This is a genomic window from Streptacidiphilus sp. MAP12-33, assembly GCF_041261265.1.
In the GTDB taxonomy this organism is placed as follows: domain Bacteria; phylum Actinomycetota; class Actinomycetes; order Streptomycetales; family Streptomycetaceae; genus Streptacidiphilus.
Genome location: NZ_JBGCCA010000042.1, coordinates 1 through 57,671 on the forward strand (window position 1 = coordinate 1; position 57,671 = coordinate 57,671).

43 protein-coding genes and 2 pseudogenes (1 of these 45 running past the window's edge) are annotated in these 57,671 nt (G+C 72.2%); 21 read left to right on the forward strand and 24 right to left on the reverse strand.

Annotation, left to right across the window (positions count from 1 at the left end; translation table 11 throughout):
* Positions 1 to 180: 180 nt before the first annotated feature.
* The 3 genes from ABH931_RS33095 to mce all read right to left on the reverse strand — a co-directional run bounded on the left by ABH931_RS33095 (position 181) and on the right by mce (position 7,034).
* Positions 181 to 1,116 carry a cellulose-binding protein gene (locus tag ABH931_RS33095; protein WP_370121737.1) on the reverse strand — a complete coding sequence of 312 codons (936 nt, stop codon included), beginning with the start codon at positions 1,114 to 1,116 and terminating at the stop codon, positions 181 to 183.
* A 123-nt stretch (positions 1,117 to 1,239) separates the two neighbouring features.
* Positions 1,240 to 6,312, reverse strand: coding sequence for a hypothetical protein (locus ABH931_RS33100; protein ID WP_370121740.1), 5,073 nt, complete (start codon positions 6,310 to 6,312; stop codon positions 1,240 to 1,242).
* 284 nt (positions 6,313 to 6,596) lie between these two features.
* Positions 6,597 to 7,034 carry a methylmalonyl-CoA epimerase gene (gene mce, locus ABH931_RS33105; RefSeq protein ID WP_370121743.1) on the reverse strand — a complete coding sequence of 146 codons (438 nt, stop codon included), beginning with the start codon at positions 7,032 to 7,034 and terminating at the stop codon, positions 6,597 to 6,599.
* Positions 7,035 to 7,263: 229 nt separating this feature from the next.
* On the opposite strand from mce, the gene ABH931_RS33110 reads away from it, so the two are divergent.
* The 3 genes from ABH931_RS33110 to ABH931_RS33120 all read left to right on the forward strand — a co-directional run bounded on the left by ABH931_RS33110 (position 7,264) and on the right by ABH931_RS33120 (position 10,612).
* Entirely contained in the window at positions 7,264 to 8,475 is a 1,212-nt protein-coding gene (locus ABH931_RS33110) for an acetyl-CoA C-acetyltransferase (RefSeq protein ID WP_370121746.1), read from the forward strand.
* A 275-nt stretch (positions 8,476 to 8,750) separates the two neighbouring features.
* The gene (meaB, locus tag ABH931_RS33115) at positions 8,751 to 9,704 is read left to right on the forward strand and encodes a methylmalonyl Co-A mutase-associated GTPase MeaB (protein ID WP_370121749.1); all 954 of its coding nucleotides are present in this window, start codon (positions 8,751 to 8,753) and stop codon (positions 9,702 to 9,704) included.
* Complete coding sequence (locus tag ABH931_RS33120; RefSeq protein WP_370121752.1) at positions 9,701 to 10,612, forward strand: MBL fold metallo-hydrolase; 912 nt, start codon at positions 9,701 to 9,703, stop codon at positions 10,610 to 10,612. The genes meaB and ABH931_RS33120 overlap by 4 nt, the downstream gene beginning before the upstream one ends.
* Here the strand turns inward: ABH931_RS33120 and ABH931_RS33125 are convergent.
* Positions 10,584 to 10,724, reverse strand: a complete 141-nt coding sequence (locus ABH931_RS33125) for a hypothetical protein (RefSeq protein ID WP_370121754.1) — start codon at positions 10,722 to 10,724, stop codon at positions 10,584 to 10,586. The genes ABH931_RS33120 and ABH931_RS33125 overlap by 29 nt on opposite strands.
* Before the next feature lie 209 nt (positions 10,725 to 10,933).
* Between ABH931_RS33125 and ABH931_RS33130 the strand changes: the two genes are divergently transcribed.
* Positions 10,934 to 11,743 carry an MBL fold metallo-hydrolase gene (locus tag ABH931_RS33130; RefSeq protein ID WP_370121757.1) on the forward strand — a complete coding sequence of 270 codons (810 nt, stop codon included), beginning with the start codon at positions 10,934 to 10,936 and terminating at the stop codon, positions 11,741 to 11,743.
* 12 nt (positions 11,744 to 11,755) lie between these two features.
* On the opposite strand, the gene ABH931_RS33135 is transcribed toward ABH931_RS33130, so the two are convergent.
* Positions 11,756 to 12,274: a MarR family winged helix-turn-helix transcriptional regulator gene (locus ABH931_RS33135; protein ID WP_370121760.1), complete on the reverse strand. Its 519-nt coding sequence runs from the start codon at positions 12,272 to 12,274 to the stop codon at positions 11,756 to 11,758.
* 193 nt (positions 12,275 to 12,467) lie between these two features.
* Positions 12,468 to 13,217, reverse strand: a pseudogene (locus tag ABH931_RS33140) (DUF2127 domain-containing protein); the annotation flags it as partial.
* Between the two features lie 105 nt (positions 13,218 to 13,322).
* Between ABH931_RS33140 and ABH931_RS33145 the strand changes: the two are divergent.
* The 5 genes and pseudogenes from ABH931_RS33145 to ABH931_RS33165 form a co-directional block, all read left to right on the forward strand.
* Complete coding sequence (locus ABH931_RS33145) at positions 13,323 to 13,631, forward strand: DUF3817 domain-containing protein (RefSeq protein WP_370121763.1); 309 nt, start codon at positions 13,323 to 13,325, stop codon at positions 13,629 to 13,631.
* A 43-nt stretch (positions 13,632 to 13,674) separates the two neighbouring features.
* Entirely contained in the window at positions 13,675 to 14,211 is a 537-nt protein-coding gene (locus ABH931_RS33150; RefSeq protein ID WP_370121766.1) for a MarR family winged helix-turn-helix transcriptional regulator, read from the forward strand.
* Between the two features lie 34 nt (positions 14,212 to 14,245).
* Entirely contained in the window at positions 14,246 to 14,596 is a 351-nt protein-coding gene (locus ABH931_RS33155; RefSeq protein WP_370121769.1) for a DUF3817 domain-containing protein, read from the forward strand.
* Positions 14,597 to 14,749: 153 nt separating this feature from the next.
* On the forward strand, positions 14,750 to 16,453 hold the full coding sequence (locus ABH931_RS33160) for a methylmalonyl-CoA mutase (RefSeq protein ID WP_370121772.1): 1,704 nt from the start codon (positions 14,750 to 14,752) through the stop codon (positions 16,451 to 16,453).
* Positions 16,454 to 16,519: 66 nt separating this feature from the next.
* A pseudogene (locus ABH931_RS33165) lies at positions 16,520 to 16,714 on the forward strand (SAM-dependent methyltransferase); the annotation flags it as partial.
* A 155-nt stretch (positions 16,715 to 16,869) separates the two neighbouring features.
* Here ABH931_RS33165 and ABH931_RS33170 read toward each other — a convergent pair.
* A complete protein-coding gene (locus ABH931_RS33170) occupies positions 16,870 to 17,490 on the reverse strand; it encodes a TetR/AcrR family transcriptional regulator (protein ID WP_370121774.1) in 621 nt (206 codons plus the stop codon).
* A 313-nt stretch (positions 17,491 to 17,803) separates the two neighbouring features.
* Between ABH931_RS33170 and ABH931_RS33175 the strand changes: the two genes are divergently transcribed.
* From ABH931_RS33175 to ABH931_RS33195, 5 genes are all read left to right on the forward strand, one after another.
* Positions 17,804 to 18,784, forward strand: a complete 981-nt coding sequence (locus ABH931_RS33175; RefSeq protein ID WP_370121777.1) for a tetratricopeptide repeat protein — start codon at positions 17,804 to 17,806, stop codon at positions 18,782 to 18,784.
* Positions 18,785 to 19,345: 561 nt separating this feature from the next.
* Entirely contained in the window at positions 19,346 to 19,981 is a 636-nt protein-coding gene (locus ABH931_RS33180) for a DUF6230 family protein (RefSeq protein ID WP_370121780.1), read from the forward strand.
* Positions 19,982 to 20,100: 119 nt separating this feature from the next.
* Positions 20,101 to 20,685 carry a DUF6114 domain-containing protein gene (locus ABH931_RS33185; RefSeq protein ID WP_370121783.1) on the forward strand — a complete coding sequence of 195 codons (585 nt, stop codon included), beginning with the start codon at positions 20,101 to 20,103 and terminating at the stop codon, positions 20,683 to 20,685.
* Positions 20,675 to 22,117, forward strand: a complete 1,443-nt coding sequence (locus tag ABH931_RS33190) for a hypothetical protein (protein ID WP_370121786.1) — start codon at positions 20,675 to 20,677, stop codon at positions 22,115 to 22,117. The genes ABH931_RS33185 and ABH931_RS33190 overlap by 11 nt, the downstream gene beginning before the upstream one ends.
* An 88-nt stretch (positions 22,118 to 22,205) precedes the next feature.
* Positions 22,206 to 22,823, forward strand: coding sequence for a spherulation-specific family 4 protein (locus tag ABH931_RS33195; RefSeq protein ID WP_370121789.1), 618 nt, complete (start codon positions 22,206 to 22,208; stop codon positions 22,821 to 22,823).
* Between the two features lie 127 nt (positions 22,824 to 22,950).
* Here the strand turns inward: ABH931_RS33195 and pyk are convergent, their stop codons facing one another.
* The 3 genes from pyk to pta all read right to left on the reverse strand — a co-directional run bounded on the left by pyk (position 22,951) and on the right by pta (position 27,798).
* Positions 22,951 to 24,375 (reverse strand): pyruvate kinase, encoded by a 1,425-nt coding sequence (pyk, locus tag ABH931_RS33200; RefSeq protein ID WP_370121792.1) that lies wholly within the window; start codon positions 24,373 to 24,375, stop codon positions 22,951 to 22,953.
* 64 nt (positions 24,376 to 24,439) lie between these two features.
* Positions 24,440 to 25,666 (reverse strand): acetate kinase, encoded by a 1,227-nt coding sequence (locus tag ABH931_RS33205; protein ID WP_370121794.1) that lies wholly within the window; start codon positions 25,664 to 25,666, stop codon positions 24,440 to 24,442.
* On the reverse strand, positions 25,663 to 27,798 hold the full coding sequence (gene pta / locus ABH931_RS33210) for a phosphate acetyltransferase (RefSeq protein WP_370121797.1): 2,136 nt from the start codon (positions 27,796 to 27,798) through the stop codon (positions 25,663 to 25,665). Before pta ends, ABH931_RS33205 begins: the two co-directional genes overlap by 4 nt.
* Before the next feature lie 154 nt (positions 27,799 to 27,952).
* Here pta and ABH931_RS33215 point away from each other — a divergent pair, with 154 nt between their 5' ends.
* Together ABH931_RS33215 and ABH931_RS33220 are read left to right on the forward strand one after the other, a co-directional pair.
* Complete coding sequence (locus tag ABH931_RS33215; protein WP_370121799.1) at positions 27,953 to 28,672, forward strand: hypothetical protein; 720 nt, start codon at positions 27,953 to 27,955, stop codon at positions 28,670 to 28,672.
* Positions 28,669 to 29,046, forward strand: coding sequence for a GntR family transcriptional regulator (locus ABH931_RS33220; RefSeq protein ID WP_370121802.1), 378 nt, complete (start codon positions 28,669 to 28,671; stop codon positions 29,044 to 29,046). Before ABH931_RS33215 ends, ABH931_RS33220 begins: the two co-directional genes overlap by 4 nt.
* A gap of 210 nt (positions 29,047 to 29,256) precedes the next feature.
* On the opposite strand, the gene ABH931_RS33225 is transcribed toward ABH931_RS33220, so the two are convergent.
* The 8 genes from ABH931_RS33225 to ABH931_RS33260 all read right to left on the reverse strand — a co-directional run bounded on the left by ABH931_RS33225 (position 29,257) and on the right by ABH931_RS33260 (position 41,823).
* Positions 29,257 to 30,228 carry a hypothetical protein gene (locus ABH931_RS33225; RefSeq protein WP_370121805.1) on the reverse strand — a complete coding sequence of 324 codons (972 nt, stop codon included), beginning with the start codon at positions 30,226 to 30,228 and terminating at the stop codon, positions 29,257 to 29,259.
* A 152-nt stretch (positions 30,229 to 30,380) separates the two neighbouring features.
* Positions 30,381 to 31,874 (reverse strand): APC family permease, encoded by a 1,494-nt coding sequence (locus tag ABH931_RS33230; RefSeq protein WP_370121807.1) that lies wholly within the window; start codon positions 31,872 to 31,874, stop codon positions 30,381 to 30,383.
* Between the two features lie 411 nt (positions 31,875 to 32,285).
* Complete coding sequence (gene aroA / locus ABH931_RS33235; RefSeq protein ID WP_370121809.1) at positions 32,286 to 33,524, reverse strand: 3-phosphoshikimate 1-carboxyvinyltransferase; 1,239 nt, start codon at positions 33,522 to 33,524, stop codon at positions 32,286 to 32,288.
* A 29-nt stretch (positions 33,525 to 33,553) separates the two neighbouring features.
* Positions 33,554 to 35,923, reverse strand: coding sequence for a 1,4-alpha-glucan branching enzyme (glgB, locus tag ABH931_RS33240; RefSeq protein ID WP_370121812.1), 2,370 nt, complete (start codon positions 35,921 to 35,923; stop codon positions 33,554 to 33,556).
* Positions 35,924 to 35,926: 3 nt separating this feature from the next.
* On the reverse strand, positions 35,927 to 37,510 hold the full coding sequence (locus ABH931_RS33245; protein ID WP_370121814.1) for a maltokinase: 1,584 nt from the start codon (positions 37,508 to 37,510) through the stop codon (positions 35,927 to 35,929).
* Positions 37,511 to 37,657: 147 nt separating this feature from the next.
* Positions 37,658 to 39,409: a maltose alpha-D-glucosyltransferase gene (treS, locus tag ABH931_RS33250; protein ID WP_370121817.1), complete on the reverse strand. Its 1,752-nt coding sequence runs from the start codon at positions 39,407 to 39,409 to the stop codon at positions 37,658 to 37,660.
* Complete coding sequence (locus ABH931_RS33255) at positions 39,406 to 41,361, reverse strand: alpha-1,4-glucan--maltose-1-phosphate maltosyltransferase (RefSeq protein WP_370121820.1); 1,956 nt, start codon at positions 41,359 to 41,361, stop codon at positions 39,406 to 39,408. The genes treS and ABH931_RS33255 overlap by 4 nt, the downstream gene beginning before the upstream one ends.
* A gap of 276 nt (positions 41,362 to 41,637) precedes the next feature.
* Positions 41,638 to 41,823, reverse strand: a complete 186-nt coding sequence (locus ABH931_RS33260; RefSeq protein WP_370121823.1) for a hypothetical protein — start codon at positions 41,821 to 41,823, stop codon at positions 41,638 to 41,640.
* A gap of 216 nt (positions 41,824 to 42,039) precedes the next feature.
* On the opposite strand from ABH931_RS33260, the gene glgP reads away from it, so the two are divergent.
* Entirely contained in the window at positions 42,040 to 44,724 is a 2,685-nt protein-coding gene (gene glgP / locus ABH931_RS33265) for an alpha-glucan family phosphorylase (RefSeq protein ID WP_370121825.1), read from the forward strand.
* A gap of 170 nt (positions 44,725 to 44,894) precedes the next feature.
* Complete coding sequence (locus ABH931_RS33270; protein ID WP_370121828.1) at positions 44,895 to 46,706, forward strand: bifunctional UDP-sugar hydrolase/5'-nucleotidase; 1,812 nt, start codon at positions 44,895 to 44,897, stop codon at positions 46,704 to 46,706.
* Here the strand turns inward: ABH931_RS33270 and ABH931_RS33275 are convergent.
* The gene (locus ABH931_RS33275) at positions 46,639 to 47,076 is read right to left on the reverse strand and encodes a hypothetical protein (RefSeq protein ID WP_370121831.1); all 438 of its coding nucleotides are present in this window, start codon (positions 47,074 to 47,076) and stop codon (positions 46,639 to 46,641) included. The two genes, ABH931_RS33270 and ABH931_RS33275, sit on opposite strands and share 68 nt — an antisense overlap.
* Before the next feature lie 303 nt (positions 47,077 to 47,379).
* Between ABH931_RS33275 and ABH931_RS33280 the strand changes: the two genes are divergently transcribed.
* Positions 47,380 to 48,780: a hypothetical protein gene (locus ABH931_RS33280; protein WP_370121834.1), complete on the forward strand. Its 1,401-nt coding sequence runs from the start codon at positions 47,380 to 47,382 to the stop codon at positions 48,778 to 48,780.
* 184 nt (positions 48,781 to 48,964) lie between these two features.
* Positions 48,965 to 49,618 carry a hypothetical protein gene (locus ABH931_RS33285; RefSeq protein WP_370121837.1) on the forward strand — a complete coding sequence of 218 codons (654 nt, stop codon included), beginning with the start codon at positions 48,965 to 48,967 and terminating at the stop codon, positions 49,616 to 49,618.
* Between the two features lie 54 nt (positions 49,619 to 49,672).
* On the opposite strand, the gene ABH931_RS33290 is transcribed toward ABH931_RS33285, so the two are convergent.
* The 5 genes from ABH931_RS33290 to glgX form a co-directional block, all read right to left on the reverse strand.
* The gene (locus tag ABH931_RS33290; RefSeq protein WP_370121840.1) at positions 49,673 to 51,559 is read right to left on the reverse strand and encodes an ABC transporter ATP-binding protein; all 1,887 of its coding nucleotides are present in this window, start codon (positions 51,557 to 51,559) and stop codon (positions 49,673 to 49,675) included.
* Positions 51,556 to 53,373 (reverse strand): ABC transporter ATP-binding protein, encoded by a 1,818-nt coding sequence (locus ABH931_RS33295; protein WP_370121842.1) that lies wholly within the window; start codon positions 53,371 to 53,373, stop codon positions 51,556 to 51,558. The genes ABH931_RS33290 and ABH931_RS33295 overlap by 4 nt, the downstream gene beginning before the upstream one ends.
* A gap of 80 nt (positions 53,374 to 53,453) precedes the next feature.
* On the reverse strand, positions 53,454 to 54,167 hold the full coding sequence (locus ABH931_RS33300; RefSeq protein WP_370121845.1) for an anti-sigma factor: 714 nt from the start codon (positions 54,165 to 54,167) through the stop codon (positions 53,454 to 53,456).
* Positions 54,164 to 54,697: a sigma-70 family RNA polymerase sigma factor gene (locus ABH931_RS33305; protein ID WP_370121848.1), complete on the reverse strand. Its 534-nt coding sequence runs from the start codon at positions 54,695 to 54,697 to the stop codon at positions 54,164 to 54,166. The genes ABH931_RS33300 and ABH931_RS33305 overlap by 4 nt, the downstream gene beginning before the upstream one ends.
* Positions 54,698 to 54,896: 199 nt before the next feature.
* A complete protein-coding gene (gene glgX, locus ABH931_RS33310) occupies positions 54,897 to 57,242 on the reverse strand; it encodes a glycogen debranching protein GlgX (protein WP_370121851.1) in 2,346 nt (781 codons plus the stop codon).
* A gap of 214 nt (positions 57,243 to 57,456) precedes the next feature.
* Between glgX and ABH931_RS33315 the strand changes: the two genes are divergently transcribed.
* A protein-coding gene (locus ABH931_RS33315; RefSeq protein WP_370121854.1) for an Ig-like domain-containing protein crosses the window boundary here: on the forward strand, positions 57,457 to 57,671 show its 5' end (the start). It continues 937 nt past the right edge of the window; 215 of the gene's 1,152 nt are visible here — the first part of the coding sequence; it begins with the start codon at positions 57,457 to 57,459; its stop codon lies off the right edge, out of view.

Below are 57,671 nucleotides of genomic sequence, written 5' to 3' on the forward strand. Positions count from 1 at the left end.
CGGGTGTTTGGCCCCCGGGCCGCGGGGGGGGGGGGGGGGGGCCCGGGCGCCCCCCCCCCCCCCGGGGGGGGGGGGGGCCCCCCCCCGCCCCCCCCCGGGGGGGGGGGGGGGGGCCCGGCCCCCCCCCCCCCCCCGCGCCCCTGGCACAGTGCAACGACCTGGGGGAGCGAAGCTGAAGCGTCAGCGGCTCTGCTGGGCCGGGACGCCGCGGCCCATGACGTCGTCGTCCGGGGCGGCAGCCGCCGCGACCGCCGCGCCCGTGAGGGTGGCGAGCATCTCGCGGACGTTGGTGAGCTGGGCGTTGATGCTGTCGCGACGGTTCGTCAGCGCCGCGAGCTCGCGCTCGCTCTCGCTGCGGACGCGGTCCGCCTTCGCGTTGGCGTCGGCGACGATGTCCTCGGCCTGGCGCTGGGCGGTCTCGACCGTCTGACGCGCGCGACGCTCGGCGTCGGTGCGGAGCTTCTCAGCCTCCAGGCGGAGCTGCTCGGCGCGGTGCTCGATCTCGGCGAGGCGCTTCTCGGCCTTGGCCTGACGCGCGGCCAGGTCACGCTCGGACTGCTCGCGGCGCTTGGCCAGGTTGGTCTCGAAGTCGGCCGCGGCCTGGGCCGCCTTGGCGCGGGTCTCCTCGAAGAGGGCGTCCGCCTCCTCGCGCTTGTTCTGCGCGTCCTTCGCCGCCTCGGCGCGGAGCTGGGTGGAGTCGCTCTTCGCCTTGTCGACGATGCGCAGCCCCTCCTCCTCGGACTTCGCCTTGCGGTCCTTGGCGTAGCCGTCGGCCTCGCTGCGGACCTGCTGGGCGGCTGCCTCGGCCAGCTCGCGGTGCTGCTCGGCGGCGCGGCGGGCCTCCTCACGCAGGTCCTTGGCCTCCTCCTCGGCCAGCCGCAGGATCTTCTCGACGCGCGCGCCGAGACCCGCGTAGGACGGCTCGGCGTCCGTGATCTGGGCCTGCGCCGTCTGCGTCTCGAGGTGCAGCTCCTCGATGCGCTTCTCCAGCGCACCGATCCGGTTGAGGGCGCCGTCGCGGTCAGCGACCAGCTTGCCGATGCGCTCGTCGACCTGAGCCCGCTCGTACCCGCGGCGCACAACGTCGAAGCCGTGCGGAGAGTGTGTGTCGCTCATAGGGGTGGAGTTCCTGTCGTATGCCCGGAGAGTCGGATGGTTGAGGTGAGGTGATAGGGCGAATCCTGACACGGATTCGGAGTGTCATCGGCGTAAAGCCGATGAAGAGTGGAGAATGACCGCTCAATCGGGTGGTTGCGTGCCACCGCGTTTGCCACCCGGACGAGTGGCCCCCGCGCCGACGCCCGCTGGGGCTCCGCCGCGGCCGCCACCCGGCCTGTTGTTGCTGTCCCCGTTGGCCCTGCTCGCCCCACCGGCCGTGCCGTTGCCGGCGCCGCCCGTCCCCCCGTTGGGCTTTCCCGCTCCGCCGGGCGCCTCGAAGGCCTCGAGGGCCTGGAGTACGTCCTGCACGCGGGCGATCTCGGTGTTGATGTCCTTGCGCCGGTTGACCAGCTCGTCGAGCTCCCTGCGGCCCTCGTCGGTGATCCGCTTGGCCTCGGTCCGTGCCTCCTCGACGGTCTGCTCGGCCTCGGCGCGCGCCCGGTCGCGCTCCGACTCGCCCGCCTCGATCGCGTCCTGACGGGTCTTCTCGGCGGCCGCCGCGGCGGCGGACCGCTGCTGCTCGGCCTCCTCGCGGGCGGCCTCCAGCGCGGCGTCGGCGTCGGCCTTGCGCGCCTCGGCCTCCTTGAGCAGGCCCTCCGCCTTCCGGACGGCGGCGATGCGGACCTTGCTGGCCTCGGCGGACGCCTCGGCCTGCAGCTCGGCGGCCTTCTCCGTGGCCACGGCGAGCTCGCGCTCGGCCTCGGCCCGCATCCCGTCGAGCTGGTCGTTGGTCTCGGAGATCAGCTTGTCGACCCGCTCGCCGGCCGAGCGCAGCGCCTCCGCGGACTCCTTGCGGGCCCGCTCGTGCAGTGCCTCGATGTCGGCGTGGGTGCGCTCGCGCAGCTCCTCGGCGCGCTCGCGGATCTGCGTGGCGTCGCCGCGGGCCTCGACCAGCATGGTGTCGGCGTCGCGACGGGCCTGCTCGACCAGCGTGCTGCCCTCGGCCGCACCCTCGGCGGCGATCCGCTCGGCCTCCTTGCGGGCGGCCGAGACCATCGCGTCGGCCTGCTCCTCGGCGGCGGCCGTGGTGGCCAGCGCGGCGGTCTCGGCGTCGGCGGTGACGGACTCGGCCAGCTCCTGCGCCTCCGCGAGGGCGCGGGTGGCGTCCTCGGCGGCCCTGGCGCGCAGCTCCTCGGCCTCGGCGCGCAGGCGCTGGGACTCCTGCTCGGCCTGCTCGCGCAGTTGCTCGGCCTCGGCGCGCAGCCGGGCGGCCTCGGTGGTGGCCAGCTCGCGGATCTGCGCGGCCTCGCGCTCGGCGTCGGCGCGGGTCTGCGTGTTCTGTGCCTCGGCCTGCTCGTAGAGGCCGGCCACGGACTGGCGGACCTCGGCGGCCTCGTCCTCCGCAGCGGCGATCCGGCTCGCGGCGTCGCGCTCGTTCTCCTCGCGTGCGGCCTCGATCCTCGCCCGCTCCTCGGCGAAGGCCTCGGCGGCCTCCGCGCGCAGCGCGGCGAGCTCTGAGGTGACCCGCTCGCGGTCCTCGGCGGCCTCGGCGCGCAGCCGCGCGGCCTCGGTGGTGGCCAGCTGGCGCACCTGCTGTGCCTCGCGCTCGGCGCCGTCGCGGGTCTCGCCCGCGGCCAGCTCGGCCTCGGTGCGCAGTTCGGTCAGCTCGGCGTCGAAGAGCGCGCGGTCGGCGGCGGCCTTGGCCTCGGCGTCGGCGAGGACCTTGGCGGCCTCCTCGCGCAGTTCGGCGACGGCGGTCTCGGTGTCGGTCAGCGCCCTGGCGGCGGACTCGCGCGAACCCTTGGCGTCGGCCAGGTCGGCGGCGGCGGCCGCACGGGCCTCCTCGCGGACCCGGTCGGCCTCGGAGTGGGCCTCGGCCAGCACCTGGTCGCGGCGGTCGGCCAGCTCGTGCTCGGTCTCGGCGCGCAGCGCGGCCAGGTCGGCGGCGTGCTGGGCGGCGTCCTGCTCGGCCTGGGCGATGATCTCGGCGGTGCGCGCGTCGGCGACGGTGCGCTGCTCCATCATCGCCGCGCGCTCGGCCTCGATCGCGGCGTCGGCCTCGGCGCGGATCCGGGCCAGCTCGCCCCCGGCCTCGTCGTAGTCACGGCGGGCACGCGCGTGCAGTTCCTCGGCGGCGGCCTGGGCGGCCTCGCGGATCTGTGCGGCGACCCGGTCGGCCTCGGCGCGCAGCTCGGCGAACTCCGCCTCCAGCGCCTCCCGGTCGGCGGTGGCCTTGGCCTCGGCGTCGGCGAGGACCGTGGCGGCCTCCTCGCGCAGTTCGGCGACGGCGGTCTCGGTGTCGGTGAGCTGCTTGGCGGCGGACTCGCGCGAGGCCTTCGCGTCGGCGATGTCCTGGGCGGCGTGCTCGCGGCCCTCGGCGCGGACCCGGTCGGCCTCGGCGTGGGCCGCGGCGACGATCGACTCGCGCTGCTCGGCGTGCTCGCGTTCGGCCTGGGCGCGCAGGTCGGCCAGGTCGGCGGCGTGCTGGACGCGGGCCTGCTCGGCCTGCTCGGCGGCGGCGCGCGCCTCGGCGTGCAGGGTCTCGCGCTGCTGCGCGGCCTCGGCCTCGTGCTGCTCCAGTTTGAGCCGGACCTGCTCGGCGCCCGCCTGGGTCTCGGCGGCCAACTGCTCGGCCGCCGCCCGGGCCTCGGCGAGCAGCGTCTCGCGCTGCTGCGCGGCTTCTGCCTCGTGCTGCTCGACGGCGAGACGAACCCGCTCGGCCTCGGCCCGGACCTCGGCGAGCAGGGTCTCGCGCTGCTGCCTGGCTTCGGCGTCCTGCTGCTCGACCGCGAGGCGGAGCTGCTCGGCGGCAGCCTGCGCCTCGGCGAGCAGCGACTCGCGCTGTTCGGCGTCCTCGGCGAGCTGCTGGGCGCGGGCCTGCTCGGCCTCCTCGGCGGCCTCCTGGGCGCGGCCGCGGATCAGGTCCGCGTCGGCCTTGGCGGCGACCAGCGTGGAGAGCCGCTTGTCGGCGAGCTCGCTCGCCTGGCGCTCGGCGGCCTCGCGGGCCTGCTCGGCCTGACGCTCGGCCTCGGCCTCGGCCGCCTCCCGGCGGCTGACCAGGTCGGCCTCCAGGTCGCGGGCGGCCTCGCGGATCCGCTCCGCGTCGGCCTCGGCCTCGGCGACGGACGCGGCGGCCTGCTCGCGCAGGGTCTTGGCGTCCTCCAGGTCCTGGGCGGCGGCCTCGCGGGCCTTGGCCCGGATCTGCTCGGCGTCGGCCTCGGCGGACTCCGTCTTGGCCTTGGCGGCGGCGACGTCCCCGGCGACCGACTCCTGGGCCTCGGCGCGCAGGCGCTCGATCTCGGAGTCGAGGTCGGCGCGCATCCGGGCCAACTCGTTCTCGGCCTGGGCGCGGGACTCGGCGACCTCGACGGCGGTGCGCTCGCGCAGCTCGGCGGCGGCGCGGGCGTCCTCGGCGGCCTTCTCGGCGTCGGCGGCCGCCTGCCGGGCGCGCTCGCCGGCCAGCTGCTCGCTGGCGGCCAGGATCTGCTCGCGCTCCTGCCGGGCTTCGGCCTGGACACGCTCGGCCTCGGCGGTGGCCTGGGCGTGCAGCTCCTCGACGGCGGCGAGCGTGGTCGCGTGAGTCTCGTCGGCGGCGGCCTGTGCGGCGGCGACGATCTCCTCGGCCCTGGCGGAGCCCTTGGCGGCCTCGGCGTCGCGGACACCCTCGGCCTCGCCGCGGATGCGCTCGGCCTCGGTCTTGGCGCGGGTCAGCACCTGCTCGGCGCGGCCCTGCATCTCGCGGGCGTCCTCGGCGGCGCGCGCCTTGGTGGCGGCGACCTCCTCGGCGGCACCGCCGCGCAGCTCGTCGGCGTCGGCCTTCGCCTTGACCAGCAGCTCCTCGGCGCTGCGGGCGGACTCCTCGATCTGTCCTATGGCCTGGCGGCGCGCCTCACCGAGGGTCCGCTCGACCTCGACGGCGGTCTCGGCGCGCAGCTGCTCGGCCTGGGCGCGCAGCTGGGCGGCGGCGTCCTGGTGGGCGGCGATCTCGTCAAGGGCCATGCCCTGGGCCTGCTCGGCGGCGGACCTGGCCTGCTCGCGCAGCAGCTGGACCTCGGCCCTGGCCTCGGTCTGGATCCGCTCGGCCTCCTCGGCGGCGTTCTGCCGGACCGTCTCGGCGTCGGCGGTGGCGCGGGAGACGACCTCCTCGGCGGTGCGGGCCGCCTTGGCGAGGTGGACGGTGGCGGTGGCGGCGCCCTCGGTGCGGGCGGACTCCAGGGCCTCGGCCTTGAGCCGCTCGATCTCGGCGCGGGCCTCCTCCAGCAGGCGCTGGGCCTCGACCTTGAGCTCGTCGGCTTCCTTGGTCGCGACGGCGACCATGCGGGCGATCTCGGCCTTGGCGGTCTCGGTGCGCTGCACGCCGGCGGCCTCGACCCCGGCCAGGCGGGCCTCGGCCTCGCCGCGCAGCCCCTCGGCCTCGCCGCGCAGGGCGGCGGCCTGGTCGCGCAGGCGCTGGATCTCGGCCTGGGCGGCGGCGAGGCGCTCGTCGGCCTCGACACCGGCGTCGGCGCGGACCCGGTCGGCGCGCTCGGTGGCGTCCTGGGCCTGCGCGGCGGCGGCGTGCAGCAGCCGCTCGGCCTCGGTGCGGGCGCGCTGGAGCACCGCGTCGGCCTCGTAGCGGGTGGACTCGACGTCGGCGGCCACCTGGGAGGTGGCGGCCTCGGAGACGGCCATGGCCTCGGCGCGGGCGACGCCCATCATCCGCTCGGCCTCGGCGCGGGCCTCCTCGAGGATCTGGCGGGCCTGCTGCTCGGTGCCGGCGCGGGCCTGCTCGGCCCAGGAGACGTTCTCGTTGACGTGCTGCTGCGCGCTGCGGCGCAGCTCGGCGAGCTCGGCCTCCAGCTGGCGGCGCCGGGCCTCGGCCTCGGCCTGCCACTCGGCCTGGAGCCGGGCGGAACGCTCGGCGGCCTCCTGCATCAGCCGGGCGGTGGCGTTCTGCGCCTCCATCCGGGTGCGCTCGGCCTCCTGCCGCAGCTGCTCGGCCTGCGCCTCGGCGTTGCGCAGGATCTGCTCGGCCTGCCCGGCCACGGAGTCGAAGGCGCGCGGCTGCGCAAGCTGCCGACGTGATTCGTGCAGCTTGGCGCGGAGGACCTCGACCTGGTAGGCGAGGTCCTCGGCGTGTGTGACGGCCTTCTCGCGCTCCTTGCGAAGCCGCTCCATGTCGGCCTCGAACTTGGCGAGGTGATCGTCAACCTCGTAGCCGTCGTTGCCCCGCACTCCGCGGTCCCATCCGTCTCCATGATCGCGTCGCCACACCGTGCGCGGTTCGGGTGTATCCCGCTCCGCCGTCCGGGTGAGCTCCTTGGTGAACCCTATGCCTTACGGAGAATGGTGGCAGATCGTGGGGAAGAGTGGGCCACTCGGTGTCTCGCGCACCCCACCCGCACCCCCCGGCTACCGGGCCGTGGCACCGGCGCATTTTCTCACGTCATCGGGGGTGCGTGCAGGGGGGTCCGGTGGTTTTTCTTGCTTTCGGTGTCCGGCGGCTTGCTACTCGCGAGTTACTCGTGGGTCGGCTGGGAGGCCGAGGTGACCAGCTCGGTGAGCACGCCGTGGCAGTCCTTGGGGTGCAGGAAGGTGATGCGGGAGCCCATGGAGCCGATACGCGGCTCGTCGTAGAGAACCCGGACACCCTTGCCACGGATGTCCGCGGCGTCGCCGTCCACGTCCGCGGTGCCGAAGGCGATGTGGTGGACGCCCTCGCCGTTCTTGGCCAGCCACTTGCCGACGGCGGAGTCCTCTCGGGTGGGCTCCAGCAGCTGCAGGTAGCTCGCGCCGCCGTCAGAGGTCTCGTTGATCTTCAGCATGGCCTCGCGGACGCCCTGCTCCTCGTTGACCTCGCTGTGGAAGACCTCGAAGCCGTAGGTCGCGCGGTAGAACTCGACCGTCTTGTCCAGGTCGAAGCAGGCGATGCCGATGTGGTCGATGCGCGTCAGCACGGGGAGGTCCCTCCTGGGGGAATGAAGGTAGGCGTATCTACGCTCCTTCCAATAGAGCGCAACTCGGGTCCGGACGAAACCCGTGGTGACCGTGCCCGTGATCACACCGTGTGCCGGGTGACGACCCCACGGGCGGTCAGTACATTGAGCGGAAAACTCCCGACTGGCACTCGGTGCCGTGGCACACCGTCGCCTGCCAGTTCCGTCGCAGCAAAGGGGCTCGACCACCATGAGCAGCAACACGGCAAGCCGCGCCACCACATCCGTGATCGTCGCGGGCGCCCGCACTCCCATGGGCCGCCTGCTCGGCTCGCTCAAGGGGTTCTCCGGCGCCGACCTCGGCGGCGTCGCGATCAAGGCTGCGCTGGAGCGCGCCGGCATCACCGGGGACCAGGTCCAGTACGTGATCATGGGCCAGGTGCTGCAGGCCGGCGCCGGCCAGATCCCCGCCCGCCAGGCCGCGGTCAAGGCCGGCATCCCGATGAACGTCCCGGCGCTGACCATCAACAAGGTCTGCCTCTCCGGCCTGGACGCGATCGCGCTGGCCGACCAGCTGATCCGCGCGGGCGAGTTCGACGTCGTCGTGGCCGGTGGCCAGGAGTCGATGACCAACGCCCCGCACCTGCTGCCGAAGTCCCGCGAGGGCTTCAAGTACGGCGCGATCGAGATGCTCGACGCGATGGCCTACGACGGCCTCACCGACGCTTTCGACGGCATCCCGATGGGCGAGTCGACGGAGACCCACAACACCCGCCTCGGCATCCAGCGCCCCGAGCAGGACGAGATCGCCGCGCGCTCGCACCAGCTGGCCGCGGCCGCGCAGAAGAACGGCGTCTTCGAGGCCGAGATCGTCCCCGTCGAGATCCCGCAGCGCAAGGGTGAGCCGGTGCTGTTCTCCGTGGACGAGGGCGTCCGGGCGGACACCACGGTGGAGTCCCTGGGCAAGCTGCGTCCCGCCTTCACCAAGGACGGCACGATCACGGCCGGCACCTCCTCGCAGATCTCCGACGGCGCGGCCGCGGTGGTCGTGATGAGCAAGGCCAAGGCCGAGGAGCTGGGCCTGACCTGGATCGCCGAGATCGGCGCGCACGGCAACGTGGCGGGCCCGGACAACTCGCTGCAATCGCAGCCGTCCAACGCGATCCAGCACGCGCTGTCCAAGGAGGGCATCGGCGTCGAGGACCTCGACCTGGTCGAGATCAACGAGGCGTTCGCGGCCGTCGCCGTGCAGTCGGTGAAGGACCTGGGGATTTCCCTCGACAAGGTGAACGTCAACGGCGGCGCGATCGCGCTGGGTCACCCGATCGGGATGTCCGGCGCCCGCGTGGTGCTCACCCTGGCGCTGGAGCTCCAGCGCCGCGGCGGCGGCGTCGGCGCGGCCGCGCTCTGCGGCGGCGGCGGCCAGGGCGACGCCCTCGTCATCCGCGTCCCGAAGGCCTGAAAGGCCCGTAGGGCCTGACGGGGCGCGGGGAGCTGCGCGAACAACCACCCACTGCGGATGGCTCTGCTCGTTCGGCGGGTCATCTGCGTGGGTGGCTGGTCGCACCCGCGCGGCGGAGCCGCATATCGGTGCGGCCCCGCGCCCCTGGACAGTGCAACCATCTGCGGGAGCACGGCCGTCCGCTCGCGCCCGCGCGGCGGAGCCGCATAGTCGGTGCCGCCCCGCGCCCCTGGACAGTGCAACTGCATCTCGGATCATTTCTGGAGCTCCGCACGATGATCGACGTCCCCACTCTCGTCGCGCAGGCCCGTGAAGGGCGGCCGCGTGCCGTCGCGCGGCTGATCTCGCTGGTCGAGGGCGCCAGCCCGCAACTGCGGGAGGTCATGGCCGCGCTCGCGCCGCTGACGGGGCGCGCCTACGTCGTGGGGCTGACCGGCTCGCCGGGGGTGGGGAAGTCGACGTCCACCTCCGCGCTCGTCACCGCGTACCGGCGGCTGGGCAAGCGGGTGGGGGTGCTGGCCGTCGACCCCTCCTCGCCGTTCTCCGGCGGAGCCCTCCTCGGGGACCGCGTCCGCATGCAGGAGCACGCGACGGACCCGGAGGTCTTCATCCGGTCCATGGCCACCCGTGGCCACCTCGGTGGTCTGGCCTGGTCCGCGCCGCAGGCGATCCGCGTGCTGGATGCCGCCGGGTGCGAGGTGATCCTGGTCGAGACCGTCGGGGTCGGTCAGTCCGAGGTCGAGATCGCGGCCCAGGCGGACACCACGATCGTGCTGCTCGCGCCGGGCATGGGCGACGGCATCCAGGCGGCCAAGGCGGGCATCCTGGAGATCGGCGACGTCTACGTCGTCAACAAGGCCGACCGGGACGGCGCGGACGCGACCGCCCGCGAGCTCAACCACATGCTGGGCCTGGGCGAGGCCCGGGGCGCCGGGGACTGGCGTCCGCCGATCGTGAAGACGGTCGCGGCCAAGCACGAGGGCGTCGACGAGGTCGTCGAGGCGCTGGAAAAGCACCACGCCTGGATGTCCGAGCACGGCGAGCTCGCCGCGCGCCGCCTGCGCCGGGCCGCGCAGGAGGTCGAGACCATCGCGGTGACCGCCCTGCGCGAGCGTTTCGCCGACGTGCACGGCGACAAGCACCTCGCCGCGCTGGCCCAGAAGGTCGCCGAAGGTGAGCTGGACCCCTACACGGCGGCGGACGACCTGATCGCGGCTGTCACCTCATGACCGGCGCGATGCTGGACGTCGCCTGGAACCACGGCACGCCGGGGGAGCCGCGGATCCAGGTGCACCACTACGACGCCGGGACCGTGATCCTGCGGCAGAGCAAGCGGCTCAACTACGAGGCGCCGTTCATGTTCCTGCTGTTCGGCGCGGACCGTGCCCTGCTGCTCGACACCGGCGCCACCGAGGACCCGGCACGGTTCCCGCTGCGGGAGACCGTCGACGGACTGGTCGCCGAGTGGCTCGCCGCGCACCCCCGCGAGGGGTACGAGCTCGTCGTGGCGCACACCCACGGCCACGGCGACCACGTGGCCGCCGACGCCCAGTTCGCGGACCGGCCGGACACCACCGTCGTCGCCCGCGAGGTCGAGGCGGTGCGGGAGTTCTTCGGCTTCGGGGAGGACTGGCCCACCGGCACCGCCTTGTTCGACCTCGGCGGGCGGGAGCTGACGCTGCTCGGCTCGCCCGGCCACCATGCCTCGGCGGTCACGGTGTTCGACCCGGCCACGGGCTTCCTGCTGACCGGCGACACGGTCCTGCCCGGGCGCCTGTACGCCTTCGACTACCCGGCCTTCCTGGCCACCCTGGACCGGATGGTCGACTTCGCGTCCGGGCACGCGGTGACGCACGTGATCGGGTGCCACGTCGAGATGGGCCGCGCCCCGGGGCGCGAGTACCCGATCGGGGCGCGGTACCAGCCGGACGAGCGGGCGCCGCAGATGACGCCCGCCCAGCTCACGGTCGTCCGCGACGCGGCCCGCGCCGTCGCCGGCCGCCGCGGCGTGCACCGGTTCGACGACTTCGTCGTGTACAACGAGCCGCGCAAGCGCGACATGTACCGCCTGCTGGCCAAGGGCCTGGCGCACAAGGTGCTCGCGCCGCTCAGGCGTCGGTCAGCGCCTGCACGGTGAGGTGGTAGTCCTCACGGATCCGGCCGTCCTCGGCGAGCAGCAGGAAGGCCCGCGCCGCCCAGGCGGTCGTCTCGTCCGGGCGGGCGCGCTCGCCGCCCACGTCGCCCGGCACGCCCTCGCCGTGGCCGGGCCGATGCGGGAGAGCTATCTCGTCGACTGCGGGGAGACCCCGGACGAGAGCCGTTGGCGCACGGAGATCTGCCGGCCGGTCTTCCGCACCTGAGCCCTCCGGACCTGAGCCGCACGGAGCGCGCCTACGATGGGGGCAGCGGCCGCGAGCGATCCTCCGAACCGGAGTCCCAGCCGAGGGAGCGCCCACCCATGCCCGTGCACCGCGTCCACCCCGATGTCAGTGTCCTCAGTGACAGCCTCGAAGTGCCGGGGATCGGCCACATCCCCGTCAACGCGTTCGTCCTCCAGGCCGCCCAGCCCGTCGTCGTCGACACCGGCCTCGGGCTGCCGGACCGGGATTTCCTGCGGACGCTCAGTGCCGTGCTCGACCCCGCCGACGTGCGGTGGATCTGGCTGACACACCCCGACCGCGACCACACGGGCGGGATCTTCGCCCTGCTGGACGCCGCGCCGCGGGCGCGGGTGGTGACCACCTTCGCCGGGGCCGGGATCATGTCCACCGAGCACCCGCTGCCGATGGACCGGATCTACCTGCTCAACCCCGGGCAGTCGCTGGACGTCGGGGACCGGACCCTCACCGGCTTCCGGCCGCCGCTGTTCGACAACCCGGCGACGGTCGGGTTCTTCGACGACCGCACCGGGGTCTGCTTCAGCTCCGACTGTTTCGGCGGCCCGCTGCCGAGCGCGGAGCTCGCACAGGGCCCAGACGCGCGCGACCTCGCTCCGCGGGGCCTGAGCGACCTCCAGGTCTTCTGGGCGAGCGTGGACAGTCCGTGGGTCGAGAACGTCGACGCGGAGCGGTTCGAGCGCAGCTGGCAGCTGTTGCGGGAGCGCGCGCCCGAGCTCGTGCTGTCGACCCATCTGCCCCCGGCTTCCGGCATCACCGGACAGATGATCGACACGCTCGGCGCCGTGGCCGGGCTCGCGCCGTTCGTCGGCCCGGACCAGGCCGCGCTGGAGCAGATGCTGGCCGGATTCGAGCCCGCGGGTCGTCCGTGAGGCCGAGCCGGGTCAGCCGCGTCCGCGCAGCTCGCGCAGGTGGTCCGCGATCGGGGCGAGGGCCTCGTAGATCGAGGAGATCTGGTCCTCGTCGAAACGGTCGATGAAGTGCTCACGCACCTTGCGGACGTGGCGCGGGGCGACGTGGCGCATGGTGTCCCAGCCGCGGTCGGTCAGCACCGCGAACAGGCCGCGGCGGTCGCCCGGGCAGGTGTCGCGGGTGACCAGGCCCGCGGCCTCCATCCGGGTGATCTGGTGGGAGAGGCGGCTCTTGGACTGCAGCGTGGCGACCGCCAGGTCGGTCATCCGCATCCGCCGTTGCGGAGCCTCGGAGAGCTCGACCAGGATGGTGTAGTCGTTCATCGAGAGCCCGTAGGGTTGCAGCTCGCGCTCCAGTTGGTACATCAGGAGCCGGCTGACCTCCAGATGGGCTCGCCACAGACGCTGCTCCTCCGCGGTGAGCCACGGGGCGTCCTCCTGGGGGTCCGGGTGGGACGGGGGAAGGACGGACGGGGCTGTGGTGGTGTCCATAGCCCGATGATACGTCGTTTAGTTGAAAATTGTACTATTCAACGATCGCCGAAGGCCCATCCAGGGCCTCGTCCCGCTGCGGCGCCACCCGATCGAGTGGCGCGTTCTGGTGGACGCTCTGGTGGACGTTCTGGTGGGCGTTCGCCATCGCCGCCGCGAGCCCCGCCTCCCGGGCCTTGAGCGAGGCCTGGTGCGCCGCCGTCTCGATCTCCAGCAGCGAGGCGCCGTGCCGCTCCGCCTCGAAGGCCTTCGCGCCGCCGCGCAGACCGAAGAGCCGCTTGGCCAGCAGGATGTAGAGGACGGCCAGCACGTTCAGGGCCAACGTGCCGATCTTGAAGCCGCTGACCTTGTGCGTCAGCTCCATGATCTCCAGCGGCAGGAACGCCGCCGTGGCCACCACCGTCAGGTACTCCGCCCAGCGCTTGGCCGCCCACAGTCCGAAGGCCTCGACGATCTCGATCAGCGCGTAGGCGACCAGCGCGCCCGCGGTGATCAGCAGGGTGCTGTGCTTGTACTGGAACGTCTTCTGGATGGTGTCGACTATCGGCGAGTGGTCCAGGTCGTAGTGGAAGTGCTGCGCGATCGGACGGAAGAGCGTCAGGTTGTCGTTGAACAGCTGCTGCACCGAGGTCTGGCTGTTGCTGAACTTCCACACCGCCCAGGCCACCAGGATGATGAACACCCCGCGCACCAGCCGCTCCACGGCCAGGAAGCGCAGGATGAACAGGTCGCGCAGCGCCTTGCCGCGCGGGACGGTCGGGGCGTCCGCCGCCGGGCCGGTGCCGTGCGCCTCGCCGACCGCGAAGTCCCCGCAGCGCAGGCAGCGCCAGGCCTCGCCCACCGCCGTCTCGACCCGCAGCCGCTCGCGCAGCTCCGGCTCGGTCGGTGCGTAGGTGGTGTGCCCCTTGCGGGCGCAGTGCCGGCGGTCCCAGTCCCTCGTCATGGGCGGGAGAATATCCGGCTGAACGTCCGAAAAGCGGGTCGGTCATACTGAACGGACGCGCTTGGCGCGAGATTGCGACATTCCCGAGAGGTTCGAAGGTTCGACGTGAAGACCACCGCCATCCACCGCCTGCGTCTGGTGTCCATGCCGGAGGGCGTCTCCTTCCTCCTGCTGCTCGTCTGCTCCGTCCTGAAGCGCACCACCAGCTTCAACGCGGTGCCGGTGATGGGCATGGTGCACGGCATCCTCTTCGTCCTGTACGCGGTCTTCGCGCTGATGGCCTGGCGCGAGCAGGGCTGGGACTTCAAGCGCTTCGCCTGGATCATGATCCTTTCGGTCCTGCCGACCGGCGGCTTCTTCGCCGAGCGCATCCTCGCCCGCGAGGAGCGGGAGACCGCCCCCGCCATGGCGTGAGACGGCCGGTCGCACCGTGCTGACCTAGCGGTAACGTGTCAGCGTGCCGAAGCCGCTGAGCCTCTCCTTCGATCCCATCGAACGCGCCGACGAACTGTGGGCGCGGCGCTGGGGCGCGGTGCCGTCCATGGCGGCGATCACCTCGGTGATGCGGGCCCAGCAGATCCTGCTCGCGCAGGTCGACGCGATCGTCAAGCCGTACAAGCTGACCTTCGCCCGGTACGAGGCGCTGGTGCTGCTCACCTTCAGCCAGGCCGGCGAGCTGCCGCTGTCCAAGATCGGCCAGCGGCTCATGGTGCACCCCACCAGCGTGACCAACACCGTCGACCGCCTGGAGGCGGCCGGTCTGGTCACCCGGCGCCCGAACCCGCTGGACGGCCGTGGTGTCCTCGCCGCGATCACGCCCAAGGGCCGTGAGGTGGTCGAGGCGGCCACCCAGGACCTGATGGCCATGGACTTCGGCCTGACCGGCTACGACGCCGAGGGCTGCAAGCAGCTGTTCGAGATGCTGCGGCCGCTGCGGATAGCGGCCGGCGACTTCGAGGACCGCCAGGAGGCCCAGGAGTCCGGGGCGGTGTGAGAGATCGACTTTTGCCGGTCTACTCTCGATGACTATGAACAAGTCCAACCCCGCCTCCTCTCTGCTCACGGCCTACCGTGCGCTGGCGTACGTGACCGGCGTGGGCCTGGTCCTGCTCTGCCTCGCGTGCGTCAACGCCTACCTCCTCAACGGCTCGCGGACGCCGGTGATGATCGTCGGCACCCTGCACGGCTGGCTCTACATGGCCTATGTCGTCGTCGCCTTCATCCTCGGCATGAAGCTCGAGTGGCCGATGGGCAAGATCGTCTGGACGGTTCTGGCCGGCACCATCCCGACCGCCGTCTTCTTCGTCGAGCGCCGCGTCGTGCGCGAGATGAAGGCCCAGCTGGCCGCCCAGGAGCAGGAGCAACTGGTCGGCGCCTGATCCTCCTCGCTTTCGCCCGCGCCCCACGGTTCACCGGACCGTGGGGCGCTGTGCTGCATGTCTCCATCGACAGGCGCTCGGGCATCCGAGTAAATTGAAGTACTAGGACGTCCGAGTATTTTCGTATTCTGCCGAGGGCGAGGGCCACCACCGATGGACGCACAGCAGACCGATGCCGCCCGGGAGCGGTGGCAGCAGCGTTACGACCGCGCCCGCAAGCGCGACGCGGACTTCACCACGCTGTCCGGTGACGAGGTCGAGCCCGCGTACGGTCCGCCCGCCGGCACCACCTACCCCGGCTTCGAGCGCATCGGCTGGCCCGGCGAGTTCCCCTACACCCGCGGCCTCTACCCCACCGGCTACCGCGGCCGCACCTGGACCATCCGCCAGTTCGCGGGCTTCGGCAACGCCGAGCAGACCAACGAGCGCTACCGGATGATCCTCGACGCGGGCGGCGGCGGCCTCTCCGTCGCCTTCGACATGCCGACGCTGATGGGCCGCGACTCCGACGACGAGCGTTCGCTCGGCGAGGTCGGCCACTGCGGTGTCGCCATCGACTCCGCCGCCGACATGGAGGTGCTCTTCCGCGACCTGCCGCTGGCGGACGTCACCACGTCGATGACCATCTCCGGCCCGGCGGTCCCGGTCTTCTGCATGTACCTCGTCGCCGCCGAGCGCCAGGGCGTCGACCCGGGCGTGCTCAACGGCACGCTGCAGACGGACATCTTCAAGGAGTACATCGCGCAGAAGGAGTGGCTCTTCGCTCCTGAGCCCCACCTGCGCCTGATCGGCGACCTGATGGAGTACTGCGCCGCCAACATCCCGGCGTACAAGCCCCTTTCGGTCTCCGGCTACCACATCCGCGAGGCGGGCGCGACAGCCGCGCAGGAGCTGGCGTTCACCCTCGCGGACGGTTTCGCCTACGTCGAGCTCGGCCTGTCGCGCGGCCTCGACGTCGACGTCTTCGCGCCGGGGCTCTCCTTCTTCTTCGACGCGCACCTGGACTTCTTCGAGGAGATCGCCAAGTTCCGTGCCGCGCGCCGGATCTGGGCCAAGCGCCTGCGTGACGTCTACGGGGCCAAGACCGAGAAGGCGCAGTGGCTGCGCTTCCACACGCAGACGGCGGGCGTCTCGCTCACCGCGCAGCAGCCGTACAACAACGTGGTCCGCACGGCCGTCGAGGCCCTCTCGGCGGTGCTGGGCGGCACCAACTCGCTGCACACCAACGCCCTGGACGAGACCCTCGCGCTGCCGAGCGAGCAGGCGGCGGAGATCGCGCTGCGCACGCAGCAGGTGCTGATGGAGGAGACCGGCGTCGCCAACGTCGCCGACCCGCTGGGTGGTTCCTGGTATGTCGAGGCGCTGACCGACCGGATCGAGGCCCAGGCCGAGGCGATCTTCAGCAAGATCATGGACATGGGTGCGGCGGCGGTGGGTGCGGGTAAGGAGCACCCGATCGGCCCGATGACCTCCGGCATCCTGCGCGGCATCGAGAACGGCTACTTCACCGGCGAGAGCGCGGACGCGGCCTTCCAGTACCAGGTCGCCCTGGAGAAGGGCGACAAGCGCGTCGTCGGCGTCAACACCGCGACCGGTTCGGTCACCCCGCCGCTGGAGATCCTCCGGGTCAGCCACGAGGTCGAGCGCGAGCAGGTCCGCGTCCTCGCGGAGCGCAAGTCCGCCCGCGACGAGGCCGCGGTCAAGGCCGGTCTCGACGCCATGCTCGCCGCCGCCCGCTCGGGCGCGAACATGGTCCCCCCGATGCTGGACGCGGTCCGCGCGGAGGCGACCCTCGGCGAGATCTGCAACGTGCTGCGCGACGAGTGGGGCGTCTACGTGGAGCCGGCCGGCTTCTGACCGCTCTCGCCCCCGGGCCCGGAACACCGCGACGGCGGCGTCCCGGGCCCTTGCGCGATTCGCGCCATGGGCTCGGAGGTGTCCGACGCGGAGCTCTACCGCACGGGCGACCTGGAGGGCGGCCTCGCCTGCACCCCCGAGGCGTTGCGTCGGATCTTCTCCGGCCTGACCGAGGTGGAGCTGCGCCGGATGCGGGAGGAGGGACCCGACTCGCCGCTCTTCGGGGTGCCCTTCCTGTGGGCGGCGCTTCTGCGCCGCTGAGGTTCAGGCCGGCCCGTCGGCCGTCAGGCCGGGGACGACCCACAACTGCGGCATCCCGAGCACTGGCGCGCCAAAGGCGTCGATGCCGGAGGGCCGGTCAGCATCAGGGACCCGTACACGGGACAGGGCCTCGCACGTTCACGGTGGACGGCGCGTCAGCCCGCGGCGATCTCCGTCAGCGGGTGGAGCAGCAGGGTGGTGAAGGCACTGATCCACTCGGCCGTCGCGGGCTCGCCGCTGACGAGCATGCGGTGGACGACCGTGCCGGCGACCGTGTCGAAGATGATGTCGACCGCCGCCGCCGCGGCCTCCGCACAGGTGTCGGCGGGGAGTTCGCCGCGGGCCTGGGCGGCGGCGCGGCCGGCGAGGACCAAACGTTTCTGCGGCTCGATGATGGCCTCGCGCACGCGCAGCCGCAGCAGCGGGTCGCGGGTGGCCTCCGCGAACAGGGCCAGCAGGGCCGCCTGCGTCTCCGGGGCGGAGAGCAGCTCGGCGAACCGGCCGACGACCGCCTCGATGTCGGCGCGGAGGCTGCCGAGGTCCGCCATCTCCAGCTCGTCCAGCTTCTCCGCGACGGCCGCGACCACGAGCTCGTTCTTCGAGGGCCAGCGCCGGTACAGCGTCGTCTTGGCGACGCCCGCACGGACGGCCACGTCGCCCATGGTGAGCCCGCCCCAGCCCAGCTCCGCCAGCGCCTCCCGGGTGGCCGCGAGTATCGCGGCATCCGCCTCGGCGTTGCGCGGGCGGCCCTTGCGCGGGCCGGCCGGTGCGGTCACGTCGGGCTCCTTGTGGACGGCGGTTCTGTGAAGGCTGGGTTAACGCAGGTTACTCGCCGGTACTCAGTGCTCCGAGAGGGCGGGCGCAAGAGTGGCGCAGCTCACGTGGAACCTGATGCGCGGAGCCGGTGGACCCATATACGCTACGACTCGTAGCGAAAGAGCGACAACCACGCTGCCGCGCGGATGGGGATCCGCGCCCGCTGACTTTCACACACTCGTACGACGCACCACATCCCCCGAGGTCCTGCAATCCAACAGGACAGCGGGGGTATTGGTGCGAACGGACCGCGCGACGGGGGAGGATAGGCCCATGCAGCCACGGAACAACATGTCCCTGCGCGGCGCGGTCGACCTCGCCGCGGTCAAGGCGGCCGCCGACGCCGCCACCAAGGCGGAGCAGATGCGTGCCGAGCGCGCCCGAAAGGCCGAGGCGAACGGGGTGGACGCCGCGGCCGAGCCACTGATCTTCGCCGTCACCGAGGCCGACTTCCAGGCCACGGTGATCCCGCTCTCCGCCGAGGTCCCGGTGCTGCTGCTGTTCTGGGCCGAGGGCTACGGCCCGGCCGAGCAGCAGGTCCCCGTGATGGAGGCGCTGGCCGAGGAGTACGACGGCCGCTTCGTGCTGGCCGAGGTGGACGTCCGCGACAACCAGCGCCTGGCCCAGCAGCTCCAGCTGCGCGACCTGCCCACCGTGCTGGTGGTCGTCGCCGGTCAGCTGATCCCGCTGTTCGAGGGCCCGGCGATGGCGGAGGAGATCCGCCCGCTGCTGGACCAGCTGATCAAGGAGGCGGCCGAGCGCTTCGGCATCGCCGGCGAGCCCGGTGTCCGCAGCGGCAGGGGCGAGCCGGTGGCCGCGCCTGAGGGCGCCGAGGAGCCGCTCGACCCGGCGCTCGCCGCCGCGCACGACGCGCTGGACCAGGGCGACCTGGGCGGCGCCATCCAGGCCTACCGCAACGTGCTGGCCGACCAGCCCGCCAACGAGGAGGCCAAGCTGGGCCTCGCCCAGGCGGAGCTGCTCCAGCGGGTGCAGGGAGCCGACCCCGCGGCCGTGCGCGCCGCCGCCGCTCAGCAGCCCGGCGACGCCGACGCCCAGATCGCCGCCGCCGACCTGGATCTGGTGGGCGGTCACGTGGACGACGCCTTCGGGCGGCTGGTCGACACGGTGGGCCGCACCTTCGGCGAGCAGCGCGACAAGGTGCGGTTGCACCTGCTCTCCCTCTTCGAGGTGATCGGCGCCGACGACCCCCGCGTGGTGCAGGCGCGGGGCGCTCTGGCACGCAAGCTCTTCTGACGGGTGTCACCTTCGTGAGCGTGTTGCGGAGATGTGTCGACACGCCGACCTGACGTCGACGTGCTTTATCAAATCTTGACATTCCGGCGAGACGGTCACCCTGCGTGGCCGTCTTCGTCTGTTACGCCCGTGTTTCCAGCAGCTTGGCCCGGGGTGCCAGGTGATCACGATCACAGAGCGTCAAACCGGAGTCTTTCCCGGGCCTTGTGTGGTTCACGTGTTCCTTACTCATCGGTAATGAACCACTTGTGCAGCGGCCCCACATGGACCACGATCTAGCACGCTCGGTCCAACACCTGAACCCCGGCAGCCGGTCGGGGAGCGGGCGCTGGAATCCCCACCGGGCGGGGTGTCGGTCCGCCGGCACCTGAGTTGAGGACAGGGGGGTCTCCGTCCGGTGGATGGAGCCTGTGCTCGAAACGGGCGTGCCCCTCGGCACGCACGAGTGGTTGTCGCTCGGGGGTGCTCTCACCTCCCGAGGACGTAGCTCTTCTCCCCATCTCCGGCCGGGCACCCACACCCCGCCGGGAGATGTACGTCCGAGAAGGAGGATCTCGACTCATGTCCCAGACCTTCGGCAAGACCCGCTGGAAGCGCTTCGCCGTCGTCATGGTCCCGACTCTGGCCGCGACCGCCGCGGTCGGTGTCAGCATCGCCCAGGGCGCGCTCGCCGCGTCCTTCGCGCTGTCCGGCGCGTCGTTCAAGGTCGAGGCCGGCTCGCTGCACGGTGACGGCTTCTCGCAGTACGGCACCGTGGACACCGTGGTGAACGGCAGTGGCACCAAGGCGCCGCTTCCGGTCGCGGTTTCCGGCTTCAACAGCGCCACCATCACCAACCTGTGCCAGTCCGTCGACGTGCCGCTCGGCCCGCTGGGTGACTACACCCTGCGGATCACCGCCGGTGACGCGGGCACGCCGGTCCAGGCGTCGAAGCTCTTCATCGACATGACGGACCTGAAGGCCGACACCGCGACCTTCAACAACATCAACATCGGTGTCGCCGGTGGCGCCATCAGCAAGGGCCCGGTGGACTCCACGTCCGCCGCCCAGCCGGGCTTCGCGGGCAGCTTCGGCCAGGAGGCGGACTCCGCCGACCTGACCAACGTCAAGCAGACCGCGTGGGCCACCTCGGCCGGCACCTTCGCCCTGGCGAACATGCACCTCAACCTCTCGTCCGGCAGCAACCCCTGCTTCTGACGTAACCGAGGTACCTGAGGTCTTTCGGCGGGGAGGGCCTGTCCCCTCCCCGCCACCCCCTTTCGAGTTTCGAGCCATCGAGCTCCACCCCAACGAGCTACACCCCTGGGAGCTGCCACGTGACCAGCGCGATGACGACGGCGCAGCCCGATCCGATCAGCGGCTTCACCAAGGTCCGTCGATCCTTCCGTGACTGGCGCCGGACCCGCCCGTTCTGGGGCGGCCTTCTGGTCCTGTGCGCCGCCGGGCCGATCCTCTACTTCCCGTACGCGACGATGAACATCGGCGCGCTCCGCATCCAGATGGCCACGACCGCGGGTGCGGGCTCGGCCGTCATCGGCATGCTGCTGATCGCTCTCGGCATCTCGTGCTGGTTCCAGCCGCTGATCCGCGTCTTCGCCGGCATCGCGGCGATCGTCCTCAGCATCATCTCGCTGCCGGTCTCCAACTTCGGCGGCTTCGGGATGGGCCTGATGCTCGGCATCCTGGGTGGCGCCCTGGTCTGCTCCTGGGCCCCGCTGAAGGCGGAGCCCGAGGCGGGTACGGCCCAGGCGGTCGCGGCGGAGGCGGACACCGGGGTGGTTCTTCCGACCCAGCAGGCGGGCGAGGCGGGAGCGGCTGCGCAGCAGCCGGCCGCGGAGCCCGCCGCACCCGAGGCGCTGGAGCCTCAGGAGCCGCAGGAGGAGAGCAAGAGTGTCGAGTGACAACGAGCAGCAGCCGGTTCGCACCGCCGGCCGCCACGCTGCTCCCCGGCCCACCGTGCGCGGGCGCATGCAGCGCCCCGTCGGTCGCGCCATCGCCCTGACCGCCATGCCGACGGCCCTGCTGATGGGCATGCTCGCCCCCAAGCTGGCCTTCGCCGCGGACGGCGCCGCCAAGGTCGCGCCGAAGTCCGCGCCCGACCTGGCGGGAACGACGGGCGGCACCTGCACCAAGGGCGCTCCCGGTACCGGTACCGGCGCGACCACCCCGGCCACGCCCGGCACCACCACGACCAAGAGCGGCGTGGTGGTCGGCAAGGCCGCCCCGCACACCACCGGCACCGGCGCGTCCGTGCCGGCCCAGCGCGGCGGTACGGGCGGCAGCACGAGCGGCGGCACCGGCTCCGCCTCCGGCGGTTCGGCCGCCGGTGGCTCGGCTTCGGGCGGTTCGGCGTCCGGTGGTTCGGCGTCCGGCGGTTCCGGCTCCGGGAGCACCGGTGGCGGCACGGGCGGCACCGGGACCGGCAGCACGCCGACGCCCACGCCCAGCCCGACCCAGGGCGGCCCCTCCGACCCGCTGGGCGGCATCCTGGGTGGCCTGCTGGGCGGTCTCCTCGGCGGCCACACGGCCTCCGGCACGACCGTCGCCACGACCCCGACGGCGCAGCCGTCCGGGTCCGCCTCGGCGAGCGCGAAGCCGCAGGCGCACGCCGCGGCCGTCCGCAGCGCGGCGACGCCGGCCCCCTCGACGTCGGCCGCGCCCACCTCGGCCAAGCCGAGCGCGACGGCGACCCCGCCGGCGACGCCGAGCACGAGCCCGTCGTCCGGCACCGGCGGCACGGGGGCGACCCCGAGCCCGACGGCCACGCCGACCTCGGACCCGAACAAGCCCTGCGACATCAGCCACCTGGCGGCGCCGCTGGACACCTCGGTCAGCTCGCAGCTCGCGGCCGGCACCATGCCGGTGGAGAAGTGGACGCTGAAGTCCTCCGACCTGAAGCTGATCAACACCGAGTTCCACGGCGTGGTCACCGTCCCGCTGGCGGACGGCAGCACCCAGCGCGTGCTGAAGTTCACCGCCGAGGCGGTCAACATCGGCGACCTCGACATGTCCGCCAACCAGCGCGGCCAGGAGGTCCACGTCCAGGGCTCGCCCGGCTCGACCTCCACCATGCGTGGCGGCACGGTGACGATGTACGTCACCGAGCTCAAGGGCACCCTGCTGGCGGCCGAGGGCATCCCGCTGAGCCTGCTCAACGTCAGCCTGGACCTGACCCCGGACACCCTGCCGCAGTGGCTCTACAACCTCATCGGCGCGATCCCGATCCCGCTGACGCTGGAGATGGGCAATGTGACGGCGATCCAGCAGGGCCAGTTCGGCGGGAACCTGACCATCCCGGGCATGCACCTGTTCTACACGCCGCTCGGACAGTGAGCCGCAGCGCCGCGATCCGCACCACCCGGGACCCCCTCCGCTTCGGCGGAGGGGGTTTCCCTTTTCCCGCGCGGTCGTTGAACCCGGCGTGAGTGACGATCCGATATCCCGACTGCTCGTCCCGGCCTACTTCCACCCGGCCGTCGAGCCCGCCGCGTGGGCCGCGCTGGCGGACGAGGCACCCCGGCTCGCGGGGGTGGTGATCAACCCGGCCAGCGGCCCGGGCCCGGCGGTGGACCAGGCCTACCTCGACGTCCTGCCGCGCCTGCGCGGCGCGACGCGAGTCCTCGGCTACGTGGACACGGACTACGGCCGTCGCCCCCATGCCGAGGTCGTCGCGGAGATCGGCACCTACCGGCGGTGGTACGCCGTCGACGGCGTCTTCCTGGACCAGACCCCGGACGGCTCCGAGGCGCTGCCGCACTACGTCCGTCTGGCGATCGCCGCACGCTCGCTCGGCGCGCCGTACCTCGTCCTCAACCCGGGGGTGCCGCCGCACCCGGCCTACCTCGACCTGGCGGACCTCGTGGTCACCTTCGAGGGCCCGTGGAGCGACTACGGCGACCGGTCATCGGACCCGGGCTGCCACCTCGTCTACGCGGCCCCGCCGGGCGCCCGCGTCCACGGCTACGCCACGCCGGGCGAACTCCCCAACCCCTGGGCGGTGTTCGGCAACGCCTCAGGGGCGCGGGGCTCTGCTCGATGAACTGCCTGCGCGACAGGCCACCCGATGTGGTGTGTCGCCGAACGAGCAGGGCCATCCGCACACGGTGGTTGCTCGCGCACGCAGTTGATCAGCAGAGCCTCGCGCCCCTGGAGAGTGCAGGTGACGGTCAGTCGCCCGTGGCGAGGTGGTGCACGCGCACCATGTTCGTCGTGCCGATGATGCCGGGCGGGGAGCCGGCGGTGACGATGATGGTGTCGCCCTTGCCGAACTTGCCCTGGGCCACCATCGCCTCGTCGACCTGGTCGACCATCGCGTCGGTGTTGGGCGCCTGCGGCAGGACGAAGGTCTCGACGCCCCAGCTGAGGGTCAGCTGGTTGCGGGTGGAGGCCTCCGGCGTGAACGCCATGACCGGGATCGGCGAGCGGTAGCGCGACAGGCGGCGGGCGGTGTCACCGGACTTGGTGAAGGCCACCAGCGCCTTGGCGTTGAGGAAGTCGCCCAGCTCGCACGCCGCGCGGGCGATGGAGCCGCCCTGGGTGCGCGGCTTGCGGCCCGGGTTCAGCGGCTGCAGGCCCTGGGCGAGCAGCTCCTGCTCGGCCGCCTCGATGATCCGGCCCATGGTCTGCACGGTCTCGATCGGGTACTTGCCGACGGAGGACTCCGCGGAGAGCATGACCGCGTCCGTGCCGTCCAGGATCGCGTTGGCGACATCGGAGGCCTCGGCGCGGGTCGGCCGGGACGCGGTGATCATCGACTCCATCATCTGGGTGGCGACGATGACCGGCTTGGCGTTGCGGCGGCAGAGCGTGATCAGACGCTTCTGCACCAACGGGACCTTCTCCAGCGGGTACTCGACCGCGAGGTCGCCGCGGGCGACCATCACCGCGTCGAAGGCCATGACGATCTCTTCCATCGCCTCGACGGCCTGGGGCTTCTCGACCTTGGCGATGACCGGGACGCGGCGTCCCTCCTCGTCCATGACCTTGTGCACGTCGTCGATGTCGGCGGCGTTGCGGACGAAGGAGAGCGCGACCATGTCCACGCCCAGACGCAGCGCGAAGCGCAGGTCGTCCTTGTCCTTCTCGGAGAGCGCGGGGACGTTGACCGCCGCGCCGGGCAGGTTGATGCCCTTGTTGTTCGAGAGCACGCCGCCCTCGACGACGCGGGTCACCACGCGGGGGCCGTCGACGCTGACGACCTCCAGGGCGATGACGCCGTCGTTGATGAGGACCGGGTCGCCGGGCTTCACATCGCCGGGCAGACCCTTGTAGGTCGTGCCGCAGATGTGCTGGTCGCCGGGGACGTCCTCGGTGGTGATGGTGAAGGTGTCGCCGTTCTCCACGGTCACCGGACCGTCGGCGAAGGTGGCGAGGCGGATCTTGGGGCCTTGCAGGTCGGCGAGCACGCCCACCGCGCGGCCGGCTGCGTCGGCAGCCGCGCGGACGTTGTTGTAGCGGTTCTCGTGCTCGGCGTGGCTGCCGTGGCTCATATTCAGACGGGCGACGTTCATTCCGGCTTCGATCAGCGACTTCAGCTGTTCGAATCCGTCGGTCGCGGGACCCAGAGTACAAACGATCTTGGCTCGGCGCATATGGCTCATCCTATCGGCTTACCTTTCCGGCGCATGAGTGCGCATTACGCGCATTCCGGCGCGTTCACCGCTGTTCCGCACTCCCGGCGCCCCGGCGCACGACCGCGAAGGTCTGCTGGGCGATCTCCAGCTCCTCGTCCGTCGGCACCACCGCGACCTTGACCCGGGAGGAGTCGGTGGAGATCAGCCGGGGTGTGCTGCCCCGCACGGCATTGCGCACGGAATCCACCTCGATTCCCAGGGAGTCCATGCCCGCCAGTGAGGCCGCGCGCACCGCGTCGTCGTTCTCGCCCACCCCCGCGGTGAACACGACGGCGTCCACCCGGCCCAATACCGCGTAGTAGGCACCGATGTATTTCCGCAGCCGGTGGACGTAGATGTCGAACGCGAGCCGGGCCTCGGCGTCGCCCTCGTCCATTCGGCGCCCGATTTCCCGCATGTCGTTGTCCCCGCACAGGCCCAGCATGCCGCTGCGGCGGTTGAGCAGGGCGTCGATCTCGTCGATCGACATGCCGCCCACCCGGTGCAGGTGGAAGATCGCGGCCGGGTCGATGTCGCCCGAACGGGTGCCCATGACCAGGCCCTCCAGCGGCGTCAGGCCCATGGAGGTGTCCACGCAGCGCCCGCCGGCCACGGCCGAGGCGCTGGCGCCGTTGCCCAGGTGCAGCACGATCACGTTCACCGCCTCGGGCGAGGCGCCCAGCAGCTGCGCGGCGCGGCGCGAGACGTACTGGTGGGAGGTGCCGTGGAAGCCGTAGCGGCGCACCTGGTGGGCGTCGGCGGTGGCCTTGTCGATCGCGTAGCGGGCGGCGTACTCCGGCATGCCGGCGTGGAACGCGGTGTCGAAGACGGCCACCTGCGGCAGGTCGGGCCGCAGCTTGCGGGCCACCTCGATGCCGGTGATGTTGGCCGGGTTGTGCAGCGGCGCCAGCGGGATCAGCTCGCGCAGCTCGTCGACGACCTCGTCGGTGATCAGCGTCGGCTCGGTGAAGCGGGTGCCGCCGTGGACGGTGCGGTGCCCGATCGCCGCCAGGCGCGGCGAGTCCAGCCCCAGCCCGTCCTCGGCCAGCTCGTCCGCGACGGCGCCGAGCGCGGCGGCGTGGTCGGGGAACGCCTCGTAGCGCTCGCGCCGCGGCTGACCGGCGGGCTCGTGCTTGATCCGCCCCTGCGGCTCGCCGATCCGCTCGACCAGGCCGGAGGCGAGGCGGGCCCCGTCGGCCATGTCGATGAGCTGGTACTTCACGGACGAGGAGCCGGAGTTGAGCACCAGCACCCGGGTCGCGTCGCTCATGCCTGGGTCTCCTTGCGTGCGGCGGCCGCCTGCTGGGCCTGGATGGCGGTGATGGCCACGGTGTTGACGATGTCCTGGACCAGCGCGCCGCGCGAGAGGTCGTTGACCGGCTTGCGCAGCCCCTGGAGCACCGGGCCGACGGCGATCGCGCCGGCCGAGCGCTGCACGGCCTTGTAGGTGTTGTTGCCCGTGTTCAGGTCCGGGAAGATCAGCACGCTCGCCTGCCCGGCGACCGCCGACCCCGGCAGCTTGGTCGCGGCCACGGACTCGTCGACTGCCGCGTCGTACTGGATCGGGCCTTCGACCAGGATGTCCGGCCGCTGCCCGCGCACCAGCTCGGTGGCCTTGCGGACCTTGTCCACGTCCGCGCCCGAGCCGGAGGTGCCGGTCGAGTAGGACAGCATCGCCACGCGCGGGCTGACGCCGAAGCGGGCGGCGGTCGCCGCGGACTGGATCGCGATGTCGGCCAGCTGCTCGTCGTTCGGGTCCGGGTTGACCGCGCAGTCGCCGTAGACGAGGACCTTGTCGGCCAGGCACATGAAGAAGACCGAGGAGACGATCTTCGCGTCCGGCGAGGTCTTGATGATCTCGAACGCCGGGCGGATCGTGGCGGCCGTGGAGTGCACCGCGCCGCTCACCATGCCGTCCGCCAGGCCCTCCTGGACCATCAGCGTGCCGAAGTAGGAGACGTCGGTGACCACGTCCAGGGCCAGTTCGACGCTCATGCCCTTGTGCTTGCGCAGCTCCGCGTAGACCTCGGCGAAGCGGTCGCGCAGCGGGGAGGTGACCGGATCGATCACCCGCGCCCGGGCACGGGAGGCGTTCGTGCTGTCGGCGACGTCGAAGGAGATGTTCAGGCCCAGCTCGGCGACCTTGCGGCGGACCGCGTCCTCGGCACCGAGGAGGGTGAGGTGGCAGACGTTGCGGCGCAGCAGCACCTCGGCCGCCCGCAGCACCCGCTCCTCGGCGCCCTCGGGCAGCACGATCTCGCGCAGCGCCGCGCCGCGGGCCCGCTCCAGCAGCTCGTGTTCGAACATCATCGGGGTGACCCGCTCGCTGCGGCTCAGCTCGATCCGGTCCGTCAGTTCGGCGGTGTCGACGTGCAGTTCGAACAGGCCAAGGGCGGTCTCCGCCTTGCGCGGGCTGGCCGCGGTCAGGCGCCCCTCCAGCGTGGAGAGGTCCATCGCGGTCGGGTAGCTGCCCTCCTGCACGGCCAGCACGGGGGTGCCCGGGGCGAGGCGCGCGGCCAGCTTCATCACGTTCGGGCCGGGCGTCTCGCCGAGCGTCAGCAGCACGCCCGCGATCGGCGGCGCGCCGGCCGCGTGGGCGGCGAGGGCGCCGATCAGCAGGTCCGCGCGGTCGCCCGGGGTGATCACCAGGCAGCCGTCGGAGAGCGCGTCGAGGAACTTGGGCAGCATCGCGCCGCCGAAGACGAACCTGCGCACGTCGCGGGCCAGGCCCGCAGGGTCGCCGAGGACCACCTCGGCGTGAGTGGCCTCGGCCACCTGGGTGACGGTGGGCGCGGAGAGCGCCGGGTCGTCAGGGATCACGTAGCAGGGCACGTCCGGCTTGTTGGTCAGGCGCCGGGTGATCGCCTGCTTGTCGCCCGGCGTGACCCGGTTGGCGATCATCGCGAGGACGTTGCAGCCCAGGTCGGTGTAGGAGCGGTGGGCGTTGCGCACCTCGTTCACCACGGTGTCCGCGGTCTCCCGGTGCCCGCCGATGACGGGCAGCACGCTCGCGCCGAACTCGTTCGCCAGGCGCGCGTTCAGGGCAAGCTCGTCAGGGATGTTGGTGGACGCGAAGTCCGTCCCGAGGACCAGTACGGCCTCGCAGGCGCGCTCGACCGCGTGGAAGCGGTCCACGAGCTGGCTCACCAGCTCGTCCTGCCCGCGCTCGGCCTGGAGCGCGGCGGCCTCGTCGTAGCTCATCCCGTACATGGCCTCGGCCGGAAGGTCCAGCCGGTACCGCCCGCGCAGCAGCTCCACGACGTGGTCGGTGGGCGGGTGCACCAGCGGCCGGAAGAGGCCGACGCGGTCGACATGGCGGGTCAGCAGCTCCATGACCCCGAGCTCGACCGCTTGCCGGCCGTCCCCTCTGCCGATTCCGGTCACGTAGACACTGCGGGCCACCGAGGCACTCCGTTCCAAAGTCGCTGTTCGAGCGGCTTCGAGACTACCTTCGCATTTCGGGCAGTGGGGGGCTCGCGGAGGAACTGATGACCAAGGTCCCGAGGGTCCGCTATCTTGTATCAAGCAGTTGATACAAGAGTGACGGGGGCGTTGGGTGAACAGGGTCGGCGTGGGTCAGGACCTGCTGCGGTGGGGTGGGCTGGCGATCGGGGTGGTGGCGGCCGCATGGGCGTCGGGGCAGGGGGAGCTCGGGCTCGGGACCATGCTGGCACCGACCCTGCTGGGCCTCGGCGCGGTGCTCGGCGCCCTGGCCGCGGACGCCACCGCACCGCGCCCGACGGGCACCGTCCGGGTGGCCGGGCTGACGCCGCGTCGGATCAGGGACTTCGTCCCGCGTCGGGCCGTCGCCGCGCTCGGTGTCTGCGCGGCGGTCCTGGTGGCGCTGCTCGCCGTCGCCGGCGCGGTGGCGAGCCCCGACGACCTGGGCCGATCAGGCCGGGCCTTCGCCTACGGCTGCGGTGACGTCGCCGCTCTGAGGGGCCCGTGGCCGGGCTTCTTCTACGGAGTCCCGCTCCTCGCGGCGCTGGCGGTGGCGGGGACCGGCTCGCTGCTGGCACTGCGCCGGATCGCCCGGAGGCCGACCGTCGACGAGGCCTGGCGTCGCGCGGGCGCCTCGCGCGTGACGGCCGGATGGGGGTTGCTGGTCACGGCGTCCCTGGCGGGCGTCTCGCTGGCGATGTCCGGTGCGCTGAGCGACCTGCCGTGCGGCGGCGCGGGCGCGCTGGACGCGGCGTCGTTCGGGCTGGGCGCCGTCGCCGTGCTGTCCGGCGCCGGGGCGGTGGCGTGCGGAGTCGCGTTGTGCAGGCGGGGATGAGCGCTACTCCCGCGCTGCGCGTCGACACGACCTCACCGGTCCCGCCCTACGAGCAGATCCGTGCCCAGCTCGCGACGCTGGTCGCCTCCGGCGGTCTGGCGGAGGGTCATCGCCTGCCGCCCGTACGCCAGCTCGCCGCGGACCTCGGCCTGGCGGCCGGCACCGTCGCCCGCGCCTACCGCGAGCTTGAGGCCGCAGGCCTCGTCACCACGCGCCGCGCGGCGGGCACCCGCGTCGCCGTGGGCGCGGCTCCGCCGCCGGACCGACTCGCCGAGCTGGCCACCCGGTTCGCCCGCGACGCCCGGTCCCTGGGCGCGAACGCGGACACCGCCCTCGCGGCCGTCAGGGCCGCGTTCGGCGCGCAGCGCCCCTGAGGCGAAAGGCTCCGCCGGTGTGCGGCTCCTCCCCCGGCCTTCGGCCGGGAGGTGCCCCTGCGTGGGTGCGAGCAACCACTGACGAGCGGATGGCCCTGCGCGTTCGGGGCTCTACCTGCGTGGGAGAGGCACCTCCCGGCCGAAGGCCGGGGGATTGTCGCGCAGTTCGTCGCGCCCGTGAGGTGGTGCGACGTCCACTCTGGCGCGGAGTCAGCCGCCGAGTTGGGCGTGCCAGTGCTGGAAGAGGGCCATCGCGTCGCCGCAGTAGGCCCACGGGACGCGGGCCGGGCGGTCGCGCAGGAGCGCGGAGATCTCCTTGGCCTCCGGCATGAGGCCGGCGAACACCAGGCCGTGCAGCAGCAGGTTGAGATCGGCCACGTCCTGAGCGAACTCGATCGTGCTGCGGTGGGTGATCCACTGCCGCAGGGTCCCGTGCAGGGCCTGGACGGCGACCTCGTGGGTCCAGTGGTAGGTGAGGCCGACGGCCGACTCGCCCTCGGTGGCGAGGCGGTGCCGGTAGTGCTCGGCCCGCGCGGCCTGGGTGAGAGCCGCGAGCGGTGAGCCCGCCGGGGCGAACGCCGCGCTGTCGCGGGCGAAGTTGTACATCTCGCCGTAGCTGCCGTGCCAGCGGGCGGACAGGTGGCGCAGCACCTGGTGGTGGCCCTCGCGGTTGAACTGGTCGCGGGCCTGGAGTTCGCGCCACCAGTGCCACACGTGGGGGTGGCCGTCGGCGTAGAGGCGGGCGAGGGTCATCAGGGAGACCCAGGGGACGGGGTCCGTGGGGTGCCGCTCCGCCGCCTGCAGGCAGATGCGGGCCACCCGGTCCAACTCACGTCGGTCCAGCGCGTCCTGACTCGGTGGTGGGGTGCCGTTCTGGTTGCTCGTCTCGGCGACGGCCAGGAAGAGGCGCTGGACCTCCGTCTCGGCCCTGAGCACCAGCGCGTCGGGGTTGTTCGGCTCCGCGACCTGCCACGACTCGACCGTGCGGGTCGCGGCCGCGGTGTCGGCCAGCAGGCGCATGCGGTGCGTGCGCCGGTCCCAGTCGCGACCGGTGTCGCGGAGCAGGTCGCGGGGGCCCTGCCAGCGGCCGACCACCAGGTCTCGGCGGGCCGTGGCGAGATCCTGGTCCCCGTATGTCGGGTCGAACTGCGGTGCGCTGCTGCGACGTGATGATCGGGCCATGTCGGCGACTCCTGAACCCTTCCGAAAGCGGAAAGCCGACAACCGGCAGTCGGGTGACTGCCGGTTGCCGTGCTGTGGATATGAGGTGCTGGTGGTGCCGGTGGTGCCTGGTCCTGCCTGGTCTGGCCGGGTGACGAACGGTGGTGACGGTGCTACAGGTCGGTCGCGACCGAGCCCGAGTTGCTGGAGGAGCTGACGGTCAGCGTCGAACCGCCGAACTCGGCGTCGACCGCGTCGGCGAGCGCCGCGTCCAGGCGGGCGCCCGGGTTGGTGTAGAACTCGCTGCCCTTGGCCCAGTAGAAGGCCAGCGGGATGATGCCGAGCGCGAGTGCGCCGAGGCCGATCGCGATCACCTCGCCGCTGAGGTTCATGCAGTTCTCGATGAAGAGGAAGCCCATGAAGAGCGCGCCGGCGCCGGGCCAGATGCCGACGAAGAGCGCGTTCGAGGCGGACTTGAAGAGCACCTTGCGGTAGGCCACGACGACCGCGATGCCGGCCAGCGCGTAGTAGACGCAGATCTGCAGGCCGATCGCGTTCACCGCGTCGGTGAGGATGGTGCCGACGTTGCCGACCTTGGCCGAGGCGACGAAGAGGCCGAGGGAGATCACCACGACGACGGCGATCGCCACGTACGGGGTCTGCCAGCGGGAGTGGGTCTTGCCGAAGGCGCTGGGCAGGGTCTTGTCGCGGCCCATGGCGAAGAGCGAGCGGCTGATCTGGATCAGCGTCGTCTCCAGGGTGGCGATGGTGGAGAGCACCACGGCCAGGACCATGATCTTGCCGCCCGCGCCCGGCATCACGACGTTGCCGAGGTCGCTGAGGAAGGTGCCGCCGGCGATCTGCTTGTCCGTCACGTTCATGTTGAGCGCGATGGTGAAGATCTCGAAGACCGCGAAGACGGCGGCCACGCCGAGCAGGCCGCCGAGGCCGGAGTTGCGCTTGGAGTCGGTGGTCTCCTCGCTCAGGTTGGCGGTGACGTCCCAGCCCCAGAAGTAGAAGGCGGCGACCAGCGCCGAGGCGGCGAAGCCGCTCATGCCGCCGAAGTGGCCGAAGCCCCACAGGTAGGAGAGGTGGAACGCGGCACCCGGGCGGTGGTGGAACAGGGCGAGGATGCCGAAGATCGCGAGGATCGCGATCTCGATGCCCGTCATGATCCACTGCGCGTGCGCGGTGATCCGCGCGCCGAGCAGCACCAGCAGGGCCATGATCAGGAAGACGAAGGCGCCGACGCCGATCGCGGCCCAGGTGTTGCCGGCCAGGCTCGCGGAGAAGAGCGAGAGCGTGTACTGGCCGGCGGGCAGCGACCCGGCGACCATGAAGATCAGCGCGGAGACGACCAGCGACCAGCCCGCCGCGAAGCCGAGCGAGGGGTGCAGGGCGCGGCCGACCCAGGAGTAGCTGGCACCGGCGTTGACGTCCAGTCGGCCGAGGTAGTTGAAGGCCCAGGCGATGCCGAGCATGGGTATGGCGCACCACAGCAGCGCGGCGGGGCTGAACAGGCCTGCCGCTCCGAGCAGTGCGGCGGAGCTGGCGGCCAGCGAGTACGCGGGGGCGCTGCCGGCGACGGCCATGACGACGGTGTCGAAGGAACCGAGGACGTTGGCCCGCAGGCCGCCTCTCGCCTCGGTCGGGGTGTACTCGCTCAACGGAACCTCTCCTGCGGCGGCCGAGGGTGTGGGGAGGGAGTTCTCGGCCGGCGACTGGTGGGACGGAAGTGCGGGGCACGGCACGGGGGAATGCTGAGCCGCACTCAAGCAGGTGTGATCGCGAGCTGGGCAACAGCCTTGTGACGTCTGTGTTTCCGGAAGCGGGGTCGCCGTTCGGACACCTCTGGTGCCAGCGCGTGCCACATCGTGCCGGTAGCCGACCGAGGCTGGCAATGGTTTGGCGGAATTCGTTTAGCAGGCTTCCTGGATTGCGGATTCAGTGGCGAGTTCCGGACTTCGAGCCGGAATCCGTTGCAGACCGGCGTGGCCCGCGAGTGAACTCGCGGGTAACTCCGCCGGCCTGCCACGCCTGCGGGGCGCCGGGCAGGCGCCCCGCAGGTCACACCCGTCTCAGACGCCCCACTCCGCACGCAGCGCGGCCAGGGCGCTGTGGAACTCGGGGAAGGTCTTCCGGACGCAGGCCGGGTCGTCGAGGGTGATGCCGGGGGTGCGCAGGCCGGTGACCGAGAACGACATCGCGATGCGGTGGTCGCCGTGGCAGGCGATCTCCACCGGGCCGGTGGGGCGGGCGGGCTGGATCTCGATCCAGTCGCGGCCGGTGGTGACCGGGACGCCGAGGGCGACGAGGTTCTGCTCGCAGGCGGCCAGCCGGTCGCACTCCTTGATGCGGGTGTTGTAGACGTCCTCGATCCGCACCGGCCCGTCGGCGAAGGGCGCGATGGCGGCCAGGGTGGGCACGGTGTCCGAGATGTCGCGCATGTTGACGGTGACGCCGCGCAGCCGGCCGGTGCCGGTCACCGTGGTGCCCTCGGCCGTGATCGAGACGTCGGCGCCCATCTCCCGCAGCACCTCGGCGAAGCGCAGGTCGCCCTGGAGCGAGTCGGTGCCCAGGCCCGGGACGGTGACGGTGTTGCCGGTCAGCGCGGCGGCGGCGAAGACGTAGCTCGCGGTGGAGGCGTCCGGCTCGATCAGGTAGTCCGTCGCCGTGTAGGGCACCGGCGGGACGACGAAGGTGTCACCGACCCGGTGGGCCGGGTTGCCGAAGCGGTTCATCATCGTGAGCGTGATCTCCACGTACGGCACGGAGACCAGGTCGGTGACGGTGATCTCCAGGCCCTGCTCGGTCAGCGGACCGGTCAGCAGCAGCGCCGTGAGGAACTGCGAGGACAGGCCCGCGTCCAGGGTGAGCGGGCCGCCCTTGATGCCGGACGCCTCGATCCGCAGCGGGTGGTGGCCCTCCGTCAGCTCGTGGGTGAGGTCGACACCGAGCTCGCGCAGCGCCTGCGTCAGCGGGCCGAGCGGGCGGCGGCGCATCTGCGCGGACGCGTCGAAGCGGAACGAGCCGTGCCCGGCGGCGGCGAGCGCCGGCAGGAACCGCGCGGTGGTCGCGCCGTCGCGGCAGAAGACGTCCGCCTCGGTGACGGCCGGCCCCTGCGGGCGGCCCTCGATCGTCCAGACCCCCGGCTGCCGGTCCACCGCGTAGCCGAGGGAGATCAGGCCCTCGGCGAACCCCTCCGAGTCGTCGGAGAGCAGCGGCTGCCGTAGCGTGGTGGTGCCGTCGGCCGCCGCCGCCAGGTAGAGGGCGCGCGCGGTGACGGACTTGGAACCGGGGATCTGGACGACGGTCATGCGGCCGAGGATACGGCCGCAGGACCGGTTTACGCAGGGCTCAACCAGATAGTGGAAAGCGGCGGAAGGGTCAGTTCGGCGCTGGTGTCACGGCCGTTCCACGCGACCTGCTCGGCCTTCACCGGATCGGGGTTGCCGACGCCACCGCCGCCGTAGACCCCGGTGTCGGTGTTCAGGATCTCCAGCCAGCGCGCGTCGCGCACGTCCGCCCGGACCGTCGGCAGGCCGACGCGGTAGCCGTGGCGGACGACCGGGGACATGTTGCTGACGCAGACCAGCGGGCGTCCCTGGGCGTCGTGCCGGACGAAGGAGAAGACGTTGTCCTCGGCCGCGCCGCCGTCCAGCCACGAGAAGCCGGCCGGGTCGGCGTCGAGCTGCCACAGCGCCGGGGTGTCCAGGTAGAGCCGGTTCAGGTCGCGGACCAGGTCGCGGACCCCCTCGTGCTCGGCGTGGGCGGGCCAGGCCGGGTCGAGCACCCACCACTGCGGGCCCTCCTTGTGGTCCCACTCCGCGCCCTGGGCGAACTCTGCCCCCATGAACAGCAGTTGCTTGCCCGGGTGGGCCCACATGAAGCCCAGGTAGGCACGGTGGTTGGCGCGCTGCTGCCACCAGTCGCCCGGCATCTTGGAGACCAGCGCGCGCTTGCCGTGCACCACCTCGTCGTGCGAGATCGGCAGGACGTAGTTCTCGCTGTAGGCGTAGACCATGGAGAAGGTCATCTCGTTGTGGTGGAACTTGCGGTGCACCGGCTCATGGCTCATGTAGACGAGCGAGTCGTGCATCCAGCCCATGTTCCACTTCAGGCCGAAGCCGAGGCCGCCGTGCTCGGTGGGGGCGGTCACCCCGGGCCAGGCGGTGGACTCCTCGGCGATCGTCACGATGCCGGGGCAGCGCCGGTAGACCGTGGCGTTCATCTCCTGCAGGAACCGTACGGCGTCCCAGTTCTCGCGCCCGCCGTGCTCGTTGGGCGCCCACTCGCCGTCCTCGCGGGAGTAGTCGAGGTAGAGCATGGAGGCGACCGCGTCCACCCGCAGGCCGTCGACGTGGAATTCCTCACCCCAGTGGACCGCGTTGGCCACCAGGAAGTTGCGTACCTCGGCCCGGCCGTAGTCGAACTCCAGGGTGCCCCAGTCCGGGTGCTCGGCCCGGCGCGGGTCGGCCGGCTCGTACAGCGGCTCGCCGTCGAAGCGGGCGAGCGCGAACTCGTCCTTGGGGAAGTGCGCGGGCACCCAGTCCACGATCACGCCGATGCCGGCCTGGTGCAGCTTGTCCACCAGGTACCGGAAGTCGTCCGGGGTGCCCAGGCGCGAGGTCGGCGCGAAGTATCCGGTGACCTGGTAGCCCCAGGAGCCGTCGAACGGGTGCTGCATCACCGGCATGAACTCGACGTGGGTGAAGCCGAGGTCGCGGACGTAGGGCGGCAGCTCGTCCGCGAGCTGCCGGTACGTCAGCCCCGGTCGCCAGGACCCGGGGTGGAGCTCGTAGACGCTCATCGGGGCCTGGTGGTGCGGCAGCCTGCCACGGGTCGCCATCCAGTCGGCGTCGTGCCAGTCGTAGCGGGAGGAGGTGACGACGGACGCCGTCGCCGGCGGGATCTCCGCGCGGCGGGCGAGCGGGTCGGCCTTCTGCAGCATCCGGCCGTCGCGGGTGGCGATCTCGTACTTGTACGTCGTGCCCTCGGCCAGGCCCGGCACGAACAGCTCCCACACGCCGTTGGCGCCGAGAGAGCGCATCGGGTGCGCGGCACCGTTCCAGCCGTTGAAGTCGCCGATCAGCCGGACTCCGGAGGCGTTCGGCGCCCAGACCGCGAATGCGGTGCCCATGACGCCCTCGACCAGACGCGGGTGCGAGCCGAGCGCCAGCCACAGCTGCTCGTGGCGGCCCTCGGAGATCAGGTGCAGGTCGGTCTCGGTCAGGGTGGGCAGGAAGCGGTAGCCGTCCTCCTGCTGGTGCTCCTCGCCCGCGTAGGTGACCTGGAGCAGGTAGCCCTCGACGGCGGACGCCTTCGGCAGCAGACCGGTGAAGAGCCCGTCCTGCTGGTGGGTCAGCTCGAACCGCTCGACGCCCGTGTCCACGACCACCCGCTCGGCCAGGGGACGCAGCACGCGTACGGCGGTCCCGTACACCGTGTCGTGCGCGCCGAGCAGCCCGTGCGGGTCGTGGTGCCACCCGCCGACCAGCCGCTCCACCTCCCCGGGCGCGAGCGGCGCCTCGGGCACCGGTCGCACCGCCGCGCCGGAGGCGAGGACCGCCCCCGGCGCGGGCAGGCCGACGTCGGCCAGGAACTCGGCCGTCGCGTCGGGGCTCGGGCTCGGGGTGGCTCCCGGCAGCGGCGCGGGACCCCCGCCGTTCGGGGCGTTCGCTCCCAGGAAGGTGGCGGGTACGTCGAACCGGGTCACGATCTATGCCTCCGTCGAGGTGTGGCGTGTCGAGGTCGGGGGTGTCGAGCCGGGGCTGGTCAAGGTGGCGTGGTCGGTCGGGGCGAGCGGTGCGGTGGGGGTCGTCGCCAGGCGGGCGCAGGCGGCGAGGGGGATGACCACCCAGTCGGGGCGGTGCCGGGCCTCGTAGACCACCTCGTAGACGGCCTTGTCCGTCTCGAAGGCGCGCAGCAGCACCGGGTCGAGGGTCGGGTCCTCCGCGCCCGTCGCGGCGTAACCGGCGACGAAGGCCTCCCGGTTGCGGGCCGCCCAGGCCGCGGCGACGGCCGGGTCCGCGAGGCGGGCGTGGGCCGCCGCGTAGTCGAAGGAACGCAGTATCCCGGCGACGTCCCGGACGGCGGGCTGCGGCAGCCGCCGCTCGTCCAGCGTCTTGGCGGGCTCGCCCTCGAAGTCCAGCAGCACCCAGCCGCGCGAGGACCGCAGCACCTGTCCCAGGTGCAGGTCGCCGTGGACGCGCTGGGCCCGCAGCCGCAACCCGTCGCGGGCCGCGGCGGCGAGGTCGCGGAAGATCTGCCGCAGCGCGTCCCGGTGCTTACCGAGTGCCGGCACGGCGAGGCAGGCCGCGTCCAGACGCAGGGCCATGGTCTCCGCCATCGCCTCGACCTCGGCCCGGCGCAGCACCGTCACCGGCAGGCTGCGCGCCAGCGCGAGGTGCACGTCGGCGGTGGCCCGGCCGAGGAGAAACGACTCTGCGGCGAAGTTGCCGACCCGGGACGGGTCCGCGTCCAGCAGGTGGATCTGGCGCAGCGCCAGCTCCCAGCCGTCCTCGGCGTCGCGCAGGAAGTGCGTGAGCACGCCCAGCGTCGCCGGGGCCTGGTCGGGGGCGTCCGGCAGCTCCGACTCGAACCAGGCCAGCGGGGCCGGGATGCGGCTGCTGCCGGCCCGGCCGAGGGCGAGCGAGAGTTCCAGATCGGGGTTGAGACCGGGGGCGACCCGCCGGAACAGCTTGAGGATCGCCGCCTCCGCGGCGCTGCCGCCGTCGTAGATGATCGAGGTGTTGGACTGCTCGGCCGTGCTGACCCGGCCGGGAGCGGCGGCCGGAAGGCGTGCGCCGAGCGTGGAGAACCGCAGCGGACCGAGCCGTTGCGGTGCGGTCAGCAGCGCGAGCAGTCGACGTGTCAGTGCCGGGTCGTAGGCTGCGTCGTAGGCGACCAGCCCGTCGTGCGGGCCGCTGGTGATCCTGCCGATCACGGCGTCCTTCGGGACGGCCGCGCCGTGCAGGCCGGGCAGCCCGTCGGGGTGGGCGCCGAGCAGCAGCTGGTACACGTCGACGACGGGCGCGCCGCCGCCGGAGTGGCGCTGCTCCACGCGCAGCAGCAGGTGCAGCAGGGTGCCGGTGGCCCGGGCTAGCCCGGTCGGGCCGGGCAGCAGGGTGATGCTGAGCGGGGTGATCGTGGTGATCGGGTGGCCTTTGCCCGCGAACCAGCGCTGGCGCGGCAGCCAGTCGCGCAGCAGGGGCAGGGCTGCCTCGACGAGGGGGCGGTAGCCGGCCGCTGGAGTGGGCGGGACCGGCGTGGTCACGGCACGCGGGCGGGAGGTGTCGGACATGTCTCCCTTTCCCCGGAAAGACCGGTACAACCGGCGATGAGGGCGGTCATCACCGGTTGAACCATTTTTCCCGGAACGGACGGACGTGGCATCGTCGGCACGCCCGGCGGAGGACGGCGTTGCGCAGGACGGGGGACGCGGCGTCGGCTAGGACGGGCCCTGGGGGCGAGCGTGCGTTTGAACAGCGCTCAGTCGTGCGGGTCCGTCGCCCGGGCGCAGCCGGAACCAGTAGAAGCCGTGCCCCGCCAGGGTGAGCAGGTACGGCAGTTGGCCGATCGCGGGGAAGCGGACCCCGCCGATCAGCTCGACCGGGTGCATGCCCTCGAACTCGCGCAGGTCCAGCTCGGTCGGCTGGGCGAACCGCGAGAAGTTGTTGACGCACATGACCAGGTCGTCGCCGTAGGAGCGCAGGTAGGCGAGGACGGCCGGGTTGCTGGACGGCAGCTCCGCGTAGGAGCCCAGCCCGAAGGCCGGGTTGAGCTTGCGGAGCTCGATCATCCGGCGGGTCCAGTGCAGCAGCGAACTGGGGTTCGCCATCTGTGCCTCGACGTTGGTCACCTGGTAGCCGTAGACCGGGTCCATGATGGTCGGCAGCGAGAGCCGGCCCGGGTCGGCCGCGGAGTAGCCCGCGTTGCGGTCCGGCGTCCACTGCATCGGCGTGCGGACGCCGTCGCGGTCACCGAGCCAGATGTTGTCGCCCATGCCGATCTCGTCGCCGTAGTACAGCACGGGCGAGCCGGGCAGGGAGAGCAGCAGTGCGGTGAACAGCTCGATCTGGTTGCGGTCGTTGTCCAGGAGCGGGGCGAGCCGGCGCCGGATGCCGACGTTGGCGCGCATCCGCGGGTCCTTGGCGTACTCCGCGTACATGTAGTCGCGCTCCTCGTCGGTGACCATCTCCAGGGTCAGCTCGTCGTGGTTGCGCAGGAAGATGCCCCACTGGCAGCCGGAGGGGATGGCGGGCGTCTTGGCGAGGATCTCGGAGACGGGGTAGCGGCTCTCGCGTCGCACCGACATGAAGATGCGCGGCATGACGGGAAAGTGGAACGCCATGTGGCACTCGTCGCCGCCGGCGGAGAAGTCACCGAAGTAGTCGACGACGTCCTCGGGCCACTGGTTGGCCTCGGCCAGCAGCACCGTGTCCGGGTACTCGGCGTCGATCTCCGCGCGCACCCGCTTGAGGAACTCGTGCGTCGCGGGGAGGTTCTCGCAGTTGGTGCCGTCCTCGGCGTAGAGGTAGGGCACGGCGTCCAGGCGGAAGCCGTCGATGCCGAGGTCCAGCCAGAACCGCAGCGCCGCCAGCATGTCCTCCTGGACCTTGGGGTTCTCGTAGTTCAGGTCCGGCTGGTGGGAGAAGAAGCGGTGCCAGAAGTACTGCTTGCGGACCGGATCGTAGGTCCAGTTGGAGGTCTCGGTGTCGACGAAGATGATGCGGGCGTCCTGGTAGAGCTTGTCGTTGTCCGCCCACATGTAGTAGTCGCCGTAGGGGCCGTCCGGGTCGGTCCGGGAGGCCTGGAACCACGGGTGCTGGTCGCTGGTGTGGTTCATGACGACGTCGATGATGATCCGCATGCCGCGCTGGTGGGCGGCGTCGACGAACTCGACGAAGTCCGCGAGGTCCCCGAACTCGGGCAGCACGGCGGTGTAGTCGGCCACGTCGTAGCCGCCGTCGCGCAGCGGCGAGGCGAAGAACGGGGGCAGCCAGAGGCAGTCCACGCCGAGCCACTGGAGGTAGTCGAGCTTGGCGGTCAGACCCTTCAGGTCCCCGATGCCGTCCCCGTTGCTGTCCTGGAAGGACCGGACCAGGACCTCGTAGAAGACGGCACGCTTGAACCACTCCGGGTCGCGGTCGCGCTGCGGGGTGTCGGCGAAGGTGTCGGGGACGGGTTCGTTGACGATCACTGAGCGGCCCTCCGGACCGTGAGGATGTGTGCCGGCATGGTGTGGGGGTCGAGCCGGACGTAGTTGTGGCGTCCCCACCGCCAGACGGCACCGGTCAGCTCGTCCATGACCTCCCACTCGCCGTCGCCACCGAAGGTCTCCGGGTCGAGGGTGAGCGTGCCCGCCTGTGGCTGCTGCGGGTCGAGGGTGACGACGGTCAGCACGGTGTCCTCGCCGCGGCTCTTGCTGTAGGCGAGGAGCTGGTCGTTGTCGGTGGGGTGGAACCGCAGGTTGCGGAGCTCCTGCAGGCAGGGGTGCGCGCGACGCAGCCGGTTGAGGGTGGTCAGCAGCGGCGCGAGCGTGTCCGTGCGCGACCAGTCGCGCGGACGGAGCTGGTACTTCTCCGAGTCGAGGTACTCCTCGGAACCGGGCTTCGCGGGGGCGCCCTCGTAGAGCTCGAAGCCGGCGTAGACGCCCCAGCTCGGGGCGAGGGTGGCGGCCAGGACCGCGCGGATCGCGAACGCGGCCCGACCGCCCTGCTGGAGGTAGGCGTGCAGGATGTCGGGGGTGTTGGTGAACAGGTTGGGCCGCATGTAGGCGGCCGCGTCCCCGGAGAGCTCGGTCAGGTACTCGGTGAGCTCCTGCTTGGTGGTGCGCCAGGTGAAGTAGGTGTACGACTGGTGGAAACCGACCTTGGCGAGGGTGTGCATCATCGCCGGACGGGTGAACGCCTCGGCCAGGAAGAGCACGTCCGGGTCGCTCTTGGCGATCTCGCCGAGCACCTTCTCCCAGAAGACGACGGGCTTGGTGTGCGGGTTGTCGACGCGGAAGATCCGCACGCCGTGGGACATCCAGTGGCGCAGCAGCGACACCGTCTCGGCGACCAGGCCCTCGAAGTCCCGGTCGAAGTTGATCGGGTAGATGTCCTGGTACTTCTTGGGCGGGTTCTCGGCGTAGGCGATGGTGCCGTCGGCCCGCTCGGTGAACCACTCCGGGTGCTTCTCGACCCAGGGGTGGTCGGGGGAGCACTGGAGCGCGAAGTCGAGGGCGATCTCCAGGCCGAGCTCGGCCGCGCGGGCGGTGAACGCGTCGAAGTCCGCCATGGTGCCCAGGTCGGGGTGGATCGCCTCGTGCCCGCCCTCGGGGGAGCCGATCGCCCAAGGCGAGCCGACGTCGAACGGCCCGGCCTCCAGGGTGTTGTTCGGGCCCTTGCGGAAGGCCCGGCCGATCGGGTGAACGGGCGGCAGGTAGACCACGTCGAAGCCCATGGCGGCGACGGCGGGCAGCCGCTCGGCGGCGGAGCGCAGGGTGCCTGCGACGGGGGCGTGACGGCCCGTCGGGTCGACCTTGGCGCCCTCGGAACGGGGGAAGAACTCGTACCAGGAGCCGTACAGCGCGCGCGGCCGGTCGACCTGGAGCGGCAGCGGCCGCGAGGCGGAGACCAGCTCACGCAGCGGATGCCGGGTCAGCGCACCGCGCAGCTCCGGCGTCAGGGCCGCGTCGAGGCGTTCCATGGGAGGCAGCCCGGACTCGCGCAGCAGCTCGGCGGCGGCCAGGACCTGCGCCTTGCCGTCCTTCTTCGGGACGCCGGCGGCGGCACGGTCCAGCAGCAGCGCGCCCTCCTCCAGCATCAGGCCGGGCTCGACGCCTGCCGCGATCTTGATCCGGGCAGCGTGCTCCCAGGTGGCGACCGGGTCGGCCCAGGCCTCCACCGTGTAGGTCCAGCGGCCGGGGGCGGCCGCGGTGATCTCGGCCCCCCAGCGGTCGCTGCCGGGGGCGAGCTCGCGCATCGGCGTCCACGGGCCGCTGCGGCCGCGCGGATCGCGCAGCACCACGTTGGCCCCGATCAGGTCGTGGCCCTCGCGGAAGAGCGTCGCACTGACCTCGAAGACCTCGCCGACCACGGACTTGGCCGGGCGACGTCCGCAGTCCACCGAGGGGCTGACATCCAGTACGGGAATACGGCCGATCATTTGGGGCTGGTCGTCCTTTCGTGCGGGCATCACGCAGGGCGGGGGCTGGTAAAGCCAAGGTAAAGCGAATGCGGGGTGGGGATGGTGCAGAAGTCAGGACAAAAGGGGTGCCGCAGGGCGCCGGGGAGCCCGACGGAGAACCAAAGCGTGGAGCCGTAAAGGGGGTGACGCACAGTGATGGTGACGCTGAGTGAGGGGTGGTGCCGAGGGTGGTGCGGCGGCGCGGGAGCCCTACTGAGAGGCGTCGGGGGGCGACCAAGAGAGCCTTCCCCAGCCTCACCGCTCGGCAACCTGCCACCTGTCGAACGTCATCGTGTTGACAACGATCGCGCGCGAGGAGTGGACACGCAGAACCACCGGTTCCACATCACCGGCGTGCAGGTCGGCGCGTCCGTTCCGACCTGCTTCGATCGTCGCACCGAACGCGGGTGCTACGTGCCGGTAGCGGAGCATTTCGGCCACGGATCAAGGCAGTTGGTCGCACATGGTTGGACAGCCGTGTGTCGGTGTCGTGAATTCCTACGATCGTGCGCTCCCGCACTCCGGCGTGCGCCCGCGCGCGCCGTACCCCCGGAAGAGTGAAGCGCGGCGCCGCCGATCGCACCAATGCGCCGAACGGCGGCAGTGCGCCCCGCGAGCAGTCGGCGACGGCCTTGCCGCGCGGCTATCTTCGGCTGGGTGAAGGCAATCCGACGTTTCACGGTCCGCACCGTCCTGCCCGAACCGCTCCAGGCCCTCGGTGAGTTGGCACTCAACCTGCGCTGGTCCTGGCACCCGGAGACGCGTGAGCTGTTCCGCTCGGTCGATCCCGAGGTGTGGGAGGCCACCGGCTGCGACCCGGTCCGCCTGCTCGGGGCGGTCTCCGGACAGCGGCTGTCGGCGCTCGCCGCCGACCGGCGCTTCCTGCGCCGGCTGCACGACGCCGAGGAGGACCTGCGCGACTACCTGACCGGTCCGCGCTGGTACCAGCAGCAGCGGGGCCGTGAGCTGCCCGCCGCCATCGCCTACTTCTCGCCCGAGTTCGGCATCACCGCCGCCCTTCCGCAGTACTCCGGCGGCCTCGGCATCCTGGCCGGGGACCACCTCAAGGCCGCCAGCGACCTCGGCGTCCCCATCATCGGGGTCGGCCTGCTCTACCGCCACGGCTACTTCCGTCAGTCGCTCTCCCGCGACGGCTGGCAGCAGGAGCGCTACCCGCTGCTCGACCCGAACGAACTCGCCGTCAGCCTGCTGCGCGAGGCCGACGGCAGCCCGAGCACCGTGGCCCTCACCCTGCCGGGCGGGCGCGCGCTGCACGCGCAGATCTGGAAGGCCCAGGTCGGCCGGGTGCCGCTGCTCATGCTCGACTCCGACATCGAGGAGAACGACGCCCGCGCCCGCGACGTGACCGACCGCCTCTACGGCGGCGGCAGCGAGCACCGGCTGCTCCAGGAGATGCTGCTCGGCATCGGCGGTGTGCGCGCGGTGCGCACCTTCTGCCGGCTCACCGGACACGCCGACCCCGAGGTCTTTCACACCAACGAGGGACACGCCGGCTTCCTCGGCGTGGAGCGGATCCGCGAACTCACCCGTCCGGGGGACGAGGGCGGCGCCGGGCTCGACTTCGACGCCGCCCTGGAGGCGGTCCGCGCCGGAACCCTGTTCACCACTCACACGCCCGTTCCCGCCGGGATCGACCGGTTCGAGCGGCAGCTGGTGCAGCGCCACTTCGCGGGAGCCGCCGCGTCCGCGGCGGCCGGCCCGGCCGAGGGACTGCCCGGCGTACCCGTCGAGCGGGTGCTCGCGCTGGGCGCCGAGAGCTGGCCCGGCGGCGATCCGGCGCTGTTCAACATGGCGGCGATGGGCCTGCGCCTGGCCCAGCGCGCCAACGGCGTCAGCCTGCTGCACGGCCAGGTCAGCCGGGGTATGTTCAACGGCCTGTGGCCGGGGTTCGACACCACCGAGGTGCCGATCACCTCGATCACCAACGGCGTGCACGCCCCCACCTGGATCGACCCCGAGGTGGTCCGTCTCGCCGCGCGCGAGATCGGCCCCGAGCGGATCGACGACGCCATGGTGCTCGGCGAGTCCCGCCGCTGGGACGGCATCGAGGCCATCGCCGACGCCGAGATCTGGGAGCTGCGCCGCCGCCTGCGGGCCCAGCTCGTCACCGAGGCCCGCGCCCGCCTGCGCGCCTCCTGGCGTCAGCGTGGCATCGGCGACGCCGAGTTGGGCTGGACGGGTGACGTACTCGATCCGGACGTGCTCACCATCGGCTTCGCCCGGCGGGTGCCCTCCTACAAGCGCCTCACGCTGATGCTCCGCGACCCGGAGCGGCTGAGCTCGCTGCTGCTGCACCCCACCCGCCCGATCCAGATCGTCGTCGCGGGCAAGGCCCACCCCGCGGACGACGGTGGCAAGGCGCTGATCCAGAAGCTGGTCGCCTTCGCCGACGACCACGCGGTGCGGCACCGGATCGTCTTCCTGCCCGACTACGACATGGACATGGCCGCCAAGCTCTACCCCGGTTGCGACGTCTGGCTGAACAACCCCCTGCGTCCGCTGGAGGCCTGCGGCACCTCCGGCATGAAGGCCGCGCTCAACGGCGCGCTCAACCTCTCCGTCCTCGACGGCTGGTGGGACGAGTGGTACGACGGCGCCAACGGCTGGGCGATCCCCACCGCCGACGGCGAGGTCGACGAGGACCGGCGCGACGAGATCGAGTCCGGCGCCCTGTACGACCTGATCGAGCACCAGGTCGCGCCGCGCTTCTACGAGCACGACGCGTCGGAGCTGCCGCGCCGCTGGATCCAGATGGTCCGGCACACGCTCGTCACCCTGGGCCCGAAGGTGCTGGCGGGCCGGATGGTCCGCGAGTACGTCGAGCGTCTCTACGCCCCGGCGGCGGAGTCCCAGCGGGCGCTCGCCGCGGCGGGCGAGGGCGGCCTCGTCTTCGCGGGGGCCCGGGAGCTGGCGGAGTGGAAGAACCGCATCCGCTCCCGCTGGTCGCAGGTCCGCGTCGAACACGTCGAGGCGGCGGGCGGCGCGGACGCGCCGGAGCTCGGCTCGACGCTCGCCCTCCGGGTCCAGGTCCACCTGGACGGGCTGGACCCCTCCGACGTGGACGTCCAGGCGGTCTCGGGCCGGGTGGACGAGCGGGACGTCATCTCCGACGCGACCACGGTGCCGTTGAAGCCGGCCGACCGCGCCGACGTGGACGGCCGCTGGCGCTACGAGGGCCCGCTGGAGCTGAGCCGCACGGGTCCGTTCGGCTACACGGTCCGCGTCCTCCCGAGCCACAGGCTCCTGGCGTCGGAGGCGGAGGTGGGCCTGGTGGCCCTCCCTGTGGAGAGCACGGGCCTCTCGGACGGCGTCCTGCGGTAGTCGCACTCTGCGCAGGGGCGCGAGGCCGCACATCGGTGCGGCCTCGCGCCCCCATCGGTTAACCAAGAGGACACGTCAAAGGCCTTTCCTCACAAGGAATCCATAGGCAGAATTCTACGCGCGTCGCGCATCGCGCGTAGATACCCGCCGCCCTATGGTCTGGAGCCTTGATGTCCCTGAAGCGCCGCGACTTCGTCGCCGGTACCGCTGCCGTCGCGGCGGGAGCCGCCGTCGCTGCCACCGCGACCGCCTCCCCGGCGGTGGCCGCCGAGCCGAAGCAGCACAAGCCGCTGACGCACACCTTCACGGTGCTCGGCACCACCGACGTGCACGGTCACGCCGTCAACTGGGACTACTTCACCGACGCCGAGTACGAGGACAAGGCCCAGAACGACGTCGGCCTCGCCAAGATCGCCACGCTGGTGCAGCAGATCCGCGAGGAGGTCGGCGAGGACCGCGTCCTGCTGATCGACGCCGGTGACATCATCCAGGGCACCCAGCTCAGCTACTACTACGCGCGGGTCGACCCGATCACCAAGAAGCCCGAGCACAAGGCGCCGCGCCACCCCATGGCGCTGGCCATGAACGCCATGCGGTACGACGCCGCCGCCGTGGGCAACCACGAGTTCAACTACGGCATCGACACCGTCCGCGCCTTCGAGCGGCAGCTCCACTTCCCGCTGCTGGCCGCCAACGCCATCGACGCGAAGACCAACCGGCCCGCCTTTCCGCCCTACATCGTCAAGAAGCTGCGCGTGCCGCACGGCCCGCACGTCAAGGTCGGCATCCTCGGGCTGACCAACCCCGGCATCGCGATCTGGGACAAGGACAACGTCGCCGGCAAGATGACCTTCAACGGCATCCCCGAGCAGGCCGCCGTCTACGTGCCGCGCGTGCGCAGCGCGGGTGCGGACGTGGTGATCGTCTCCGCGCACTCGGGCATCGACGAGCCCACCTCCTGGGGTGACCAGCTCCCCTACGCCGAGGACGCGTCCGGCGCGATGGCCGCGCAGGTGCCCGGCATCGACGCGGTGCTGGTCGGGCACACGCACAAGGAGGTCCCGCAGCGCATCGTCGTCAACGAGGCCACCGGCAAGAACGTCGTGCTCTCCGAGCCGTACTGCTGGGGCTACCGGCTGACCCGGTTCGACTTCGAGGTGACCCTGGTCGACCACGAGTGGCAGGTCACCTCCTGCACGGCGACCACGCTCAACAGCAACACCGTCGACGAGGACCCGCACATCGCCGCGCTCGTCGCGAAGGAGCACGCGGCGGTCCGCACCTACGTCAACCAGACGATCGGCACCTGCACCCAGGACCTGTCCATCGCCCGGGCTCCGTTCCAGTGCGTGCCGATCGTGGACCTGATCGGCAAGGTGCAGGTCGACACCGTCAGGGCCGCGCTCGCGGGCGGCACGTACGCGAGCCTGCCGGTCCTCGCGCAGGCCGCGCCGTTCAACCGCACCGCGGACATCCCGGCCGGGACCGTCCGCCTGCGCGACGCGGCCGGGCTCTACATCTACGAGAACACCCTCGAAGCCAAGCTGATGACGGGCGCGCAGATCCGGGACTACCTGGAGTTCACCGCGCAGTACTTCAACACCCTGGCCGTGGGCGCCCCGATCGACGAGTCGGCGCTGACCAACGCGGGCGGCCGTCCGGACTACAACTTCGACGAGGTCTACGGCGTCAGCTACGACATCGACGTCTCGCAGCCGGTGGGCTCGCGCATCAAGAACCTGCGGTTCAACGGCGTCGCCCTGGACGACACCGCCCAGTTCGTCCTGGCGGTCAACAACTACCGTGCCAACGGCGGCGGCAACTTCCCGCACGTGGCCGACGCGCAGCTGGTCTGGAGCTCCTCGGACGAGATCCGCAACACGATCATCGCCTGGGTGAAGGCCAAGGGCGAGATCAACCCGAAGGACTTCTCCGCGAACGGCTGGCGTCTGGTCCGCCAGGGCGCTCCGCTGTACTCCTGAGCTGTTCCGGTGCCGCGCGCGGCCCCAGCCGTCTGAGGCCGCGCGCGGCGTCGCGCAGGATGGCGTCACGGTGCGGGCCGAGCAGGTGCGGCAGCACGGTGCGCAGCGCCTGCGTCAGCTCGTCCAGGCGCGGGCGGGGGACGGGGGCCGGGAGGCCGCAGGCGTTCCAGACGGCCGCGAGGGTGGCGCTCGGCCCGTCGGGCCGGCCGAGCAGCAGGGCCGGTCCGTCCTCGACGACGAACCGCACGCTCAGGCCGTGCCCGCGGTACGCCAGCCCGCCGGGGACCTCGACCGGGCCGCTCCAGCCCTCGTCGACGAGGAACCCGAGGGAACGCCGCCCGGCCGCGGTCGGATCCGTCCGTCTGCCCATCCCTTCATGCTGGCACCGCGGGTTCCGCTTGTCGCCGTCTCGGACCGTGGTCGTGGTCTCGTGGGCGCCGGAGCGGTTCGTTAGAGTCACCGCCATGACCCTGCTGGTGAGCCGCCGCCATGTCGACCATGGCCTTGCCACCACCACGGGTTGTCGCCGCGTCAGCTGACGCGGCCTGCATCGTCTCCTCGTCGTTCTTCACGAGGGCCGCCTCTCTCTTCCGAGCCGAGCGGCCCCTCTCGTCGCGTCCACACGCGCGGCCGCGCGGCGTCCATCCCTGTCCACAGGAACGGAAACCCCGCCATGCGTCTGCGCATCACCCTGTCCACGCTCGCGGCCGTCGCCGCGCTCTCCGCGTTCGGTCCGCTGCCGCCCCAGAACCCGGCCACGGCCGCGAGCGGCACGGCCACCATGCACGGCGACTCCGCCTCCAGCGACACCACGCCCTACGCGGGCCCGGGCAGCGGTGCGATCAGCTGGAGCCGCACCGCCCTCGCCTCCGCCTGCCCGACCGTGGTGATCGGCGGCGACGGCTATCCGGTCGCGCTCTGCACCACGATCTTCGGGCAGACGCCGACGGTTCACCTGCTCGATCCGGGCAGCGGCGCCGACCTCGCCTCGCTGGCGCTGCCCAAGGGCAGCCTGTTCGGCGGTGTCTACGCCTACCTCGACAACACGAACGCGCTCGTCGTCGTGGACGGCGACGACAACCTGCTGCGGATCGGCCATCACCGGACCGGCGGCGGTGCCTGGTCCCTGACGGTGGATCAGTCCACCTCGCTCGCGGGCGCGCTTCCGTCCGGGGACGACATCGTCGGGCTCAGCCCCGGTTGGGACGGGCGGGTCTGGTTCGCCACCGCGGCCGGCGTGATCGGCACCGTGGACACCACGACCGGCGCGGTGCGGACGATCGCCACCGGCGAGGGCGTCGAGAACAGCATCTCGACCGTCCCCGGCCACACCGCGGTCGCCACCGACCACGCCCTCTACCTGCTCGGCGAGGCCGCGGACGGCACCCCCGTCGTCGACTGGCGCGCCCCCTACGACCGCGGCCCGGGCCGCAAGCCCGGTCAGCTCAGCTGGGGCACGGGCGCGACGCCGAGCTTCTTCGGTCCCGGCGACGGCACCGGTTACGTCGCCCTGACCGACAACGCCGCGCCCCACGAGAACCTGCTCGTCTACCGGATCGACGGCGGGCCGGCGCCCGTCTGCGCCACGCCCGTGCTGACCCAGTACCCCGCGAGCGGCACCGAGGACGCGGTGATCGCCTCCGGCAGCAGCGTCTTCGTCACCGACACCTACGGCTACCCGTATCCGGCCCTCCCGGCCGGCGCCCCCGCGAGCGTCCCCTCCTCGGCCTCCTTCGACGGCGGCATGAGCCGCGTCGACCTCGACCCGGACGGCGCGGGCTGCCACCTCGTCTGGAACAGCGACGTCAAGTCCGCCGCCCTGCCCCGGCTCTCGCTGGCGGACGGCCTCATCTACACCCTCACCGTCAGCGGCCCCACGGGCACCGTCGGGGCGCAGACCTTCGCGTCCTACTCCTACGCCACCGTCGACCCGGCGACGGGCGCCCGGCGCTCCAGCTCCTGGATCGGCCTCGGCCTGCTCTACGACCCCCTCCAGATGACCGGCACGACCGCCCCCGACGGCACCCTCTACCAGGGCACCGAGACGGGGGTGCTGCGCGTCACCCGCGGGTGAGTGCGTGGCCGGGCCGGGCGTCGGCACAGGTTGACGATGCACTAGTGTGCGCGCGTTCGATCAGTACCGCACTCAGTCCTGACCCTTCGCGCTCGCCCTGGGAAATCGCATGCAACATCGCCGCTTTGCCGTGCGAGGAGCCACCGCGCTCCTCGGTCTCCTGAGCATCACCCTTCCGTTCGCCGTGACCGAGGCCTCGGCCGCCTCGCAGACGACGCTGCCGGTCTCGATGGCGACCGACGCCTCCACCTACGCCTACGGCGCCTGGGCGAAGGTCACCGTCCGTGTCGGAGCGGCGGGCGGCAGCGCTACGGTCTCCGCGCAGTCGGTGGGCGACAGCCGGCCTGTGGTGAAGGGGGGCAAGGTCGATGCTCACGGCAACCTCGTCGAGTACTTCCACCTGTGGAAGAACACCACCTTCACGGTGACCGGCTCCGACACCGGCGGAGGCTCGGGCCGGATCTCCCGGACGGTTCGCGTCCGCGCCGGCATGGCCGAGGCGTTGAAGGGCTACTACGGCAGCACCCACCTCGGTCGCACCCTCTATCGTCTCTACCACCGTGGGGGGCAGCCGGAGTTCGACGTCACGGTGCTGCCGCGGAGGCAGCAGTACCAGCAGTTGACCGTGCGGATACGGCTCCAGCAGTACGTTCGGGGAGCCTGGCGCACCGTCTCGGACAATCCGAACTCGGTCGCGGACAACGGCACGGTGAGCCAGATCCTGATGCTGATACCCCCGCAGCAGGGCGACCTTTTCCGCTTTCAGGGGTCCTGGGCCGGCGACTCGGCCGATGCGGCTGCCACCGGCGGCTGGCTGTACCTGGCCGTGCGTTACTGACCAGCGGGCTGTGGAACGACGAGGGGGTGGTCCCGATGGGACCACCCCCTCGTGTCACACCAGGCTCTCCCGCCAGGCCTGGTGCAGGCTGGCGAAGCGGCCGGTGCCGGCGATCAGGTCGGACGGGGTGCCGTCCTCGACGACGTGGCCCTGGTCCATGACCAGGACGCGGTCGGCGATCTCCACGGTAGAGAGGCGGTGGGCGATGATCACCGCGGTGCGGCCGGACAGGACCGTGGCCATGGCGCGCTGGACGGCCTGCTCGCCGGGGACGTCCAGCGAGGACGTCGCCTCGTCGAGGATCAGCACCGCCGGGTCGGCCAGCAGAGCGCGGGCGAAGGCGACCAGCTGGCGCTGCCCGGCGGAGATGCGGCCACCGCGCTTGCGGACGTCGGTGTCGAAGCCCTCGGGGAGCTCGGCGATGAAGTCGTAGGCGCCGATGGCCTTGGCCGCCGACTCGACCTCCTCGCGCGTCGCGTCCGGGCGGCCGATCGCGATGTTCTCCGCGACCGTGCCCGAGAAGAGGAACGACTCCTGCGTCACCATGACCACACCGCGCCGCAGTTCGGGCGTGGGGAGTTCGCGCAGGTCCACGCCGTCCAGGGTGACCCGGCCCTCGGTCGGGTCGTAGAAGCGGGCCAGCAGCTTGGCCAGCGTGGACTTGCCCGCGCCCGTCGCGCCGACCACGGCGACGCTCTGGCCGGCCGGGACGTGCAGGTCGAAGCGGGGCAGGATCTGCTTGCCGGTGCGGTAGGAGAAGGCGACGCCGTCGAAGTCGACGCTGCGGCCCGGGATCGCGTCCTCGGTCTTGGCCGGCAGCCCGGCCGGCTCGGCCGGCTCCGGCACGGACGGCTCGTGGGCCAGCAGACCCGCGATCTTCTCCAGCGCCGCCGACGCCGACTGGTAGCTGTTCAGGAACATCGCCACCTGGTCGACCGGGTCGAACAGGCGCCGCAGGTACAGCACGAAGGCCGCCAGCACGCCCAGCTCCAGGCTGCCCTCGGTGACCAGGTACGCACCCCAGAGCACCACGCCGGTGATCCAGACGTTCGCGGTGGCCCGCGAGGCGGCGACGAAGCGCGCCATGGACAGCAGCCCCTGGGCGTTGGAGTCGGCGTAGGTGCCGTTCGAGACGGCGAAGGCGGCGTCGTTCGCCGCCTCGCGGCGGAAGGCCTGGACCGGGCGGATGCCGTTCATCGTCTCGGTGAACCGGACGATGACCTGGGCGACCGCCGTGCGTGAGCGCCGGAAGATGACCTGCGAGCGGCGCCGGTACCCGCGCGTGAACAGGTAGATCGGCACGGCCGAGGCCAGCGAGGCCAGGCCCAGCCGCCAGTCCATGACGACCAGGACCACACTGATGTAGAACACCGACAGGACGACCGAGAGCAGCTCCTGAAGGCCCTCGTTGAGCAGCTCGCGCACGGTGTCCACGTCGCTGGTGGCGCGGGAGATGATGCGGCCCGAGGTGTAGCGCTCGTGGAAGTCCAGCGAGAGCGCCTGGGCGTGCCGGAAGATCCGGCGGCGCATCTCCAGCAGGATCGCCTGGTTGACCACCCCGGACAGCCGGATGAAGCTGCGCTGCAGCAGCGTCGCGACGGCCGCGCAGCCGAGATAGCCGGCCGTCACCGCGACGAGTGGACCCGCGTCGTGGTCGCGCAGGGCGGGGATGCCGCGGTCGATGGCGTAGGACACCAGCAGCGGGCCGACCTGAAGCGCGGCCTGCTGGACGGTGATCATCAGCATGGCCAGCACGACCCGCGCCTTGTGCGGGCCGAGCAGGGAGCGCAGCAGCGCGCGGGGCGCGCCCGGCGGGACGGGGATGTCCTCGCCGTCCGCCGCGTCGGCGGGCGGGACGCGGTCCTCCTCGGGGAGGAGCGCGTCCGGTGACGGGCCCTGTTCCTCAAGGGCCCGGCTCTCCTCGGTCTCGGTGACGCTCATCGCACCAGGCTCCCGTCCTCGGCTCGTTCGCCCGACATCAGCTCCCGGTACTCCGGGCTCGATTCCAGCAGTTCGTGATGGGTGCCGACGGCGGCGATCCGGCCGTCGGCGAGCAGCGCCACCCGGTCGGCCAGCAGCACCGTGCTCGGCCGGTGCGCGACGACCAGCGCCGTGGTGTCCGCGAGGACCTGCCGCAGCGCCTGCTCGACCAGCGCCTCGGTGTGCACGTCCAGTGCGGAGAGGGGGTCGTCGAGCACCAGGAAGTCCGGCGCGCCGACGACCGCGCGGGCCAGCGCGAGGCGCTGCCGCTGGCCGCCGGACAGGCTCAGGCCCTGCTCGCCGACCTCGGTGTCGACGCCCTCCGGCAACGTGCGGACGAACTGGGCCTGGGCCACGTCCAGGGCCCGGTCCAGCGCCTCCGGGGACGCCTCCGGCGCGCCCATCAGCACGTTCTCGCTGACGGAGGCGGAGAAGAGGGTGGGCTCCTCGAAGGCCATCGAGACCAGCTCGCGCAGCCGCTCGCGCGGGATCTCGCGGATGTCCCGGCCGTCCAGGGTGATCCGGCCGCCGTCGATCTCGTAGAGGCGGGGCAGCAGCGCGGTCAGTGTGGTCTTGCCGCTGCCGGTGAGGCCGACCAGGGCCATCGTCTCGCCGGAGCGGATGTGCAGGTCGAGGCCGGCGATCAGGTCCGGCGAGCCGGCCGGGGCGTCCGGGTAGCGGAAGCGCACGCCGGCGAGGCGGATGCCGTCGCGCTCGGTGCGCTCCCCGGGGGCGGCGGGAAGGGCGGCGTCCTCGGCGTCGGCCGGGCGGGTGTCCAGGACCTCGAAGAAACGATCCGTCGCGGTGGCGGCCTCGTTGCTGTAGGCCAGCAGCCAGCCCAGCGACTCCACCGGCCAGCGCAGCGACAGCGCGGTGGACAGGAAGCCGACGAGCGTGCCCGCCGTGCTGCTGCCGTGGGCGACCTGGACGACGCCGACGGCCAGCGAGACGCCGAGCGCCAGCTCGGGCAGGCCGACGATGACCGCCCACAGGTCGGCCAGCAGCCGTGCCTTCCTCAGCTCGGTGCCGCGCAGCAGCTCGGCCTGGGCCCGGTAGCGGGCGGCCATGGTGCGGTGGCGGCCGAAGGACTTGAGGATGCGGATGCCGAGCACCGACTCCTCCAGCACGGTGGCGAGGTCGCCGTTCTGGTCCTGGGAGAGGCGGGCGGCGGCCGAGTACCGGCGTTCGAACCAGGAGCACAGGATGATCAGCGGCGCGGCCGGGAGCACCGTGATCAGCGCGAGCTGCCAGTCCAGGCTGAACATGATGCCGATCCCGGTCAGGAAGACCATCGAGTTGACGATCAGGAAGATCAGCGGGAAGGCCAGGAAGAGCCGGATGGTGTACATGTCCGACGTGGCGCGCGACAGCAGCTGGCCGGAGGCCCAGCGGTCGTGGAAGGAGACCGGCAGCCGCTGCAGCCTGCTGTAGAGATCCGCCCGCATCCGCCGCTCGACGCCCGCGAGCGGGCGGGCGACCAGCCAGCGGCGCATGCCGAACAGGCCCGCCTCCAGCAGGCCGAGGACCAGCAGCAGCACGCCCTGCTGCCACAGGCCGGAGCTGTCGCGGTGGGCGACCGGTCCGTCGACGATGTTCTTCAGCACCAGGGGGATGACCAGCGCCGAGAGCGAGGCGAGCAGCGCGGCCGCCGTGGAACCCAGCAGGAACCATCGGATCGGCCGGACGTACGGCCACAGCCGCAGCAACGAGCGGATCGCGCTGTGCTGCGGTGGGGGTTGGCGAGGGGTGGTGGGGGCTTGCGGCTGCGTCGACACCTTTCGGACTGTAGACGGAGGGGCTGACAGCCCTCATCCCAATTTCCGCCCCTTACATGGTCACAACCGCGCCACCTGGCTCAGCCGGGCAGCTGAACCAGGACATTTCCGCTCCCGTCGACCACGTCCATGCCCGCGATGTCGGACGAACCGATGGAGGTGGAGGCCGGCACGGTGGTTGCGACGCTGTATCCGGACCCCCAGGTTCCGGCCGTCTCGACGCGTCCGTCCCGGGCGTGGACGACCAGCCGGCAGGTGATCCCGGAGGGCAGGTTGCCCAGCTTGAGCTGGACCTGCGTGCCCCAGTTCTCCGGGGTCAGCGCGGCCGTCGCGGTGACGTGCGTCTGCGCGTCGACCGCGCTGACCGTCGTGCCGGCGGCGGTCGGCGTGGCGGTGCCCGGACGTGCGCCCCCCACGTACACCCATGCGCCGACCGCGGCTGCCGCGCCTGCGAGCGCGACCCCGGCCGCCACCAGCGCCCGGCGTCGCGGCCGCCGGTGCGACGGCGTGGAGCGCGCGGGGCGGTCGGCAGACGCGGGACGCACCGGGGCCGCGGTGGGTGCGGGCGGCGGCGCCGGGTGCGGCGCGGTGAGCGTCTGCGCGGCCTCGGCGGTCTCGTCGAGCTCCTCGAACGGGGTCCGCCGCAGCAGGCCCGGCAGCGGAGCCATGCCGAGCAGCTCCGCCTGGCAGTCGGCGCACCCCGCGATGTGCGCCTCCAGCGTGGCGCGCTCCTCGGGATCGAGGGCCCCGAGCAGGTAGGCGCCGAGCTGGACGCTCTCCTGGCATGTCGTCATCGGGATGTCACTCCTCTCTCCTCCAGAACGTTCCGCAGGGCCCGCAGTCCGTAGTAGCACCGGGATTTGACCGTCCCTGGCGGTATGCCCAGGTGTTCGGCCGTCTCCTGGACACTACGGCGCAGGTAGTAGACCTCGATCAGCACCTCGCGCTGCTCGGCGCGGAGCCCGCGCATGGCGTCCAGCAGCTGCCAGCGCTCCAGCATCCGGTCCAGTTCCGCCTCGCCGCCCGGATCGGTGAGCCCGGCCCCGTCGTCGTCCGGTAAAGGCGCCTCGGCCGGCCTGGCGCGGGCCCGGCGGAAGGCCGAGACCGTGAGGTTGTGCGCGACGGTGTGCAGCCAGGGCGCGGCCCTGTCCAGGTCCAGCGCGTCCCGGTGCTGCCAGGCCCGCAGGAAGGTCTCCTGGGTCAGGTCCTCGGCCCGCTGGTAGTCCCCGTGGACCAGCCGCAGGACGTGCCCCAGCACCGACCGTCCGTACCGCGCGTACAGCGCGGCGAGGAAGGCCGAGTCGGGGGTCGGCGCGGAGTCCATACCTCCAGTACGCCCGCGGAACGGGATCGGTTCAAGCGCTGGGTCACGTGCACCCGGCCAGGGGCGCGAGGCCGTGACACGCGCGGCTCCTCCCCCGGCCTTCGGCCGGGAGGTGCCCCGGAGGTGCTCCCTGCGTGGGCGCGACAAGCCACCCTGTGCGGCAGGATCCCGTGCGCGCGGGGCCATCCGCCGGGGTGGGTCACTCGCGCGGTTCCTCGCGCCCCTGGATGGTGCAACCGCGCGCAGGATTCCCCGCGCCCCCGGACAGCGCTGCGTCCGTGGCAAGTGCGCAGACCCGTAGCAGCAGCAGTGACCGTCCCGGGACGGTGAGGGTCTCGCCCGCGCGGGTGTGGGGGCCGTGCGGGGAGGTCTGCTGTTCGTCGCAGGTGTCGACGACCGTCTCGTAGCAGCGTGCCCACGGCAGGCCCGGAAGGGTGAACCGGATGCCCCGGTGGTGGCCGTGCAGGACCAGCAGGAAGCTGTCGTCGCGGACCGGGTCGCCGCAGGCGTCGCGTTCGGTGAGGTCGTCGCCGGACAGCAGCATGGCGAGGGTCGCGCCGGGGGCGTACCAGTCGGCCTCGGTCATCTCCTCGCCGTCGGGGCGGAACCAGGTGAGGTCCGGCAGGCCGCCGGGATGCGCCGGGCGGCCGGAGAAGAACGCGCGCTGCCGCAGTACCGGGTGCTCGCGCCGGAGCCGGATCAGCCGGGCCGTCAGCGCGCGCAGCTGCTGCCACTCGCCGCGGTCCAGCAGCGACCAGTCCATCCAGCTGGTCTCGTTGTCCTGGCAGTAGGCGTTGTTGTTGCCGCCCTGGGTGCGGCCCAGTTCGTCGCCCGCGACGAGCATCGGCACGCCCGTCGAGAGCAGCAGCGTGGCCATCAGGTTCCGCAGCTGCCGGCGGCGCAGGGCGTTGACGGTGGGGGAGTCGGTCGGGCCCTCCGCGCCGTGGTTCCAGGAGTGGTTGTCGTCGGTGCCGTCGCGGTTGTCCTCGCCGTTGGCCTCGTTGTGCTTGCCGTCGTAGGAGACCAGGTCGCGCAGGGTGAAGCCGTCGTGGGCGGTGACGTAGTTGACCGAGGCGAACGGCCGCCGCCCGGCCCGCTGGTAGAGGTCGGAGGAGCCGGCCAGGCGGTAGCCGAGCTCGCGCACGTCGGGGCGGGCGCCGCGCCAGAAGTCGCGGACGGTGTCGCGGTAGCGGTCGTTCCACTCCGTCCACAGGGGTGGGAAGCTGCCGACCTGGTAGCCGCCGAGCGCCACGTCCCACGGCTCGGCGATCAGCTTGACCCGGCTCAGCACCGGGTCCTGGAAGACCGCGGAGAGGAACGGCGCGCGCATGTCGACGTCGAACCCGGTGCGGGCCAGCACACTGGCCAGGTCGAAGCGGAAGCCGTCGACGCCCATCTCGGTGACCCAGTACCGCAGCGAGTCGGTGATCAGCCGCAGCGCCTGCGGCGCGGTGGCGTCCAGGGTGTTGCCGCAGCCGGTGAAGTCGGCGTAGGCGCGGCGGTTGTGCGGCTGGAGCCGGTAGTAGCCGGCGTTGTCCAGGCCGCGGAAGGACCAGGTGGGCCCGCCCTCGCCGCCCTCGGCGGTGTGGTTGTAGACGACGTCGAGGATCACCTCGATCCCGGCCCGGTGCAGCGCCTGGACCATCCGCTTGAACTCGGCGACCTGGCCGCCGCGCGTGCCGCTCGCGGAGTAGCCGCCGTGCGGGGCGAAGTAGCCGATGCTGTTGTAGCCCCAGTAGTTGCGCAGGCCGCGCTTCACCAGGTGCTCCTCGTCGGCGAACTGGTGCACCGGCAGCAGTTCGACGGCGGTGACGCCGAGCCCGGTCAGGTACTCCAGGGCGGCGGGGTGCGCCAGCCCGGCGTAGGTGCCGCGCAGCTCCGGCGGGATGCCCGGCATGGTCCGGGTGAAGCCGCGCACGTGCAGCTCGTACAGGACGGTGTCGGCCCACGGCGTCTTCGGCCGCCGGTCCTGCGACCAGTCCTCGGTGTCGTGCACGACCACCGACCTGGGCACGTAGCGGGCGGAGTCCCGGTTGTCCCGGACGGTGTCCGCGACGTCTCCCTCGGGCCAGGCCCGGACGTGGCCGTAGACGGCGTCGTGCAGCAGGAACGGGCCGTCGACCGCCCGTGCGTACGGGTCGAGCAGCAGCTTGGCCGGGTTCCAGCGGGCGCCCGTCCACGGGTCCCAGCGGCCCTGGACGCGGAAGCCGTACCGGGTGCCGGGCCCGACGCCGGGCACGTGCCCGTGCCAGACCTGGAAGGTCTGCTCGCGCAGCGGCAGCCGGGTCTCGTGGTCCTCCTCGTCGAAGAGGCAGAGCTCCACCTCCTCCGCGCCGCCCGCCCAGACGGCGAAGTTGGTGCCGGGCCGGCCGTCGGCGCCCACGTGGTAGCGGGCCCCGAGCGGCTGCCAGCTCCCCGGGAGGACGTGCGGGGCGGCCTTCTCCGCGTCGGCGCCCGGCTCGGTCCGCCGCCCGCGCGATCCCTGTGTGCCCTCCGGTTCCTCCGGTTCCTCGCGAGGCAGACGCAGCTCCGTGGGCAACGCCATCGACAGCACCTCCCCGTCCCCGGCGGACGTCCCGATCCCCCGGCTTACGGATAGGTTCCCCACCAGCAGGTGGTTGCACCATCAACAGCCCCGCCCCGACCCGAATGCCCGTGTCGTCCCCCTTCCGGTCTCGTTGATCCACGCGGAGCAATGGCGAGCGAGGAGTGTGGCCGTGGGTGCGTGGGTGGGGCGAGTGAAGCGAGCGGGGAGGGCCGTGCTGCTCCCCGGCCTGGTGGTCGGGCTGCTGGTGACCGGCTGCTCGGGCGGCTCCTCCGGTTCCAGCTCGGACGCGGCGCGCGTCTCGGCGGCCCAGGTCACGCTCACCCCGGGCGACGGCGCGGCGGAGGTGCCCGCGCAGGGGGGCGTCTTCGCCCAGGTCCGGGCGGGCCGCCTCACCGCGGTCCACCTCAAGGACGCCGACGGTAACGA

Coding starts and splice junctions, on each gene's coding strand:
- ABH931_RS33120 (WP_370121752.1), top strand. CDS start 9,701: ATGACCGGCGCGATGCTGGACGTCGCCTGGAACCACGGCACGCCGGGG.
- ABH931_RS33225 (WP_370121805.1), bottom strand. CDS start 30,228: ATGGCCCGATCATCACGTCGCAGCAGCGCACCGCAGTTCGACCCGACA.
- ABH931_RS33255 (WP_370121820.1), bottom strand. CDS start 41,361: ATGATCGGCCGTATTCCCGTACTGGATGTCAGCCCCTCGGTGGACTGC.
- ABH931_RS33155 (WP_370121769.1), top strand. CDS start 14,246: ATGAACAAGTCCAACCCCGCCTCCTCTCTGCTCACGGCCTACCGTGCG.
- ABH931_RS33130 (WP_370121757.1), top strand. CDS start 10,934: ATGCCCGTGCACCGCGTCCACCCCGATGTCAGTGTCCTCAGTGACAGC.
- ABH931_RS33205 (WP_370121794.1), bottom strand. CDS start 25,666: ATGAGCGACGCGACCCGGGTGCTGGTGCTCAACTCCGGCTCCTCGTCC.
- ABH931_RS33175 (WP_370121777.1), top strand. CDS start 17,804: ATGCAGCCACGGAACAACATGTCCCTGCGCGGCGCGGTCGACCTCGCC.
- ABH931_RS33305 (WP_370121848.1), bottom strand. CDS start 54,697: ATGGACTCCGCGCCGACCCCCGACTCGGCCTTCCTCGCCGCGCTGTAC.
- ABH931_RS33095 (WP_370121737.1), bottom strand. CDS start 1,116: ATGAGCGACACACACTCTCCGCACGGCTTCGACGTTGTGCGCCGCGGG.
- ABH931_RS33160 (WP_370121772.1), top strand. CDS start 14,750: ATGGACGCACAGCAGACCGATGCCGCCCGGGAGCGGTGGCAGCAGCGT.
- ABH931_RS33135 (WP_370121760.1), bottom strand. CDS start 12,274: ATGGACACCACCACAGCCCCGTCCGTCCTTCCCCCGTCCCACCCGGAC.
- glgX (WP_370121851.1), bottom strand. CDS start 57,242: ATGGCGTTGCCCACGGAGCTGCGTCTGCCTCGCGAGGAACCGGAGGAA.
- pyk (WP_370121792.1), bottom strand. CDS start 24,375: ATGCGCCGAGCCAAGATCGTTTGTACTCTGGGTCCCGCGACCGACGGA.
- ABH931_RS33275 (WP_370121831.1), bottom strand. CDS start 47,076: ATGGGCAGACGGACGGATCCGACCGCGGCCGGGCGGCGTTCCCTCGGG.
- ABH931_RS33220 (WP_370121802.1), top strand. CDS start 28,669: ATGAGCGCTACTCCCGCGCTGCGCGTCGACACGACCTCACCGGTCCCG.
- ABH931_RS33280 (WP_370121834.1), top strand. CDS start 47,380: ATGCGTCTGCGCATCACCCTGTCCACGCTCGCGGCCGTCGCCGCGCTC.
- ABH931_RS33110 (WP_370121746.1), top strand. CDS start 7,264: ATGAGCAGCAACACGGCAAGCCGCGCCACCACATCCGTGATCGTCGCG.
- meaB (WP_370121749.1), top strand. CDS start 8,751: ATGATCGACGTCCCCACTCTCGTCGCGCAGGCCCGTGAAGGGCGGCCG.
- ABH931_RS33245 (WP_370121814.1), bottom strand. CDS start 37,510: ATGTCCGACACCTCCCGCCCGCGTGCCGTGACCACGCCGGTCCCGCCC.
- ABH931_RS33180 (WP_370121780.1), top strand. CDS start 19,346: ATGTCCCAGACCTTCGGCAAGACCCGCTGGAAGCGCTTCGCCGTCGTC.
- ABH931_RS33300 (WP_370121845.1), bottom strand. CDS start 54,167: ATGACGACATGCCAGGAGAGCGTCCAGCTCGGCGCCTACCTGCTCGGG.
- aroA (WP_370121809.1), bottom strand. CDS start 33,524: ATGACCGTCGTCCAGATCCCCGGTTCCAAGTCCGTCACCGCGCGCGCC.
- ABH931_RS33290 (WP_370121840.1), bottom strand. CDS start 51,559: ATGAGCGTCACCGAGACCGAGGAGAGCCGGGCCCTTGAGGAACAGGGC.
- ABH931_RS33270 (WP_370121828.1), top strand. CDS start 44,895: ATGTCCCTGAAGCGCCGCGACTTCGTCGCCGGTACCGCTGCCGTCGCG.